Annotated in this window: 61 protein-coding genes (2 of these 61 cut by a window edge); 21 read left to right on the forward strand and 40 right to left on the reverse strand. The window is 70.0% G+C overall.

Annotation, left to right across the window (positions count from 1 at the left end; all coding sequences use genetic code 11):
- The 3 genes from IEY88_RS21275 to IEY88_RS21285 all read left to right on the forward strand — a co-directional run.
- A protein-coding gene (locus IEY88_RS21275; protein ID WP_189156520.1) for a glycosyltransferase family 2 protein crosses the window boundary here: on the forward strand, nt 1–513 show its final stretch. It extends 519 nt beyond the left edge of the window; the window shows 513 of its 1,032 coding nt (coding positions 520–1,032); its start codon lies beyond the left edge, outside the window; it ends in the stop codon at nt 511–513.
- Between the two features lie 63 nt (nt 514–576).
- Nucleotides 577–2,055 (forward strand): MATE family efflux transporter, encoded by a 1,479-nt coding sequence (locus tag IEY88_RS21280; RefSeq protein ID WP_189156521.1) that lies wholly within the window; start codon nt 577–579, stop codon nt 2,053–2,055.
- Nucleotides 2,056–2,066: 11 nt separating this feature from the next.
- A complete protein-coding gene (locus IEY88_RS21285; RefSeq protein ID WP_189156522.1) occupies nt 2,067–3,203 on the forward strand; it encodes a glycosyltransferase family 4 protein in 1,137 nt (378 codons plus the stop codon).
- Nucleotides 3,204–3,262: 59 nt separating this feature from the next.
- On the opposite strand, the gene IEY88_RS21290 is transcribed toward IEY88_RS21285, so the two are convergent.
- The 4 genes from IEY88_RS21290 to IEY88_RS21305 all read right to left on the reverse strand — a co-directional run bounded on the left by IEY88_RS21290 (nt 3,263) and on the right by IEY88_RS21305 (nt 6,236).
- A complete protein-coding gene (locus IEY88_RS21290; protein WP_229693598.1) occupies nt 3,263–3,634 on the reverse strand; it encodes a DUF2304 domain-containing protein in 372 nt (123 codons plus the stop codon).
- A complete protein-coding gene (locus IEY88_RS21295) occupies nt 3,631–4,410 on the reverse strand; it encodes a glycosyltransferase family 2 protein (protein WP_229693599.1) in 780 nt (259 codons plus the stop codon). The genes IEY88_RS21290 and IEY88_RS21295 overlap by 4 nt, the downstream gene beginning before the upstream one ends.
- Nucleotides 4,411–4,473: 63 nt before the next feature.
- Complete coding sequence (locus IEY88_RS21300) at nt 4,474–5,409, reverse strand: NAD-dependent epimerase/dehydratase family protein (protein ID WP_189156523.1); 936 nt, start codon at nt 5,407–5,409, stop codon at nt 4,474–4,476.
- 23 nt (nt 5,410–5,432) lie between these two features.
- Nucleotides 5,433–6,236 (reverse strand): HAD family hydrolase, encoded by an 804-nt coding sequence (locus IEY88_RS21305; protein WP_229693600.1) that lies wholly within the window; start codon nt 6,234–6,236, stop codon nt 5,433–5,435.
- Between the two features lie 71 nt (nt 6,237–6,307).
- On the opposite strand from IEY88_RS21305, the gene IEY88_RS21310 reads away from it, so the two are divergent.
- Complete coding sequence (locus IEY88_RS21310; RefSeq protein ID WP_189156524.1) at nt 6,308–7,189, forward strand: LLM class flavin-dependent oxidoreductase; 882 nt, start codon at nt 6,308–6,310, stop codon at nt 7,187–7,189.
- Between the two features lie 30 nt (nt 7,190–7,219).
- Complete coding sequence (gene lhgD / locus IEY88_RS21315; protein ID WP_189156525.1) at nt 7,220–8,380, forward strand: L-2-hydroxyglutarate dehydrogenase; 1,161 nt, start codon at nt 7,220–7,222, stop codon at nt 8,378–8,380.
- Between the two features lie 18 nt (nt 8,381–8,398).
- Here lhgD and serS read toward each other — a convergent pair whose 3' ends face one another.
- The 4 genes from serS to IEY88_RS21335 all read right to left on the reverse strand — a co-directional run bounded on the left by serS (nt 8,399) and on the right by IEY88_RS21335 (nt 12,238).
- The gene (gene serS / locus IEY88_RS21320; protein ID WP_189156526.1) at nt 8,399–9,646 is read right to left on the reverse strand and encodes a serine--tRNA ligase; all 1,248 of its coding nucleotides are present in this window, start codon (nt 9,644–9,646) and stop codon (nt 8,399–8,401) included.
- Nucleotides 9,647–9,928: 282 nt separating this feature from the next.
- The gene (locus tag IEY88_RS21325) at nt 9,929–10,384 is read right to left on the reverse strand and encodes a DUF350 domain-containing protein (RefSeq protein ID WP_189156527.1); all 456 of its coding nucleotides are present in this window, start codon (nt 10,382–10,384) and stop codon (nt 9,929–9,931) included.
- Between the two features lie 21 nt (nt 10,385–10,405).
- Nucleotides 10,406–11,569 carry a glutathionylspermidine synthase family protein gene (locus IEY88_RS21330; RefSeq protein WP_189156528.1) on the reverse strand — a complete coding sequence of 388 codons (1,164 nt, stop codon included), beginning with the start codon at nt 11,567–11,569 and terminating at the stop codon, nt 10,406–10,408.
- A 6-nt stretch (nt 11,570–11,575) separates the two neighbouring features.
- Nucleotides 11,576–12,238, reverse strand: coding sequence for a hypothetical protein (locus IEY88_RS21335; RefSeq protein ID WP_229693601.1), 663 nt, complete (start codon nt 12,236–12,238; stop codon nt 11,576–11,578).
- 207 nt (nt 12,239–12,445) lie between these two features.
- On the opposite strand from IEY88_RS21335, the gene IEY88_RS21340 reads away from it, so the two are divergent.
- Nucleotides 12,446–13,450, forward strand: a complete 1,005-nt coding sequence (locus IEY88_RS21340) for a septum formation family protein (RefSeq protein ID WP_229693602.1) — start codon at nt 12,446–12,448, stop codon at nt 13,448–13,450.
- Nucleotides 13,447–13,797 (forward strand): metallopeptidase family protein, encoded by a 351-nt coding sequence (locus tag IEY88_RS21345; protein ID WP_189156530.1) that lies wholly within the window; start codon nt 13,447–13,449, stop codon nt 13,795–13,797. The genes IEY88_RS21340 and IEY88_RS21345 overlap by 4 nt, the downstream gene beginning before the upstream one ends.
- A 46-nt stretch (nt 13,798–13,843) precedes the next feature.
- Here the strand turns inward: IEY88_RS21345 and IEY88_RS21350 are convergent, their stop codons facing one another.
- Nucleotides 13,844–14,437: a histidine phosphatase family protein gene (locus IEY88_RS21350; protein ID WP_189156531.1), complete on the reverse strand. Its 594-nt coding sequence runs from the start codon at nt 14,435–14,437 to the stop codon at nt 13,844–13,846.
- Nucleotides 14,434–15,324 (reverse strand): prephenate dehydratase, encoded by an 891-nt coding sequence (pheA, locus tag IEY88_RS21355; protein WP_189156532.1) that lies wholly within the window; start codon nt 15,322–15,324, stop codon nt 14,434–14,436. The genes IEY88_RS21350 and pheA overlap by 4 nt, the downstream gene beginning before the upstream one ends.
- 147 nt (nt 15,325–15,471) lie before the next feature.
- Between pheA and IEY88_RS21360 the strand changes: the two genes are divergently transcribed.
- A complete protein-coding gene (locus IEY88_RS21360) occupies nt 15,472–15,990 on the forward strand; it encodes a macro domain-containing protein (RefSeq protein WP_189156670.1) in 519 nt (172 codons plus the stop codon).
- 60 nt (nt 15,991–16,050) lie between these two features.
- On the opposite strand, the gene IEY88_RS21365 is transcribed toward IEY88_RS21360, so the two are convergent.
- Nucleotides 16,051–16,545: a GNAT family N-acetyltransferase gene (locus tag IEY88_RS21365; protein WP_189156533.1), complete on the reverse strand. Its 495-nt coding sequence runs from the start codon at nt 16,543–16,545 to the stop codon at nt 16,051–16,053.
- Between the two features lie 61 nt (nt 16,546–16,606).
- Between IEY88_RS21365 and IEY88_RS21370 the strand changes: the two genes are divergently transcribed.
- On the forward strand, nt 16,607–17,224 hold the full coding sequence (locus IEY88_RS21370; RefSeq protein ID WP_268241254.1) for a response regulator: 618 nt from the start codon (nt 16,607–16,609) through the stop codon (nt 17,222–17,224).
- Here the strand turns inward: IEY88_RS21370 and IEY88_RS21375 are convergent.
- From IEY88_RS21375 to IEY88_RS21390, 4 genes are read right to left on the reverse strand one after another with little or no spacing between them, the layout of a single operon-like run.
- Nucleotides 17,202–18,308, reverse strand: coding sequence for a GAF domain-containing sensor histidine kinase (locus IEY88_RS21375; RefSeq protein ID WP_189156535.1), 1,107 nt, complete (start codon nt 18,306–18,308; stop codon nt 17,202–17,204). The genes IEY88_RS21370 and IEY88_RS21375 overlap by 23 nt on opposite strands.
- Nucleotides 18,309–18,313: 5 nt before the next feature.
- A complete protein-coding gene (gene cydD / locus IEY88_RS21380; RefSeq protein ID WP_189156536.1) occupies nt 18,314–21,472 on the reverse strand; it encodes a thiol reductant ABC exporter subunit CydD in 3,159 nt (1,052 codons plus the stop codon).
- Nucleotides 21,472–22,443, reverse strand: a complete 972-nt coding sequence (gene cydB / locus IEY88_RS21385) for a cytochrome d ubiquinol oxidase subunit II (protein ID WP_189156537.1) — start codon at nt 22,441–22,443, stop codon at nt 21,472–21,474. Before cydB ends, cydD begins: the two co-directional genes overlap by 1 nt.
- 12 nt (nt 22,444–22,455) lie before the next feature.
- Nucleotides 22,456–23,910 carry a cytochrome ubiquinol oxidase subunit I gene (locus tag IEY88_RS21390; RefSeq protein ID WP_189156538.1) on the reverse strand — a complete coding sequence of 485 codons (1,455 nt, stop codon included), beginning with the start codon at nt 23,908–23,910 and terminating at the stop codon, nt 22,456–22,458.
- A 328-nt stretch (nt 23,911–24,238) separates the two neighbouring features.
- Between IEY88_RS21390 and IEY88_RS21395 the strand changes: the two genes are divergently transcribed.
- The gene (locus IEY88_RS21395) at nt 24,239–24,817 is read left to right on the forward strand and encodes a TMEM165/GDT1 family protein (protein ID WP_189156671.1); all 579 of its coding nucleotides are present in this window, start codon (nt 24,239–24,241) and stop codon (nt 24,815–24,817) included.
- 2 nt (nt 24,818–24,819) lie between these two features.
- On the opposite strand, the gene IEY88_RS21400 is transcribed toward IEY88_RS21395, so the two are convergent.
- The gene (locus IEY88_RS21400; RefSeq protein ID WP_229693603.1) at nt 24,820–25,269 is read right to left on the reverse strand and encodes a MarR family winged helix-turn-helix transcriptional regulator; all 450 of its coding nucleotides are present in this window, start codon (nt 25,267–25,269) and stop codon (nt 24,820–24,822) included.
- 90 nt (nt 25,270–25,359) lie between these two features.
- On the opposite strand from IEY88_RS21400, the gene IEY88_RS21405 reads away from it, so the two are divergent.
- The gene (locus tag IEY88_RS21405; RefSeq protein ID WP_229693604.1) at nt 25,360–25,704 is read left to right on the forward strand and encodes a cupin domain-containing protein; all 345 of its coding nucleotides are present in this window, start codon (nt 25,360–25,362) and stop codon (nt 25,702–25,704) included.
- Here IEY88_RS21405 and IEY88_RS21410 read toward each other — a convergent pair.
- From IEY88_RS21410 to IEY88_RS21435, 6 genes are all read right to left on the reverse strand, one after another.
- Nucleotides 25,701–25,886 carry a hypothetical protein gene (locus IEY88_RS21410; RefSeq protein WP_189156540.1) on the reverse strand — a complete coding sequence of 62 codons (186 nt, stop codon included), beginning with the start codon at nt 25,884–25,886 and terminating at the stop codon, nt 25,701–25,703. The genes IEY88_RS21405 and IEY88_RS21410 overlap by 4 nt on opposite strands.
- Entirely contained in the window at nt 25,883–28,048 is a 2,166-nt protein-coding gene (locus IEY88_RS21415) for a DUF5682 family protein (protein ID WP_189156541.1), read from the reverse strand. The genes IEY88_RS21410 and IEY88_RS21415 overlap by 4 nt, the downstream gene beginning before the upstream one ends.
- On the reverse strand, nt 28,041–29,126 hold the full coding sequence (locus IEY88_RS21420; protein ID WP_229693605.1) for an ATP-binding protein: 1,086 nt from the start codon (nt 29,124–29,126) through the stop codon (nt 28,041–28,043). The genes IEY88_RS21415 and IEY88_RS21420 overlap by 8 nt, the downstream gene beginning before the upstream one ends.
- Nucleotides 29,123–30,727 carry a DUF5691 domain-containing protein gene (locus IEY88_RS21425; RefSeq protein WP_444543336.1) on the reverse strand — a complete coding sequence of 535 codons (1,605 nt, stop codon included), beginning with the start codon at nt 30,725–30,727 and terminating at the stop codon, nt 29,123–29,125. The genes IEY88_RS21420 and IEY88_RS21425 overlap by 4 nt, the downstream gene beginning before the upstream one ends.
- 307 nt (nt 30,728–31,034) lie before the next feature.
- Nucleotides 31,035–32,198 (reverse strand): SWIM zinc finger family protein, encoded by a 1,164-nt coding sequence (locus IEY88_RS21430; RefSeq protein ID WP_189156543.1) that lies wholly within the window; start codon nt 32,196–32,198, stop codon nt 31,035–31,037.
- Between the two features lie 33 nt (nt 32,199–32,231).
- A complete protein-coding gene (locus IEY88_RS21435) occupies nt 32,232–33,404 on the reverse strand; it encodes a homogentisate 1,2-dioxygenase (protein WP_189156544.1) in 1,173 nt (390 codons plus the stop codon).
- Nucleotides 33,405–33,485: 81 nt separating this feature from the next.
- Between IEY88_RS21435 and IEY88_RS21440 the strand changes: the two genes are divergently transcribed.
- From IEY88_RS21440 to IEY88_RS21455, 4 genes are read left to right on the forward strand one after another with little or no spacing between them, the layout of a single operon-like run.
- Nucleotides 33,486–34,349 (forward strand): hypothetical protein, encoded by an 864-nt coding sequence (locus IEY88_RS21440; RefSeq protein WP_189156545.1) that lies wholly within the window; start codon nt 33,486–33,488, stop codon nt 34,347–34,349.
- The gene (locus IEY88_RS21445) at nt 34,346–35,509 is read left to right on the forward strand and encodes a fumarylacetoacetate hydrolase family protein (protein WP_189156546.1); all 1,164 of its coding nucleotides are present in this window, start codon (nt 34,346–34,348) and stop codon (nt 35,507–35,509) included. Before IEY88_RS21440 ends, IEY88_RS21445 begins: the two co-directional genes overlap by 4 nt.
- On the forward strand, nt 35,509–36,141 hold the full coding sequence (locus tag IEY88_RS21450) for an IclR family transcriptional regulator (RefSeq protein WP_189156547.1): 633 nt from the start codon (nt 35,509–35,511) through the stop codon (nt 36,139–36,141). Before IEY88_RS21445 ends, IEY88_RS21450 begins: the two co-directional genes overlap by 1 nt.
- On the forward strand, nt 36,138–37,283 hold the full coding sequence (locus IEY88_RS21455) for a VWA domain-containing protein (RefSeq protein ID WP_189156548.1): 1,146 nt from the start codon (nt 36,138–36,140) through the stop codon (nt 37,281–37,283). Before IEY88_RS21450 ends, IEY88_RS21455 begins: the two co-directional genes overlap by 4 nt.
- Here the strand turns inward: IEY88_RS21455 and IEY88_RS21460 are convergent.
- Nucleotides 37,280–37,735 (reverse strand): hypothetical protein, encoded by a 456-nt coding sequence (locus tag IEY88_RS21460; protein ID WP_189156549.1) that lies wholly within the window; start codon nt 37,733–37,735, stop codon nt 37,280–37,282. The genes IEY88_RS21455 and IEY88_RS21460 overlap by 4 nt on opposite strands.
- Complete coding sequence (locus IEY88_RS21465; protein ID WP_229693606.1) at nt 37,732–38,166, reverse strand: hypothetical protein; 435 nt, start codon at nt 38,164–38,166, stop codon at nt 37,732–37,734. The genes IEY88_RS21460 and IEY88_RS21465 overlap by 4 nt, the downstream gene beginning before the upstream one ends.
- Nucleotides 38,167–38,274: 108 nt before the next feature.
- Between IEY88_RS21465 and IEY88_RS21470 the strand changes: the two genes are divergently transcribed.
- The 4 genes from IEY88_RS21470 to IEY88_RS21485 all read left to right on the forward strand — a co-directional run bounded on the left by IEY88_RS21470 (nt 38,275) and on the right by IEY88_RS21485 (nt 41,816).
- Nucleotides 38,275–39,039 (forward strand): DUF2470 domain-containing protein, encoded by a 765-nt coding sequence (locus tag IEY88_RS21470; RefSeq protein ID WP_189156550.1) that lies wholly within the window; start codon nt 38,275–38,277, stop codon nt 39,037–39,039.
- An 82-nt stretch (nt 39,040–39,121) separates the two neighbouring features.
- A complete protein-coding gene (locus tag IEY88_RS21475; RefSeq protein WP_189156675.1) occupies nt 39,122–39,820 on the forward strand; it encodes a CPBP family intramembrane glutamic endopeptidase in 699 nt (232 codons plus the stop codon).
- A gap of 147 nt (nt 39,821–39,967) precedes the next feature.
- Complete coding sequence (locus IEY88_RS21480) at nt 39,968–41,155, forward strand: arginine deiminase (RefSeq protein ID WP_189156676.1); 1,188 nt, start codon at nt 39,968–39,970, stop codon at nt 41,153–41,155.
- A 100-nt stretch (nt 41,156–41,255) separates the two neighbouring features.
- The gene (locus IEY88_RS21485) at nt 41,256–41,816 is read left to right on the forward strand and encodes a ferritin (RefSeq protein ID WP_189156551.1); all 561 of its coding nucleotides are present in this window, start codon (nt 41,256–41,258) and stop codon (nt 41,814–41,816) included.
- 69 nt (nt 41,817–41,885) lie between these two features.
- Here the strand turns inward: IEY88_RS21485 and IEY88_RS21490 are convergent, their stop codons facing one another.
- The 3 genes from IEY88_RS21490 to IEY88_RS21500 all read right to left on the reverse strand — a co-directional run bounded on the left by IEY88_RS21490 (nt 41,886) and on the right by IEY88_RS21500 (nt 44,025).
- Nucleotides 41,886–43,016 carry an RNA polymerase sigma factor gene (locus tag IEY88_RS21490; protein ID WP_189156552.1) on the reverse strand — a complete coding sequence of 377 codons (1,131 nt, stop codon included), beginning with the start codon at nt 43,014–43,016 and terminating at the stop codon, nt 41,886–41,888.
- Between the two features lie 3 nt (nt 43,017–43,019).
- A complete protein-coding gene (locus tag IEY88_RS21495) occupies nt 43,020–43,427 on the reverse strand; it encodes a YciI family protein (RefSeq protein ID WP_189156553.1) in 408 nt (135 codons plus the stop codon).
- A 154-nt stretch (nt 43,428–43,581) separates the two neighbouring features.
- A complete protein-coding gene (locus IEY88_RS21500) occupies nt 43,582–44,025 on the reverse strand; it encodes a hypothetical protein (protein WP_189156554.1) in 444 nt (147 codons plus the stop codon).
- Nucleotides 44,026–44,032: 7 nt separating this feature from the next.
- Here IEY88_RS21500 and IEY88_RS21505 point away from each other — a divergent pair, with 7 nt between their 5' ends.
- Nucleotides 44,033–44,242: a hypothetical protein gene (locus IEY88_RS21505; RefSeq protein ID WP_189156555.1), complete on the forward strand. Its 210-nt coding sequence runs from the start codon at nt 44,033–44,035 to the stop codon at nt 44,240–44,242.
- Nucleotides 44,243–44,363: 121 nt separating this feature from the next.
- Here the strand turns inward: IEY88_RS21505 and IEY88_RS21510 are convergent, their stop codons facing one another.
- The 5 genes from IEY88_RS21510 to IEY88_RS21530 all read right to left on the reverse strand — a co-directional run bounded on the left by IEY88_RS21510 (nt 44,364) and on the right by IEY88_RS21530 (nt 47,922).
- Nucleotides 44,364–45,170, reverse strand: a complete 807-nt coding sequence (locus tag IEY88_RS21510) for a hypothetical protein (RefSeq protein ID WP_189156556.1) — start codon at nt 45,168–45,170, stop codon at nt 44,364–44,366.
- A gap of 3 nt (nt 45,171–45,173) precedes the next feature.
- A complete protein-coding gene (locus tag IEY88_RS21515; RefSeq protein ID WP_373294153.1) occupies nt 45,174–45,707 on the reverse strand; it encodes a SigE family RNA polymerase sigma factor in 534 nt (177 codons plus the stop codon).
- A 127-nt stretch (nt 45,708–45,834) separates the two neighbouring features.
- Nucleotides 45,835–46,173, reverse strand: a complete 339-nt coding sequence (locus tag IEY88_RS21520) for a DUF952 domain-containing protein (protein WP_189156557.1) — start codon at nt 46,171–46,173, stop codon at nt 45,835–45,837.
- Between the two features lie 44 nt (nt 46,174–46,217).
- Nucleotides 46,218–47,153 (reverse strand): DUF5926 family protein, encoded by a 936-nt coding sequence (locus IEY88_RS21525; RefSeq protein ID WP_189156558.1) that lies wholly within the window; start codon nt 47,151–47,153, stop codon nt 46,218–46,220.
- A 28-nt stretch (nt 47,154–47,181) separates the two neighbouring features.
- Nucleotides 47,182–47,922 carry a glycerophosphodiester phosphodiesterase gene (locus IEY88_RS21530; protein WP_229693609.1) on the reverse strand — a complete coding sequence of 247 codons (741 nt, stop codon included), beginning with the start codon at nt 47,920–47,922 and terminating at the stop codon, nt 47,182–47,184.
- A gap of 90 nt (nt 47,923–48,012) precedes the next feature.
- Here IEY88_RS21530 and IEY88_RS21535 point away from each other — a divergent pair, with 90 nt between their 5' ends.
- Nucleotides 48,013–49,197, forward strand: a complete 1,185-nt coding sequence (locus IEY88_RS21535; protein ID WP_189156560.1) for a cytochrome P450 — start codon at nt 48,013–48,015, stop codon at nt 49,195–49,197.
- Here the strand turns inward: IEY88_RS21535 and IEY88_RS21540 are convergent.
- From IEY88_RS21540 to IEY88_RS21575, 8 genes are all read right to left on the reverse strand, one after another.
- The gene (locus IEY88_RS21540; protein ID WP_189156561.1) at nt 49,194–50,207 is read right to left on the reverse strand and encodes a glycerophosphodiester phosphodiesterase; all 1,014 of its coding nucleotides are present in this window, start codon (nt 50,205–50,207) and stop codon (nt 49,194–49,196) included. The two genes, IEY88_RS21535 and IEY88_RS21540, sit on opposite strands and share 4 nt — an antisense overlap.
- Before the next feature lie 66 nt (nt 50,208–50,273).
- A complete protein-coding gene (locus tag IEY88_RS21545) occupies nt 50,274–51,179 on the reverse strand; it encodes a DUF4328 domain-containing protein (protein WP_229693610.1) in 906 nt (301 codons plus the stop codon).
- Between the two features lie 2 nt (nt 51,180–51,181).
- Entirely contained in the window at nt 51,182–51,520 is a 339-nt protein-coding gene (locus tag IEY88_RS21550; RefSeq protein WP_229693611.1) for a rhodanese-like domain-containing protein, read from the reverse strand.
- A 59-nt stretch (nt 51,521–51,579) separates the two neighbouring features.
- Nucleotides 51,580–52,485, reverse strand: coding sequence for a hypothetical protein (locus IEY88_RS21555; protein ID WP_189156562.1), 906 nt, complete (start codon nt 52,483–52,485; stop codon nt 51,580–51,582).
- Entirely contained in the window at nt 52,485–52,976 is a 492-nt protein-coding gene (locus tag IEY88_RS21560; protein WP_189156563.1) for a SigE family RNA polymerase sigma factor, read from the reverse strand. The genes IEY88_RS21555 and IEY88_RS21560 overlap by 1 nt, the downstream gene beginning before the upstream one ends.
- A 118-nt stretch (nt 52,977–53,094) precedes the next feature.
- Nucleotides 53,095–54,714 carry a monocarboxylic acid transporter gene (locus IEY88_RS21565; protein WP_505744124.1) on the reverse strand — a complete coding sequence of 540 codons (1,620 nt, stop codon included), beginning with the start codon at nt 54,712–54,714 and terminating at the stop codon, nt 53,095–53,097.
- Nucleotides 54,711–55,061, reverse strand: a complete 351-nt coding sequence (locus IEY88_RS21570) for a DUF485 domain-containing protein (RefSeq protein WP_189156564.1) — start codon at nt 55,059–55,061, stop codon at nt 54,711–54,713. The genes IEY88_RS21565 and IEY88_RS21570 overlap by 4 nt, the downstream gene beginning before the upstream one ends.
- A 259-nt stretch (nt 55,062–55,320) precedes the next feature.
- Nucleotides 55,321–55,931 carry the end of a sodium/solute symporter gene (locus tag IEY88_RS21575; protein WP_189156565.1) on the reverse strand. 1,189 nt of this gene lie beyond the right edge of the window, so 611 of the gene's 1,800 nt are visible here — the last part of the coding sequence; its start codon lies off the right edge, out of view; its stop codon occupies nt 55,321–55,323.

Here is a 55,931-nt window from a genome sequence, read left to right on the forward strand (position 1 = left end):
CACTGGGACCGTCTCGGCGGCTTCTTCGAGCACTACTTCGCGTACCACGAGGACGCCGACCTCTCGATCCGCACGTGGCGCCTGGGCCTGCGCGTGGTGAACGTCCCGGACGCGGTCGTCGTGCACCGGTACGAGTTCGCGCGCAACAACAACAAGTACTACCTGGTCGAGCGCAACCGGTTGATGTTCGTGCTCACGCTGTGGAGTGGGCGCGCACTCGCGTTGCTGGCGCCCGCGCTCCTCGCGCTGGAACTGGCCATGGTCGCGCTCGCGGTGAAGGAAGGCTGGCTGAAGGACAAGGCCCGCGGCTGGGCCTGGCTCTGGCGCCACCGCAAGGACCTCCGCGCCCGCCGCAGTCTCGCCCGCAAGGCGCAGACCGTGCCGGACAGCGAGTGGATGAAGGTGCTGACCAGCGAGCTGAACACCCCGCTGATCAACGTCCCCAAGGTGGTCCTGACGCCGCTGAACGCCGTGACCACGGCCTACTGGAAGCTGATCCGGCGCTTCGTCTGACCGGGTCCGGCCCCGGAGGTCACCGAGCAGACCACCCCGGGTGCACTGGCCGGGGTGGTCGCGGTGGCCGAGCAGCTCCTCCGGCAGCAGGCCGAGGCCGGGCTGGGCGTCCACGACCGCGGCGTGCCACTGCGGGACGCAGATCTCGTCGGCGTCGAGGAACGCCACCGGCCAGTGGGCGGCCGCCTCCAAGCAGTCGTGAACAGGGGACGCCGTAGAGTGGGGAACCTCAAACTCCCCTTCGAAAAGGTACCCAAAGCCGTGACGAAGCCTCCGACCCCTGTGGACGGTCGCGCGCCCTCGTGGTTCCGCAGACTCGTCGACCGGGCGGGTTACCAGTCGCTCGTCACCGTCGATCAGCTCCTCTTCTCGGCCATCGCGTTCGTCGTGCAGGCGGCGGCCATCCCGGTGTCGACCGACGCCGAGTACGGCATCTTCACGCTGGTCGTGATGGTGCAGACCGGTCAGTGGTACATCGGCAGGGCGATCGCGTCCGAGCCGATGCTGGTCTCGCGCACCGCGGCCGCCACGGATCCGAAGGCACTTCGCCCGCCTGCCGCCACGGCGCTCACGCTCGGCCTGGTGATCGGCGTGTGCTCGTTGCTCGTCGCGTTGTTCCTCGACGGGACCGCGCGCGACCTGCTGCTGATCCAGGCGGTGGCCTCGCCGTTCCTCGGCGTGCTCGACCACGCGAGGTACGTCGGCTACGGCAAGCAGCGGCCGTTGGTCTCGCTGGTCCTCGACGGCGGCTGGCTGCTGGCCTTCGCGGCGACCGCGGCGACGTTCGCGCTGGCCGACCACCTCAGCCCCACCCGCACCTACGCGATGTGGGCGATCACCGGCATCCTCGCGACGCTCGTCGCCGTCGCCCTGACCGGTGGCCCGTTCTCACTGGGATCCGTCGTCGGGTGGATCAAGGAACAGCGCAAGCTCATCCCCGGCTTCCTCATCGACGCCCTGTACCTCGCGGCCGGCATCTACGCGACGTTCGGCATGGCCATCTGGGCCACCGGACTCGACGGGTACGGCCTGCTGCGCAAGGCGATGACGCCGATCACCGCGATGACCGTGCTGTTCGTCGGCATCGGCAACGCGCTGCTCGCCCACCTCGCCGGCCGCAGCGCCAAGGACGTCGTGCGGGCCCCGGCGATCGTGTCGCTGCTGGCCGCCGGTGTGTGCGTGGCGGGCATGCTGGTCGTGGTCGTGCTGCCGGCGGACCTCATGAGCGGGCTGCTCAAGGCCGACTGGTCGACGCTCGAACCGGTCGTGCTGGTGCTGCTGGTCTACGCACTGCTGCTGGCGTCGGGACAGACGGCGATGGTGGCGGCCAAGGCGAGCGGCCAGGCATGGGTCGGTCCGCGGGTGCGCACCATCCAGCTGGTGTGCGAGCTGGCGCTGATCGCGTTGCTGGGCACGCAGTTCGGCGTCATCGGCGCCGCGACCGGCATGGCACTGGCATGGGCGATCGGCGCGGCCATCGCGTGGATCGGGCTCACCCGGCACGCACGAGCGGACAACGCGGCTTCGGCCACCACAGACTGATTTGGAGAGCCATGCACCTGGTGGACCTGCCGTCCTGCTACCCCCCGCATCCCGGCGGTCTTGAGGCCTACGCGTACGAGCTGCACAAGCGGCTGCTGGAGGCCGACCCCGACCTCCGCATCACCGTGCTGACCTCGGACACCGCCTCGAAGCCCGGGGTGGAGCACCTGTCCGACCGCTGGACGGTCGTGCGCTGGCCGTCGTGGATGCCGGTGTCGCCGTACCCGGTGCCCAAGCCCGGGTTCCACGCGTTGCTGCGCAAGTACGTCACGCCGGACACGGTGATGATGACGCACACGCGGTTCTTCTACCACGCGGCGCTGGCCAGCATCTGGGCCAAGCGCAAGGGCATCCGCCGGGTGCACATCGAGCACGGGTCGACGCCGGTGCAGAGCGGCAACTTCCTCGTGAGGCTCGTCGCGAACACCGTCGACGCGACGATCGCCCAGCCGGTGCTGCGCACGGCAGCGGGTGTGGTGGCGGTGTCGAAGCCCGCGCACGAGTTCGTTCGCAAGCTCTCCGGCCGTGAGGCGATCGTCGTGCACCGCGGCATGGACCTCCCCGAGGGCATGCGTTCGGCGCCGTCGGGCAAGCCGAACACGGTGTGCTTCGTCGGCCGGCTGATCAGCGGCAAGGGTGTGCAGGACCTGCTCGACGCGCTCGCCGAGGTGAAGGCGGCAGGGGTGCCCGTGCACGCGCGGATCTGCGGCGACGGTCCCGTGCGCGGGATGCTGGAGTCGAAGGCGCGGTCACTCGGACTGGCGGGCGAGGTCGAGTTCCTCGGCTCGGTGGACCACCCGACCGCCCTGAAGGAGATGGCGGCGGCGACGGTCGTGGTGAACCCCAGCTGGACCGAGGGGCTGCCGACGACGGTGCTCGAGGCCGCCGCGTTGGGCGCGTGCGTCGTCGCCACGGACGTCGGTGGTACGGCGGAGATCGTGACCGACGGCGAGACCGGCTGGCTCGTCCCGCCGCAGCAACCACGGGCGCTGGCGAAGGCATTGCGCGAGGCCCTGACGGACGAGGCGCACCGCAACGCGATGGCCGAGCTGCTGAGCAAGAACACTGCGGAGAAGTTCTCGTGGGACAACGCGGTCGAGGTCGTCACCGCGCTGATGCGCGGCACCCCGGTACCCGGCCAGCACTGACCTCCAGCACAGAAAAGCCCTGCTCCGCAGTCCGGAGCAGGGCTTTTTCGTGCTTGGGCTCAGTGCCCGGAGTCCTTCGGGCTGCGCAGCCGCTTGCCCTGCTCCTCGACGTCGAGCCGCAGGATGGCGAGGTCCTCCGCGAGCTTGCGGGTCTCGTCCTCCAGCCGCGAGAGCTCCCACGACAGGTGCAGCGCGACACCGATGAGGAACACGATCGCGGTGAAGAAGAGCAGGTTCGACGGAACCTCGATACCGGCCGCGACACTGACCGTCCCGAGCAGGCCGGGGAAGATCGTGAGGATCAGCAGCAGGACACCGACGACGAGCCACAGCACGGCGTACTTCTCGCTGAGCTGACGGCGGCGGAGCAGTTCCATGATCCCGAGCAGGATCAGGATGCTGCCGATGATCGCGACGACGTATGCGCTCACGCGGCACCCCTCTCAACGGTCGCCGTGGGCGTGGGCACGCGCGGCGTGGAAGCCCGGACCGACACGTCCCACCGGCGGATCAGGGCCAGCAGCAGGGCGAACCCGGCGCGGCCGAGGTAGACCGTCGACTTCCACGGGCTGTGGCTCGGGGTACCCGCCCGGCGCGGACGCATGTGGGCGGGCACCTGGGTGATGGTGCAGCCCGCGCGCACCGCGATGACCAGCGACTCGATGGTGTCGCCCAGGTACTCGACGGGGTAGTTCTCGGCGAACAGGGGCAGCGCGCGCTTGCCGGTCGCCTTGAAGCCCGAGGTCGTGTCGGTGAGGCGGGTCTTCGCGACCCAGGACAGGACCTTGCTCAGCACGACCATCGCCCACTTGCGGGGACCGCGGACCTGGTAATCGCCCTTCTCCGCGAAGCGCGCACCGATGACGATGTCGGCCTCGTGCAGCTTCGCCAGCAGGTCGGGGACCTCGGCCGGGTTGTGCTGGCCGTCCGCGTCGACCTGCACCGCGGCGTCGTAACCGTGCCGCACCGCGTAGCGGAAACCCGCTCGCATGGCACCGCCGACACCGAGGTTGAACGGCAGCTCGAGAACGAGCGCACCCGCCGCCTTGGCCGCTTCGGCCGTGAGGTCGGTGGATCCGTCGTCGACCACGAGCACGTCCGCGTTCGGCACCGAATCGAGGATCTCGCGCACGGTCTCGCCGACGGCGGCTTCTTCGTTCCAGGCAGGCACCACGATCAGGGCCCTGCCGAGGAATTCGCTCGACACGTCGCGGAGCCTAACTGCTCTCGTCCGGGTGAACCCGCCCGGGGTGTGGGCCGCGCGCCCGGCTCACGCGGAGCGGAAGTACTCGACCGTGCGCCGCACGCCGGTGCGAATGTCCGTTTCCGGCACCCAGCCGAGCTCGGCCTCGGCAAGCGACGGGTCCAGGGCCGACGCCCGCAGGTCACCGAGCCGCTCGGGGGCGTGCTCCGGGTCGTCCTGAGCGCCCGCGGCCTCGGCGACCAGCGTGTGCAGCTCGCGGTCGGACACCTGCACGCCGGTGCCGATGTTGTACCGCCTGCCGCCGCCGTTGTCGCCGCTGGCCAGCACGAACGCGTTCACGACGTCCTCGACGAACACGTAGTCCCTGGTGTTGCCGCCGTCGCCGAACACCTTCGTCGGCTTTCCCTCGAGCAGCGCGTTCGCGAAGATCGCGACGACGCCCGCCTCACCGTGCGGGTCCTGCCGCGGCCCGTAGACGTTGGCGAGGGCCAGGTGCGTGCAGTCGATGCCGTAGAGCTGCCGGAACGTGTTGAGGTAGATCTCCCCCGAGAGCTTGCTCGCCGCGTACGGCGACTTCGGGTTGGTCGGGACCTCCTCCGACACCGGCAGGACGTCCGGGGTGCCGTAGATGGACCCGCCGGAGGAGGCGAAGAGGATCTTGCGCGTACCGGCCCTGCGCGCCGCCTCGGCGAGGTTGATCGTGCCGAGGACGTTCTGCCGCGCGTCGTCGAGCGGCCGCTCCACGCTCACCCGCACGTCGATCTGGGCGGCGAGGTGGAACACCGCCTCGGGCCTGACCTCCGCGAACAGGTCGCCGAGCTCGGGTGAGGTCACGTCGAGACGGGTGAACGAGTACCGGTCCGCGTGGGCGGGGTCCGCGGGCGCGATGCGCGTGCCGCGGCGCAGGTCGTCGATCACGTGGACCTCGTGACCGTCCCGGAGCAGGCGGTCGACCAGGGTGGAGCCGATGAAACCGGCGCCGCCGGTCACGAGTGCGCGCATGCCGCACAGGATAGAGGCGGCTCTCAGAACCAGCGTTCGAGGACCATGGCCACGCCGTCCTCGGCGTTCGGACCGGTGACCTCGTCGGCGGCGGCCCTGGCGGCCTCGTGGCCGTTCGCCATGGCCACGCCGTGCCCGGCCCACGTCAGCATCTCCACGTCGTTCGGCATGTCCCCGAACGCGATGACGTGCTCGCGCTCCACGCCGAACCGATCCGCCACGTCGGCCAGACCGGACGCCTTGGTGACGCCGTGCACCGAGATCTCGACCAGGCCGTTGTTCGTGGAGTAGGTGAGGTCGATCTCGCCGTGCAGCACCTCGTTGATGGCCGCCGCCATCTCCGCGCTGGTCATGGCGCTGTTGCGGACCAGCAGCTTGGTCGCGGGGAAGCCGAGCGTCTCGGCGCGGGTGAGACCGCTGTGCGGGCCCTCCGGCCACGGGTGGGTGTAGCTGACCTCGGCGACGAACGTCCTGTCGTCCTTCGGCGTGCCCACGAGCTCGACCGCGTACGTGCAGTCGTCGAGCACGCTGTCGATGGCAGCCGCGACGTCGTGCAACTGCACCGGGCTGAGTGTGCGCGCCCAGACGATCTCGTCACGGCCGATGTCGTAGAGCACCGCACCGTTGGCGCAGACGGCGAGCCCGTCCAGACCGGCCTCCTCGGCGATCCTCGGGACCCAGCGCGGCGGCCGTCCGGTGGCCAGCACGAACGGCACACCCGCGGCGAGCACCCGCGCGACGACCTCCGCGGTACGTGCGCTCACGCTCTCCCGGGGGTTGAGCAGGGTTCCATCGACGTCGGAGGCGACCAGGCGCGGCTGTTCCACCCCGCCATCTTGCCTCCTCGACTACCGAGTCCAAGTTCGTCGGAGGCTGAACAGCTGGTTACCGTACGTCCGTGCGCGCAGGAATCGTGATTCTCCCCGAACATCGCTGGTGGATCGCCGAACCCAAGTGGCGCGCGGCCGAGGAGTACGGGTTCCACCACGCGTGGACCTACGACCACCTCGGCTGGCGCACGCTGGTCGACGGTCCCTGGTTCGGCGCGGTCCCGACCCTGACAGCGGCCGCGATGGTCACCTCGCACATCCGGCTCGGGACGTTCGTCGCGAGCCCGAACTTCCGCCACCCGGTGCCGTTCGCGCGGGAGCTGCTCACCCTCGACGACGTGTCCGACGGACGCTTCACCCTCGGAGTCGGCGCAGGTGGGGCCGGGTACGACACGGTCGCGCTCGGCGCGGAGCCGCTGCTGCCGCGCGACCGCACAGCCCGCTTCGGCGAGTTCGTCGAGTTGCTCGACCAGCTGCTGATCAAGGACCGCACGTCGTGGCACGGGAAGTTCTTCTCGGCCGAGGAGGCCCGCAGCGCCCCCGGCTGCGTGCAGCGGCCGCGAGTGCCGTTCGTGGTCGCCGCGAACGGCCCGAAGGCGATGGCCGTGGCGGCGAGGTTCGGGCAGGGCTGGGTCACCACCGGGCCGCCGACCGAGGACCACGAGACGTGGTGGAGCGGCGTCGCCCAGCTGTCCGAGCAGTTCACTGAGACGTTGGCCACGCAGGACCGCGGTTCCCGGGTGAGCCGCTACCTGAACCTCGACTCGGCGCCGGTGTACTCGCTGTCCAGCGTGGAGTGCTTCGTCGACGCCGTGGGCAGAGCCGCTGAGCTGGGCTTCACCGACGTGGTGTCGCACTGGCCCCGGCACGACGGCATCTACGCCGGCAGTGAGCAGGTCGTGGAGAACATCGCCGCGGACGTGCTGCCCGCGCTCGATCGGCACCTGTAACGGCAGGGCGCTGAACTAGATTTCGTCACCGTGCGCTCTGTTGTGGTGATCGGTGGCGGAATCGTGGGGCTCGCGGTGGCGGCCGAGCTGGCGTCGCGCGGTGACCGCGTCACGGTGCTCGAGAAGGAGCACCGCTGGGGCGCCCACCAGACGGGCCACAACTCGAACGTCGTGCACGCGGGGCTGTACTACAAGCCCGGTTCGCTGAAGGCCCGGATGTCCGTGGCCGGCAACGCGTCGATGATCGCGTTCGCGCACGAGCACGGCGTTCCGGTCGAGGTCTGCGGCAAGCTCGTCGTCGCGACCTCCGCCGACGAGCTGCCCCGGCTGCACGCGCTGGCCTCCCGTGCCGAGGCGAACGGGGTGCCGGCGAAGCTGATCTCCGCCGAGGAGGCTCTCGACCACGAGCCCGAGGTGGCCTGCGTGGCCGCGTTGAGGGTGGAGAGCACCGGGATCATCGACTACTCCGCGGTCTGCGCCGCGCTGGTGCGGTCGCTGGACGGGCACGACCTGCGGCTGGGGTCGCCCGCGCTGGCGATCCGGACGGCGGGTGCCAAGGTCGAGGTCGCGACGCCGCAGGGTGTCGTGCGCGGCGACGTGCTGGTCAACTGCGCCGGCCTGCAGAGCGACCGGATCGCGCGGCTGGCCGGACTGTCCCCCGCCGCCAGGATCGTGCCGTTCCGCGGGGAGTACTACGAACTGCGGCGGACGTCGCTCGTGCGCGGGCTCATCTACCCGGTGCCGGACCCGACGCTGCCGTTCCTCGGCGTGCACCTCACGCGCATGCTCGACGGGTCGGTGCACTGCGGGCCCAACGCGGTGCTGGCGTTGCGGCGCGAGGGGTACCGGTGGAGCGACTTCTCCCCGCGCGACGTCCTCGACGTGGCCCGGTTCCCCGGCACCTGGAAGCTGGCCCGCAGGTTCGCCAGGACCGGCCTCGACGAGGTGCTGCGATCGCTGTCGCGGCGCCGGTTCGCCGAGTCGCTGGCCCGGCTGGTCCCCGCCGTGACCGAGCACGACCTGGTGCGAGCGGAGAGCGGTGTGCGCGCCCAGGCCATGCTCCCCGACGGGTCGCTCGTCGACGACTTCCTCATCGAGTCGGCACCCCGTCAGGTGCACGTCCTGAACGCGCCTTCACCGGCGGCGACGAGCGCGCTGGAGATCGCGCGCCACATCGCCTCCCTCACCTGAGACCGCTTTGGGGACCGCTCACTTGAGCAGTGCGAGCCCGCCCATGAACGGCCGCAGCGCCACCGGGACGTTGACGGAGCCGTCGGCGTTCTGGTGGTTCTCCAGGATCGCGACGATCCACCGCGTGGTCGCCAGCGTGCCGTTGAGCGTGGCGGCGATCTGCGACTTGCCGTTCTCGTCGCGGTAGCGCACGTTCAGGCGGCGGGCCTGGAACGTCGTGCAGTTCGACGTCGACGTCAGCTCGCGGTACTTCTGCTGCGTCGGCACCCACGCCTCGCAGTCGAACTTGCGGTGCGCCGACGTGCCGAGGTCGCCCGTCGCCGTGTCGATGACGCGGTAGGGCACCTCGATCTTGGCGAGCATCTCCTCTTCCCAGCCGAGCAGCCTGGCGTGCTCCGCCTCGGCGTCCTCGGGCTTGACGTAGGAGAACATCTCGACCTTGTTGAACTGGTGCACGCGGATGATGCCGCGGGTGTCCTTGCCGTACGAACCGGCCTCGCGGCGGTAGCACGACGACCAGCCCGCGTACCGGCGCTCACCGTCGAGGATCTCGTCGGCGTGGTAGCCGGCGAGCGGCACCTCCGACGTGCCCACGAGGTACAGGTCGTCGGCCGGCAGGTGGTAGATCTCGCTCGAGTGCGCACCGAGGAACCCGGTGCCCGCCATGATCTCCGGCCGCACCAGCGTGGGCGTGATCATGAGCTCGAAGCCGTTGGCCGTGGCCTGCGCCGCCGCCATGTTGAGCAGCGCGAGCTCCAGCTGCGCGCCGACGCCCTTGAGGAAGTAGAACCTGCTGCCACCGACCTTGGCGCCGCGCTCCATGTCGATCGCGCCGAGCCTCGTGCCCAGGTCGAGGTGGTCGACGGGCTCGAAGTCGAACTCGCGGGGCTCGCCGACGGTCTTGATGACGCGGAAGTCGTCCTCGCCGCCGACCGGTGCGTCCGGGTGCACCAGGTTCGGGATCCTGGTGAGGAGCTCGTCGACCTCGGCGGCGGTGGCGTGCTGCTCGGCCTCGGCGGCCTTGACCTCCGCGGCCAGTTCCTTCGCCTTGACGAGCAACGCGGTGCGCTCGTCGCCCTTGGCCCTGCCGACCTCCTTGCCGAGCAACTTCTGCTCGGCGCGCAGGGTGTCCGCGCGGGAGATGGCGGAACGCCTGCGCTCGTCGGCGGACAGCAGGCTGTCGACGACGCCCTCGTCCTCGCCACGGGCACGCTGCGACGCGCGCACGATCTCCGGGTTCTCGCGCAACACCTTGAGGTCAATCACCCTGCGAAGGGTAGTCCCCACCCGATTCGCACTTCATCCGGATATCGAGGTCAGCGAGGCAGGCGCACGCAAAGGGACCCGGCGCCCCATGAGCACCGGGTCCCTCGGCACAGCGGGTGCTAGTGGCGCGTCTCGCAACGTTGGCGGCGTAATTCACGCTCAGCAGGGCGCCTCGCGGCACCGCCCCCACGCCCCCATACATCCAGTATGAGGACGTGAGGGCGGCACCACGACGCACCCGTCTGACCGCAAATTCCACCGGCAACGTTGCGAGCCACACCACTAGATGATCGCGACAGCCACCACGAGGCCCAGCGCCACGTGCGCGGCGGCCACGACGACGGAGGCAGGGGCGAAGCGGTCCGACTCGATCAGCGAGCCGATGTCCAGACGGGTCACCCACTCCAGCAACCGGACGGCCGCCACCTGCACGACGATGCCGAGAAGGCCGTAGATCAGAGCGGAGAGCAGGCCCTCGTCGAGCTTGCCCGCCGAACTGTAGATGGCGACGACGACGATCAGCGCCATCGAGACGAGGCCGGAGGCGGTGACGATCACGGCGTTCGGGGCGCCGTTGCGAACCAGGATCGACAGCTTGCCCGGGGTCGTCCAGTCGATCGCGTAGAAGCCGAACACCATGAGGACCAGACCGACGACGGCGTACAGCGCGATCGCGCCGATGCCCCGGCCGATGGCCGAGCCGAAGCCGGGGTCCAACGCGAGCGTCGTGTAGTCCATTACCTGTTCCCTTTCGGAGTCTTACTCAACAATTCGATGCGGCACGAACGCCGCGCCATCGTCGGTCACCAGACCGACCGTTTCCCGGATGCCGAGGCCCGCCGACGTGTCGCCGACGACCCAGGCACCCAACGCGGGGCGGTAGCCGTCGAACTCCGGAAGCGGATCGAACAGCTGGTACACGAAGCCTTCTTTGCCGTACACGCCACCGGTCTGCGTCTCGTAACCGGGAGCGACGATCTGGATGTTCGACCCCTCGCGGCCGAGCAGCGGCTTGCGCACGTACTCGGTGAGCATGCCGGGGTCGTTCAGGTAGGCCGGGAGCAGGTTGGGGTGGTCCGGGTACATCTCCCACAGGATCGCGAGCAGCGCCTTGTTGGAGAGCAGCATCTTCCACAGCGGCTCGACCCAGAGCGTGCCGGGCAGCGACTCGACGGCGTGGCGGCCGAACTGCTCCTCGACCACCCACTCCCACGGGTAGAGCTTGAAGACCGTGCCCATCGGGGACTCTTCGAGGTCGACGAACCGGTTGAGCAACGTGTCCCAGCCGACCTCCTCGATCGCGAGGCCCACGGTGTTCAGGCCCGCCTCGGCGGCCGTCTCCTGCAGGCAGGCGATGGTGAGGTGGTCCTCGCCGGACGGGTCGGCGCCCGACCAGGTGAAGTGCAGCTCACCGGAGGGCAGCTTGGCACCGATCTCCGTCCACTGCTCGACCAGGCGCTCGTGCAGCGAGTTCCACTGGTCGGCGTCCGGGAAGACGTCTTCCTTCCAGTACCACTGGATGTACGCGGCCTCGAGCAGCGAGGTGGGGGTGTCGGCGTTGTACTCGAGCATCTTCGCCGGGCCGGAGCCGTCGTAGCGCAGGTCGAAGCGCCCGTAGACGTGCGGGTCGCGGCGGCGCCACGACTCGGCGATGTGCGGCCACACCCACTCGGGGATGCCGAAGTCGCGGTAGCGCTCGGTGAGGACGACGTTGTCGACCGCGTCGAGGCACATGGAGTGGAGCAGTTCGACGTCGGCTTCCAGAGCGAGGATCTCGCTCATCTCGAACACGTAGTGCACCGACTCGTCCCAGTACGGCCGGTCGGCGCCGTTCGCGTACTTCGCGGGCAGCCCGAACACCAACCCCTGGTCAGAGACCGTCCGCTGCCAGTTCGGCCGCGGCTGTGAGGTTTCACGACGCAACTGCGCTCAGCCTCCGCTGCTGGAGGAGCCGCTGCTGACGCCGAAGCCGCCGCGCTGGACCGACGTGCCCGACTTCGTCGTCACGTTCGCGCCCTTGGGGACGGTGTAGCTGCCGCCCACGGCCTTCTGGCCGACCGAGCCGGAGCCGCCGTAGTTGTAGCGGTACGAGGTGCCGCCGATGTAGATGAAGCCACCGCTCGTGTACCCACCGTGGCTGCGGTAGTACGACTCGTCGCAGTAGTCGTCGTCGACGATCACGTTGTTCGAGTCGGTGCACTGCGCGGTGACGTTCTTCGGGCTCGCGGCCGCGTACCAGATCGCGACGAGCGCGACCACGCCGACGGTGACGCCACCGCCGATGAGCAGGCGCTTGCGCGTCTTGCGCTTCTTCTCGAACGCGGCGGACTCGGCGGCGAACCGCTCCTGCTGCGCCTTCAGCGCGGCGGCACGAGCGCGTTGCTCGGCGACCGTGGCCTGGCGCGGCTTGGTCACGCCGGCCTGTTGCTGGCGCACCTTGCCCTTGGTCGGCGGCTGGTTCGGACCGGCCTGCTGCGGCGCAGGCTGGTAGGCCGGCGGACGGCCGGGCTGTTGAGGCTGGCCGGGCTGTCCCGACGGCGGCCCAGGCTGGGGCGTCGGCTGGCCAGGTCCTGGCAGGTTGTTGTCAGTCATCACCACTCCCGCGGGCAAGGTACCTAGCGAGACAGCTGAAACATGGCCATTTGAGTGACGAGTGTCCTAATAGCAACACTCGACCCAACCCGGCGCACAGCCGTCTCACACGGCACGGGCATCATGGATGAGATGTCTCCGAGCGCCGGTTGGTTGAGTCGATCCGGTCACATCCGCGACACGCGGCTTGTGATGGCCGGTGCCTTCGTGGGCGCATTCGGCCTGCTGATGTTGTCCGCGTTCACGTCAGTGCTGGCAGGAGGCCCGCTCAGCACCAAACGCGAGCTCGTCAACGCCGCGTACCAGGCCGTCGCGGGCGAGTGCCTCAACTGGGAGAAGCCCGACCTGTCCGACGCGCAGAAGGTCGACTGCGCCGCCGCGCACAAGTTCGAGGTCACCGGCACGGCCGACATCACCGGCGCGTACCCGAAGGAAGCGCCGTTCCCGAACGCCGAGGCCTGGGAGAAGATCGCGCAGGAAAACTGCGCCCAGGCGTCGACCACGTACATGGCGGGCAAGCTCGACCCCAAGGGCAAGTACGGCGTCGGCACCCTGAACCCGGACCAGAACCGCTGGTCGAGCGGTTACCGGCAGCTGAGGTGCGGCCTGCAGGTCACAGCTCCGTCCGGCGCCCCGCTGCCGTCGTTCGGCAGCGCGAAGACCCAGGACCAGTCCGCCGTCTACGACCCGGGCGTCTGCGTCTCGCTGGCCGGGAACAACACGGTGGGTGACCCGATCGAGTGCGCCAAGCCGCACGCGTTCGAGATCGTCGGCGTCGTGCAACACGCCGAGGGCCCGTTCGTGGCGCTGGAGGCACAGGACGCCCTGATGTCCGAGAGGTGCGCGGCGATCGCCACCGAGTACACCGGCGGCGCCGACCTGAAGGCCAAGAACCTGCTGGTCACCTGGGACACGCGCGCCGAGGAGAGCTGGGCCGTCGGCTCCCGCAAGGCCAACTGCAAGATCGGCGCGGTCCCCCAGGGCACCAACCTGGTGGCGTGGGAGGGCTCGGTCCGCAACCCGAACGGCGCCCCGCTGACCACCGCGAACCCGCCGCAGACCACCTCGGTCAGGGCCCAGGACGAGCCGACCGGCGCGCCGCTGCACTCCGAGTCGGGCAAGCCGCCGTCGGAGTCCGGCAAGCCCTCCGACTCCGGGCAGCCCGACAAGCCGTCCTCCAGTGCCCCCACCACGACGTCCGAGAACCGATGACCGTCGAGATGACCAGGGCTCGCTTCGACGAGCTGGTCGAAGAGGCGCTCGACCTGGTCCCGCCCGACTTCATGCACGCGATGAACAACGTCGTGGTGCTGGTCGAGGACCGCAACCCCGACGAGCCGTCACTGCTCGGGCTCTACCAGGGCATCGCGCTGACCGAGCGCAACTCCGACTACGGCGGCTCGCTGCCCGACCACATCTTCATCTACCGCGAGGCGATCCTCGACATCTGCCACACCGAGGAGGACGTGGTGGAGGAGGTCATCATCACGGTGGTGCACGAGATCGCGCACCACTTCGGGGTGGACGACGCCAGGCTGCACGAGCTGGGCTGGGGCTGATGGCCCTGCGTGCCGAGGCCGGCCTCCCCCGCGCGGGTGAGCCGGGCTAGATCTCCACGCCCGCCCACGACCGGCACACCCAGCCGTCACCCTCGGTCTCCAGCACCACGACCCCGGTGTTCGGCAGCAGGTTCTCCGCCAGCTCCACCGGCACGTTCGACGCGAGCGCCAGCGCGCCCATCCGTCCCGCGCCGCCGTGGGTGACCACCATGACGGTGCCGTCGGACCGGATGGTCGAGATGGCGCCGAGGAACCGGTCCAGCACCTGCTGCCCGGTCTCGCCGCCGCCGGGGAACGCGACGTCCAGGTCGCCCTCGGCCCAGCGGATCACGGTCTCGAGGTAGGTCTGGTAGGCCTCGGTGTCGTTGCGGCCCTCGAGCGAGCCGACCTGGATCTCCTCGATGCCCTGGAGGATCTGCACGGGCAGGCCGAAGCGTTCGGCGGTCGGTGCCGCGGTCTGCTGGGCGCGCAGGCCGATGCTCGCGTGGACGGCGGTGATCTGCTCGCCCGCGAGGGTGTCGGCCAGTTCGCGGGCCTGCTTGTGGCCCAGTTCGGTGAGCGGGGGGCCCGGCATGGCCGTGTCCAGCTTGCGCTCGATGTTCGACGCCGTCTCACCGTGCCTGACCAGCAGGAGCTTCACCCGCGCTCGCCCTTTCTGACAGCATCGACCCAGGAGGCGGCTGCGGCGAACTCGGCGTTGTGAGCCTCGACGGGCTCGTGGTCGGCCTTCGGGAAGGACCCGAGGAACCGGATCTCGCGCGAGTGTCGGTGCAGCGCGGCCAGCGCGTCACCGATCCTCGGCTCTGCGATGTGCCCCTCGACGTCGATGTAGAAGCGGTACGTCCCCAGTTTGCCCTTCTGGGGGCGCGATTCGAGGCCGGTGAGATTGATGCCACGCAACGCCAGCTCGGTGAGCAGTTCGGACAGCACGCCGACGCGGTCCGGGGTGGTCACGACGACGCTCGTGCGGTCTGCGCCGGTCGGCTGCGGCAGCTGACCCGGACGGCGCAGCAGCAGGAACCTCGTGCGCGCGTCGGGCACGTCCAGGACGTCCGTGGCGTACTCGTCGAGCTTGTAGTGGTGCACGGCCACAGGAGCGGTCACGGCGGCGTCGAACTCGCCGCGTTCCACGTCGGCGGCGGCCGAGGCGGTCGAGGAGGTGGCGATCGAGGTGACGCCGGGGAGCTCAGCGGCGATCCACTCGCGGACCTGGGCCAGCGCGTGCGGGTGCGAGGCGATGGTCCTGATCTCGGTGGTCCCCGGCCGGACCAGGATGCTGAACCGGACGTCCAGCACGGTCTCGGCCACGGCGACGACCGGCTCGTCGCGCACGAGGGCGTCCAGCGTCGCGGGCACGGCCCCTTCGACGGAGTTCTCGATCGGCACGCACGCGAACTCGGTGTCGCCGGCGCGCACGGCGGCGAACGCGAGCGGGATCGTCTCGACCGGGACCAGTTCCCCCTCGAACCGCATGGCTGCCTGCTCGGTGAAGGTGCCCTGTGGTCCGAAGTACGCAATGCGCGGCATCAGGTCAGCGTAGTGCGGCGATCAGAGGCGGAAATCACGCCTGTGTCCGGCGCCAAACCTGGGTTCCGCCGGGACCGTTCGAACTGGAATGCTTGGGGCGTGCCCGCTCTAGCGCCTGAACTCGTGTTGTGCGCGGTCGACGAACCGATGGCGAACGCCTGGCTCGCCGTGGCTGACGGACGCACCGGCGTGACGGTGCACCGCGGGTCCGTTCTGGACATCCACGCGCAGGCCATCGTCAGCCCGGCGAACTCGCAGGGCTGGATGCGCGGTGGCATCGACGCCGTCTACGCCACGGCCTTCCCCCAGGTCGAGAACAACGTCCGCAGCGCCGTCCTCGCGCTGCACGGCGGTGAGCTCCCGGTGGGCGAGGCGCAGATCGTGGCGACCGGCGAGACCGAGCCGGCGTGGCTCATCAGCGCCCCGACGATGCGCAGGCCCGGCGAACGGCTGCCGGTCGACACCGTCCACCCCTACCTCGCCGCACGGGCCGTGCTGATGCTCTGGCTCACCGGGCGCCTGGAGGACGGCACGCCGGTGCGCGACGCCGTCCGGACCATCGCGATGCCGGGTCTGGGCACCGGGGTGGGGGGCGTCGCACCGTCCACGTGCGCCCACCAGGTCGCCGCCGCGTGGGACGAGGCGTTCAACCCGCTGCACGTGTGACGGAGGTTGTCCACAGGACTTGTGCACAACCCTGTGGACAGAGCTGTGGACACTTGTGGACTACTGCCGTGGCGCGACCCATCGTTCGAGGTCGACCTCGTCCGTGATGGGGATGCCGAACTCTCCGACCGCGGGGATCTCGGGCTTGAGCTTGCGCGCCTCGCGGACCGCGTCCGGTCTCAGCGCCGTGAGCTTGAACCCGCGGCGCTGGTAGAAGCGGATCGCGTCGAGGTTGTCGTTCGTGGTCGTCAGGCGCACCCGGTTGCAGCCGAGCGTGCGTGCCTGCCGAACCGCGGCGTCGACCAGCGCGGTGCCGACGCCGCGGCCCCTTCGCAGCGCGTCGATCGTCACGATCTCCAACTGGTGGTTCGCCACCGCGTAGGTCAGCAGACCCAGCACGTGCCCCTGCTTCTCCACGAGGAAGCCCGGCAGACTCGCCGGGAAGAACACCTCACCGTGCGCGACGGAGGTGTGCGCTCCCCATAGCTCGAGAACCAGTCGGGCGACAACTATGCGATCTGCTTCCTCGACCGGTCGTACCGAGCCTTCTGCCATGACAAGAACTGTGCCAATTCGAGTCACACTCAGGAACAGCCATTCGACGTACGGTGGATTCGTGCCAGTGCGCGTTCTGTTGGTTGATGATCACGAAGTTGTGCGCAGAGGACTGCGCGAGATGCTCGACGACGAGATGGACATCTCGGTCGTCGCCGAGGCCGGTTCCGTCGACGAGGCGGTGACGCGGGCTCGGAAGACCCCGGCCGACGTGGCGGTGGTCGACGTCCAGCTGCCGGACGGCAGCGGCGTCGACCTGTGCCGGTCGTTGCGGGACCTTGGCATTCGTTGCCTCGTGCTGACCGCATTCGACGACGAAGAAGCGCTCGTCGGCGCGATCATGGCCGGGGCGTCGGGGTATCTGCTCAAGCAGGTTCGGGGTCAGGACGTCGTCACGGCCGTGCGCGAGGTCGCAGCTGGACGGTCCCTTCTGGATCCCGCGACCACAAGCCGGGTACTCGAACGGATGCGCAATCCGGCCCCGGTCGGCCTCACCGACCAGGAACAGCGCGTGCTCGAACTCATCGGTGAGGGCCTCACGAACCGCCAAATCGGTGAACGGCTCTTCCTCGCGGAGAAGACCGTCAAGAACTACGTGACGTCCGTTCTGTCGAAACTCGGCATGGAACGGCGGACGCAAGCCGCCGCCTGGGTGGCTAAACGGGGACGGACCAGGTGAGCGTCGTCCCGTTCGGCGAACTCACGACGCGGAAATCGCCGCTCGCGGACTTCGCCCGTTCGGCGAGGTGCCGCAGCCCGCGCTGAGTCACGCCGGACGGGATGCCGCAGCCGTTGTCCGCGACACGCAGCAGCAGGTGCTTCTCATCGCGCCGTACGTCGATCTGGACGTGCGTCGCGCCCGAGTGCCGCACGACGTTCGACAGCGCCTCACGCAACGCCGCCCGCGCGTCGTCGGCGTGCCTGCGCGGCACGTTCGCCAGGTCGCCGGCCACGTGCAGGCGCGGCGAGAAGCCGAGCAGCTCACCGGCCGTGCGGACCTCGGCCTTGATCGAGTCGTGCAGGTCGGCGGAGTCGGCCGGGTCGGTGTTGCGCAGCTTGCGGACGGTCGCGCGGACCTCGGCGATCGTCTCGTCGACCAGGTCGACGGCCTCCTCGATGCGGGCGCGCTGACCGGCGTCGAGCTGCTTGCCCAGCCGGCGTTGCAGCAGGTTGATCTGCACGCCGGCGCCGTAGAGCCGTTGGATGATCACGTCGTGCAGGTCGCGGGCGATCCGTTCGCGCTCCTCGTAGACCGCGACGCGCTGCCGGGCCGTGAAGCCCTCGGACAGCACGACCGCGAGGCCCGCCTGGGCCGCGAACGCCGTCAGCACGTCCACCGTCTCCTGCGTGAACGGCGGTTTGTCCCTGCGCCGGTACACCGCCAAAGCACCGATCTTGCGGTCCGAGGTGCCGAACGGCGCCACCGCGAACGGCCCGTACGTCCTCAGCGCGTGCGGCACGTACGGGGCGGTGCGCGGGTCGCTCGTGACGTCGTCGGCCATCACCGGGACGCCCGTGCGCGCGGCCTTGGCGGCGGCGCTGCGCGGGCTGAGCGTCGCGACGATCGGCTCACCGCTCGACGCCTCGACGGTCAGCGTGCCGTCGTCGTCCTCGGTGGCGAGCATGGCGAGGCCGAGGTCGGCGTCCGCGATCTCCGCGGCCGCCTCCACCACGAGCCGCAGCACGTTCTCCGGGTCTTCCAGCGCCGCCGACGTGATCTCGGTGGACGCGACGAGCACGCGCCGCGCCAGAGAGGGGTCCATGGTCCTCAACGGTATGCGGGAGTGCCGAGGTCCAGCACCAGGTCCGCCCTCGCCGCCTCGTCCGGGCGGTGCGTGATGTGCAGAACGGTCCTGCCGTCCTGCCTGAGCCGCTCGAGGAGCCCGCGCGCGGTCGGCTCGTCGAGGTGCGCGGTGGGCTCGTCGAGCAGCACTACGTCCGCGTCGTGCAGCAAAGCCCGCGCCAGCGCCAGCCGTTGCGCCTCACCGCCCGACACCTGGTCGGGCCTGATCACCGTGTCGAGCCGGTCGACCCAGTCCGGCAGGCACGCGTCGCGCAGGGCCTGGCGCAACGCCTCGTCGTCGTGCTGACCCGACATCCGCAGGTTCTCCCTCACGGTCGTGCTGACCAGCATCGGCTCCTGCGGGCACCACGTGGCGCGCGGCAGTTCGACGATCCCCCGCTCCGGCTGCAGGAAGCCCAGGAGCAGCGCGAACAGCGTCGACTTGCCACTGCCCGACGGCCCCACGACCGCGACGTGCGTACCGGGCTCGATGTTGAGGTGCAGGTCCCTCAACGTCGGTTCGGTCGCGCCGGGCCAGCGGACGTCCACGTTCTCCAGCCGGATCCGCTTGCCCCGAGGCCGTTCGGGTCGTTCCGGCGCGTCGAACTGAAGCCTTGCTGATGCCTCGCGCAACGCCCTGCGCTGCTGGGCGGCAAGCGGCAACGCGGCTAACGGCTCGGCGAGCGCGAGCGGCACCAACCCCAGCACGGGGTTGCCGGTCGTGGCGCAGACCAGGGCCGCCGCCCCGGTCGCGAGCAGCACGATCGCCGTGGCCGCACCCGTGCCAAACGCTTGCCGTCGAGTCTGCCGCGCGAGCTCGAGGTCCTCGGCGTGCAGCCGGTCCAGCAGGCGGTGGTGGGCGTCGTGCGCGATGAGGTCCGGCGCGGCGGTGAGGGCGTTGATCGTGTCGCGGGCGACCTTGCGGCGCCCCCTGGCGAGCTTCGTGCTGGCCCGCCGCTCGGTCCACACAGCTACCGCCGGTGCGGCCAAGCCTGCCGCGAGCAGCAGACCGCCCAACGTGAGCGCCGCAGCCAGGTCGATGAACGCGAATAGGACCGTCGTCGCGACACCGGCGCCAATGGCGACGACCGGCGGCACGAGCACGCGCGGCACGAGGTCTCTCACCGTGTCGGTGTCCTCAACGAGCCGTTGCAGGCCATCACGCCGTTGAGTCCGCACGAGCCTGAGCCACAGCTCCGCGCGCAGCTTGTTCGCAAGACGGAACGTCTCGTCGTGCGTGACCAGCCGCTCGACGTACCGCAGCACGCCCTTGCTCAGCGCGAACGTCCGCACGCCCACAACCAGCACCGACAGCGTCAGGATCGGCGGCATCTCGGCGGCCCGCGCGATCAGGTGGGCGGCTAACGCGGTCAACGCGATGCCCGCCATGGCCGCGAGCACGCCCAGCGCGGCACCCTTCCACGGGATCGGCAGACGCTTCGGACGTTCCTGCACGGTCTCGTCGGTGACAGTTCGCGCGAACGTCTCGTCGTCGGTCGCCTCCTTCTCGCGGTGCGACGCGAGGACAACGGCAGCCGTGGCGCTGGCTCGCTTGATCGCTTTGTCGACTTCGCGACTTGTCACCGGGTCGAGGTGCGCGGTCGGTTCGTCGAGCAAGAGCACCGTCGCACCGTGACGCACCCTCAGCAGGGCGCGCGCGACTGCGACGCGTTGGCGTTCACCGGTCGAGAGGTCCGTGATCCGGCGGTCGAGCAGATGAACGGCCACGACGTCTTCCGCGATCTGCTCGATGTCCTCGGCGCCGGGAACCGTCAGCTCCAACTCGGCCCGGGGCGTCGCGGCGGCGAACGCGGGCTTCTGCGGCACGTACGCGATGTCGCCGACCACGTGCGCGGTGCCGTCCGTCGGCTCCACGAAGCCGAGCAGCACTCCGAACGTTGTCGACTTTCCGGCACCGCTCGCGCCTTCAAGTCGATAAATCTCCCCTGGCCGGACGCTGAAGCTCAGGCCGTCGGGCGCGAACCCGCCTCGCCGCAGTACCCGCAGGCCGTCGACTTGGACGCTGCCGACGTGCGCGTTGCCGACGTGCGCATTGCCGATCTGCACGGCGCCGGCTTGCGCGTTGCCGACCTGCGCGTTGTCCGCAATGTCGATTGTCGCATTGTTAACATTCCTACAATCGTACTTTCGTACAACCGCCCGGCCCTGGTGGTCAACCACGTCGGCCGCACGCCGGACTGCTTCCAGCCCACCTTCGCCCCCGCGATCAACCACCTCGGCCACGCGCCGGACCGCTTCCAGGCCGTCCTCGCTGGCGTGGTGGGCGGCACCGGCCGCGCGCAACGGCAAGTAGCACTCGGGCGCTAGGATCAGCACGACCAGTGCGGTCATCAGCGTCATGTCGCCGTGCACGAGCCGGATGCCGACGCCGACCGCGATCAGCGCAACGCTCAACGACGCGGCGATCTCCAGCACCAGCGCTGACAGGAATGCGATCCGGAGCGTGCCCATCGTGGCCTTGCGGTGCTGCTCGCCGATCTGCTCGACCGCACTCGCCTGCTGCTTGGCGCGACCGAAGACGGTGAGCACTGGCAGAGCGCGGAGCAGTTCCATGAGTTGGGCCGACAGCAGTTCGGTGACGTCGGCGGCCTTGCGGACGCGCTTCTCGGTGTACCAGCCGATCAGCGCGGCGAAGACCGGGATCAGCGGCACGGTGACCGCGATCAGCACGGCCGACGGCCAGTCGGTGAAGAGGATCCACGCGCCGGCCAGTGGCGGCACGATCACGGCCGTGACCAGCGCGGGGAGGTAGCGGGTGAAGTAGGCGTCGAGTGCGTCGAGGCCCTTGGTCGCGAGCACCGACAGCTCGGCGGTGCCGCGTTCGGCGATCCAGCCGGGGCCGTGTTCGAACGACTTGGCCAGCAGTTGGGTCCGTAGCTCTTCCTTCGCGCCGGCGGCGGCACGGGCTGCGGCGCTTTCCGTGGCCCATGACAGGCCTGCGCGCGCGAGGATCGCCACGGCCAGCAGCGGTAGGCCCTCGCGGGTCGTGATCACCGACGCCAGCGCGACGGCCTGGGCGACGAGCGCCAGGGAGTTGAGGAACGCCAGCGCGCCCACCCCGACGAGGGCGCGCCTGGCGTTCCTGGAGAGCTGGGGCAGAGCTCCCAGCGGGCCTCGCTTCATCAGCGCGCTGCCGGGATGTTCTGCACGCCGATGCGCTTGCGGAACACCCAGTACGTCCAGCCCTGGTAGACGAGCACCGCGGGGGTGCCGAAGCCGGCGACCCACGTGATCACCTCCAGCGTGTACGGGCTCGACGCGCTGTTGGCGACGGTGAGCGACCACGCGTCGTTGAGCGTCGACGGCAGGACGTTCGGGTAGAGCGTGCCGAACAGGATTGCAACGGTGGCCGCGATCGCGAGGCCCATCAACGCGAACGACTGACCGTCGCGGTCTGCTGCCAGCCGCCACATCGCGGCGCCGAGGATCGCCACGACCACGGCGGCCCAGAGTCCCGCCACGATCGCGAGCAGTGCCACGAGCGGCAGAAGTGCGACGGGCGCAAGCGTCAGAGCCACGCGGCGGGCCCGTTCGCGGATCTCGCCCTCGGTCTTCAACGCCGTGAACACCGCGCCGTGCACCAGTGCGTAGCCCGCGAAGGCGAGCGCCCCGACGATCGTGTCGAGTCGAATCGCCGCGAAGGGACCGCCGACGCGGTCGCCGTTCGCGTCGATCGGCAGGCCCAGCACCGTCGTCGAGATCAGCAGGCCGACGCAGAGGGTGGCGGTCCACGAGCCCGCGACGATGGTGAAGTCCCAGGCCTTGCGCCAGCGCGGGTTGTCGACCTTGCCGCGGTAGTCGAACGCGACGCCGCGGCCGATCAACGCGATGAGGAACAACGTCAGTGGCAGGTACGCGGCGCTCAGAAGCGCCGCGTACCAGCCGGGGAAGGCCGCGAACGTGGCACCGATCGCGACGATGAGCCACACCTCGTTGCCGTCCCAGACCGGCCCGATGGTGTTGATCATGACCCGGCGTTCGCGGTTGTCGCGCCCCAGAACGGGCAGCAGCATGCCGACGCCGAAGTCGAAACCTTCGAGGAACAGGTAGCCGAGCCACAGCACGGCGATGAGCACGAACCAGAGCGTTTCCACGTCGCCTCTCCCCTAGTACGCGAACGCCAGGGCGCCGTCGTCGGTCTTCTGGGGCAGCACGCCGGGGATCCCGCCTCGGACGTACTTGCGGATCAGGTAGAACTCCACGACCGCCAGCACGCTGTAGACCGTGGTCAGCGCGATGAGCGAGGTCAGGATCTCGCCGGGCGTGGTCTGGCTGACCGCCTGCGCGGTGAACATCCACACCCCGTCCACCCCGCTCGGGTTCGGCACCACCACGAACGGCTGCCGCCCCATCTCGGTGAAGATCCAGCCCGCGCTGTTGGCCAGGAACGGGGTCGCGATGCCGGCCAGGCCGAGAACCGGGAACCACCAGCCGGTGGGCGTCCGGTTCTTCCGGGTGAGCCAGAGCATGAAGACACCGAGGCCGGCCGAGATGCCACCGAACCCGATCATCAACCGGAAACCCCAGTAGGTCACCGGAAGCGCGGGCACGTAGTCGATCGGCTTGCCGCTGAGCTCACCCAGCCGTTCGTCGACGGGGTAGAACTCGCCGTACTTCTCCTGGTACATCGGGACGAGGTCCTGGATGCCCTTGACCTCGCTGGTGAAGTCGTTGTGCGCCAAGAAGCTCAGCAGTGCGGGCACCGTGATGCTCTTGACGTTCTCGCAGTCGGGCCTGGTGACGTCACCGACCGCGAAGATGCTGAAGCTCGCGGGCTGTTCGGTGTGGCACAACGCTTCCGCCGCGGCCATCTTCATCGGCTGCTGCTCGAACATCAGCTTGCCCTGCAGGTCACCGCTGATCGCGAGGACGCTGAACGCGACGACGCCGACCCAGGTGCCGAGCTTGAGCGAGCTGCGCCAGACCTTCTCCTCCTCCGACCTGCGGTGCAGGTGCCACGCGGCGATGCCCACGAGGAACGCGGCCGACACCGCGAACGCACCGGCGATGGTGTGCGGGAAGGCGGCGAGCGTCGTGTTGTTGGTCAGCACGGCCCAGATCGAGGTGAGGCGCGGGCGGCCGTCGTGCATCTCGATGCCGACGGGGTGCTGCATCCACGAGTTGGCGGCGAGGATGAAGTACGCGCTCGCCATCGTCGCGAGGCTGAACGCCCAGGCACAGGCCAGGTGGACCTTCTTCGGCAGCTTGTCCCAGCCGAAGATCCACAGACCGAGGAACGTCGACTCGACGAAGAAGGCGACGATCCCCTCCATCGCGAGCGGAGCGCCGAACACGTCACCGACGAACCGCGAGTAGGCGCTCCAGGCCATGCCGAACTGGAACTCCTGCACGATGCCCGTCACGACGCCCATGGCGAAGTTGATCAGGAGGAGCTTCCCCCAGAACTTCGTCATCTTGTAGTAGCGCTCGTTGCCCGTGCGCACCCACGCGGTCTGCATCCCCGCCACCAGCAGGGAAAGGCCGATCGTCAGCGGCACCATCAGAAAGTGGTAGACGGTGGTGATGCCGAACTGCCACCGCGCGAGTTCGAGTACTTCCACGTCTCCGAGCGTAGGTCTGGATCATGGCCGCTATCAGGTACGACGGTCCCGTCCAGGCTCGGGACCAAGGTCCCGTGCGCGAAGTCACGCCTTGTGGGTGACTTGCGTCGGTTACGATGAGCGCGCCAGAGGGGAGTAGTTCCCACCGGAGTTGTCGGCCGGTGGCGTGGTGATCGACATACTGATCCGCCTTCGCGTGGATCCGGTCCCACACCCGATCTGATCGGGCGAACGAGACCTCCGGCCGGGTTGCAGCATGCCCGGTCGGGGTCTGTTGCGCCTCCGTCCGGGAACGTATTCGGACGTGGAGGACCTCGTGGCCACTTCAATGCTCGCGTTCATCACCGCCTTCGCGGTGGTGTTCCTCGTCGAGCTCCCGGACAAGACCATGGTCGCCACCCTGGTCCTGACCACGCGTTACCGCGCGTGGCCGGTGTTCGTCGGCGTCGTCGCGGCCTTCGCCGTGCAGAGCGTCGTGGCCGCCGCGTTCGGTTCGGCGATCACCCTGCTCCCCGACCGCGTGGTGGCGGGCGTGGTGGCCGCGCTGTTCGGCGTGGGCGCGATCATGTTGCTGCGCGAGGGCTTCTCCCGTGACGAGGACTCGGCCGACGAGGCCGGGACGAGCGCGGCCGTGCCGTTCTGGCGTGCGGCCCTGACGTCGTTCGGCGTGCTGTTCGCGGCCGAGTGGGGCGACGCCTCGCAACTCGCGACCGCCGGCATCACCGCCCGGTACGGGGCACCGCTGGCTGTCGGACTCGGCGCCTGGCTGGCGCTGGTCGCCGTGGCCGGGCTGGCGGTCCTGGTGGGACGCAAGCTCGCCGGGCGGTTGCCGACGCACTGGATCCAGCGGGTGGCCGGGGTGATCTTCGGGGTGTTCGGCGTGATCGCTCTGACGCAGGTCTTCTAGGCCTACCAGACCGGACGGAGCCCTGGCTGGTCCTCGCCGTGGACGTGCCGCAGGTACGCGGCGAGGCCCGACTTGATGGTGGCGAGCGTGTCCGCGCCGATCGCCTCGGCCATCTCGCTCTCGAGGTCGGCCCACAGGTTGTCCGCGAATTTCAGGTAGTCGCGGCCCTTCGTGGTCAGCGTGACGTACTGCGCGCGCTTGTCCGTCGGGTGCGGCTCCCTGAGCACGTAACCCCAGTCGTCCAGCTCGGTGACGATCTTCGCGGCCGCCTGCTTGGTGACGCCGAGGTGCTGTCCGATGTCGACGGTCGTCGCGCGCTTCTCCTTGAGGAACCGGAAGACGTAGCCGTGGGCCGGGCGCAGGGGTTCGAGACCGATCTGGCCGAGCCGGTCGTGGAACTGGTCGCCCAGGGCGCGGTACGTCATCGCCAGCAGCATCGGCACCGGTTCCATCCGCGAGTTCCCTTTTCGAAGTAGACAACTTGGTTGACCTTATTCTAAGGTTAGACAACTTGGTTGACTACTTTGGAGGTTGTCTTGTTGGTGACCGGTGATTCCGCGGTGCTGCACGAGTTCGGTGGCTTCGAGTTCCGCTCGTTGGCCGTGCCGTCGCGCGGCAGTTCGGAGATCGCGCTGTGGACCGTCGACGTGCCCGAAGGCGGCGACGGGACGCCGCATCGGGCGTCAAAGGAGGAGGTGTTCTACGTGCTGTCCGGGTCGGTGACGATCCAGGGGCAGACCGCTGGCGTCGGCGACGCGATCGTGGTGCCGCCGAACACCGAGCTGGCGCTGACCGGCGGGCCGGCGCGGGTGCTGGTGGCCACGTCGGTCGGCATCCAGGGCACGCTGGCGAACGGGCAGACGATCACGCCGCCCTGGTCGGTCTAGTTCGCCGGGGAGCCTTCTTCGCGCGGAGGTTCCGACCCGGTGTCCGGGACCTGTTCGCGCAGGTCGTGGGCGATCTTCTTGGCCTCGTCGATGAGGTGCTGGGATTCCTCGAGGCGGCTCTCGTCCGGCGGCGTGAGATCACCGGTCGGGGCGGCGGCGCGGTTTTCCTCAGGTGCGGTCACGCGTCTGGGATCGGCGGATCCGATGATCGTGAAACCCCGGTCAGCAGGCCGCGGACGTGCGCGGCGAGGCGTTCGGCGATCTCCAGGTCCCACTCGTCGTCGGCTGCCGGTTGCGGGGTCTCGCCCGCGACCACGCGTTCGCCGAGCAGGCGGCGTTCGGCCGGGGTGAAGTCGGTGATGGCTCGGCGCAGCAGGGGCAGGGCGTCGTCGAACGCCTCGCCGCGCAGGCCGCTGAGCCACTCGTCGATGAGGCCGAAGAGACGCGGGTCCGCTGCCAGGAGGGTGGCCGAGCCGCGGAGGAAGCCCGCGACGAAGGCGGTGGCGACGCTTCTGTGCAGGCGGGCGGCCACGTCGTCGCTCGTCAGTTCGCCCGCTTCCCAGAGCAGGCGGGTGGCCCTGCCCGTCGGGAGGCCGTGGGCCTCCGCCTTGACCAGGGCGTGCAGGGCTCGCCACCAGGTCTGCTGGTGCTCGTCGTCGGCCGCCAGGCGGGCAGCCTCGTGGGCGCCGTCGACGACCTGCAGGGCGTGCTCCGCCGTTTCGTCGTCGACGCCACGGCAGGCGATCGGGAGGCCGACCGCTCCTCGGGTGAGCAGGCCGTGCAGGGCGACGCGGAGCAGTTCGGGGTCGGTGCCGCGGACCGAGCCGTAGCGGACCGTCCTCGCCAGGTCCGGGAGGGCGGCCAGGAGTTCGAGGGCGTCGGTGGCGAGGGCCGCGCAGCGGTCGAGTGCCCTGCGGGCCTCGGCGACGGCTTTCGGCAGCTCGCAGCCGACGGACTTGGTGAGGGTCGCGGCCGCGTCGGCCACGCGCTTGGCGTCCTTGGCCGCCTGGGTCAGGACGTTCTCGGCTGCCGTGTGGACGGTGGTGCCGTGGCGGGCGGCGACGGCCACGGACACCGCGAAGATCGGGTCCCAGCGGAGCTGCCACACCTCGGCGAAGGTGCCGAGGGAGTTGGAGTGGTCCGGCTTGCCCCACGGCACGCCCAGAACTTCCAGGCGCTGCAGGAGTTTCGAGCGTTCGCGGTCGGTGTCCTTGCGGAGGTCCAGCTTGAGCTGCTTGGGCTGGACCTCCGCGGGGAGGCGGAGTTTGCGTTGCAGGCGCTGGAGATCCGCGGCCAGCGGGGAGCGCGGAACGGCCTCGCCCACCTCGCCGAGGCGTTCGCCCACCACGAGTTTGCGGTGCACCAGCCGGAGGTGGATCTCCTCGCCGCCGCAGAGGACGGCGAGCGCTGCCTCGTTGACCTCGCTCAGGCCCGCGCTGGGTCGTTCTCTCAGCGCCGCAAGGGTTTCTGCCAGACGGACGGCTTCGACGGCGCTCGCGGTGGAGGCCGGGAGGTCTTCTTCCCTGAGCACCGCCGCGGCTTTCGCGAACCAGCGCGGGACGACGTCGGCCCGGTGCTGCCAGAGGTGCGCGTACCAGCCCGGGGAGTCGACGCCCGCGCCGTAGCCCGACTCGGCGGCCAGCTGGCCGTGGCTCCACGGGACCCAGGTGCCGGAGATCCTGCGGCGGCGCAGGCCTTTGAGCAACGCCGTGTCGGCGGCGACGGTCGGTTTGGTGAGCAACGCCGGTACGTGCCAGGCGCCGCAGACCACGACTATCGGGCCGTCGGTCTCCCTGCGCGCCTTGCGGATCGTCTGGCGCATGAACGCTTCTCGTCTGAGCGTGCGTTCGCCCACTTCGCTTTCGAACTCCGCGCGCACGGCGACCATGGCCTCGGCGATGGCGTTCGCGAGGTCTAGCGGATCGGACGCGCTGTGCTCGACCACGTCCTCCCACCAGCGCTCCGGGTCGTCGAAGCCCGCGGCCTCGGCCAGCAGGCCGATCGGGTCGACGGTGCCGCTCGGGCCGTCGTCGCCGATCGACGCCGCGGCCGGCAGGTCGAAGAAGCGCGCGGGGACACCGTTCTCGCTGGCGTACCTGAGCGCCTGCCACTCCGGGGAGAACTCGGCGAACGGCCAGAACGCCGCGTTCTCCGGCTCGGTCTCGTCGTGCAGCAGGATCGCGACCGGCGGTGTGAGCGCGTGGACGTGTTCGAGCAGCGCGTCCGCTTCCGGCGGCCCCTCGATCAGGATGAGCGCCGGCCTCGTCTGCGCGAGCGCCCGCTCGACCATCCGGGCCGAGCCGGGGCCGTGGTGCCGGATGCCCAGGAGGACCGGCTCAGTCACCGCTGGCGTCCAGGCAGGCGCGGTAGAGGTCACGCCACTCGGCGCGCTCCTTCAGCACCGTCTCCAGGTACTCCTGCCAGACCGTCGCGTCCGACACCCTGTCCTTGATCACGGAGCCGATGAGACCGCTCGCGAGCTCGTCCGCGCCCAGTGTGCCGTCGCCGAAGTGCCCGGCGAGCGCCATGCCGTTCGCGATGACCGAGATCGCCTCGGCCGTGGACAGGCTGCCGCTCGGCTTCTTCAGCTGCGTGCGACCGTCCACGGTGGAACCGTTGCGCAGCTCGCGGAAGATCCGCACGACGCGGCGCACCTCGTCGAGCGCGGGCGGTTCGGCGGGCAGCTGGAGCGCCTTGCCGAGCTGCTGGGCCCGGGTGATGACGATCTCGACCTCGGCGTCCTCGGTCGCGGGCGGCGGCAGCACGACGGTGTTGAAGCGCCGTGCGAGCGCCGACGACATCTGGTTGACGCCCCGGTCGCGGTCGTTGGCCGTCGCGATGACCGTGAAGCCAGGCACGGCCTGGACCTGCGAGTTCAGCTCCGGCACCGGCAGCGACTTCTCGCTGAGGACCGTGATGAACGAGTCCTGCACCTCGGACGGCATGCGTGTCAGCTCTTCGATCCGCACGACCGTGCCCAGCTGCATGCCGCGCATGACCGGACTCGGCACGATCGCGTTCTCGCTCGGGCCCTCGGCGATGAGGCGGGCGTAGTTCCAGCCGTAGCGGACCTGGTCCTCGCTCGTGCCGGCCGTGCCCTGGACCACCAGCGTCGAGTCGCCGCTGATCGCCGCCGCGAGGTGCTCGGACAGCCACGACTTGGCCGTGCCCGGCACACCGACGAGCAGCAACGCCCTGTCCGTGACCAGAGTGCCGACCGCGACCTCGACCAGCCGCCGCGCGCCCACGTACTTCGGCGAGATCACGGTGCCGTCGGGCAGCGTGCCACCCAGGACGTAGGTGACCACGGCCTGCGGGGAGAGGCGCCAGTTGGGCGGCCGCTGCCGGTCGTCCTGGGCCGCGACGGCCTCGAGCTCGGCGGCGTACTGCTGTTCGGCCGTCGGCCTGAGCACGGCGGTCACGGGGCCTCCTGGGGCTCGGGTGGTGCGAAGGACTCGCGAAGGCGGATGCGGAGGCGGAGAACCTCCAGTTCCAGGGAGTTCTCCGGCCAGCGACGGGTCAGAGCCTCCCAGCTCGCGCCGAGCAGGTCCGCGTCACCCCGCGCCAGCAGCACCGACGGCGGACGCCCCGCCCGCCAGCGCGGGTCGGGCAGGGCGGAGTAGCGGTGCATCAGCGCGCGGGTGGTCTCGGCCGACCACGGCGCCGGCAACTGGGCGCAGGCGTGGTCGAGGAGGTCGTAGTGCCAGTTCTTCGACACCGCCACCACCGCCTGCTCGGCGACGGAGGCGGGCAGCGCGGCCAGCATCTCCAGCTGCTCCATGCCGGTCAGCGTCTCGGCGGCGGCGACGGCCCACGGACGCGGGTCCTTCGCGGCGGCGAGCTGGTCGGCGACGCCCCTGAGCAACGCACCGGCCCACGGCCCTCTGCGAAGCATGTCGGCGGCCTTGGCGTCGTCGGCCTTGAGCGTCGACGTCCAGTACGACGGCGGCACGCTGGCGGCCGCGGCCCGGATGCGGCCGGCGACACCCTTCTCGGACCCGTCCCGCATCAGGTCGCGCTGCTCCGCCGCGTCGGCCTGCCCGGTCCACAGCTCGTCCGGCCGGATGTCGAGCCCGTCCGCGGTCAGGCGGAGCCCGTGCCGCAGGCGGTGTGCCGCGCGGGCGCCGAGCCTCGTCGGCCGCAGCTTGCGCAGCAGCCGGAGGGCCTCGTCGTGGACGGCCGCCGCCTTGTCGTCGAGGGCCGCTTCGAGCAGCCGCTCGTCCTGCGGGCCGAGGCCGGTCTCCAGCGCGCTGACGAGCACCTGGCGGTCGGCCGAGCGGCGCGACCGGTGGAACTCCGCTGCGATGAACGCGCCGACCTCGTGCGGATCGGCCTTGCGCCTGCGGCGCAGCGCGCGGACCCGTTGGGCGCTGGGCAGGTCGAGGATCTCCTCGAGCGGCACCTCGTCCACCAGCGGTGTGGCACCGCTCGCCCAGGACCAGCCGGGCCGGGTGTTCGCGAGCCAGCGGCCTCGGGTGCCGAGGACCTCCACGACCGCCGCCCGCAACCCCGGCCGGGCCGTGCCGAGGGCGAGCAGGGCGGGAAGCATGCGGTGCTCGGCCACGACGCCGCCGGCCTTCGCGAGGGCGCACCACTCGGTGAGCAGGACCTCGTCGTCGAGGCTCATGATCGCCTCCAGGACCGCCTTGGCCGCGGGTCTGGGGAGGGTGGCGGACTCGGGTGGGGCGAGCGGCAGCGGCTCGGCTGCCGATTCTTGGGGCAGGGTGGCGCCGAACGCGGCCACGCCGAGGGTGGCGCAGTCGGACAGCAGGGTGGCGGGGTCGCCGCCGCCTCTCGTGGTGCCGATGAGGAGGTCTTGGACGGTCCTGGACCACTCGGCCTTCACGCCGGCACCTCCGCGGTGGGGAGGGGGTGGGCGGGTTCCGGGGTGTGGTGGCGGGTGGCGGGTGGTGCGGGTGAGGGGTGACGGCGGGCGGACGGCGGCACGGCGGTGTCGCGGCTGGAGGAAGGCAGCGCCACCGAGGGGTGGCTGCGCACGGTGAGGGGCGAGGGGGGACGGCAGGCGGGCAGCGGCACGGCGGTGTCGTGGCCAACGCCAGGCAGTGCCGCCGAGGCGTAGCTGCGGACGGCGAAGAGCGCGGGATGGCGATCAGCCGCGGGTGGCGCGGCCGAGCGGTGGCGGCGGATGGTGGGCGGCGCTGCCGGGCGGCGACGGCCGGCAGCAGGCGGTTCGACCGAGACGCCGCGGCGGGCGGCGGGCTGTGCTGCCGAGAGGTGATGGCCGGCGGCAAGCGACGCCCCCGAGGTGCCGCGGCAGGCGAAGAACAGTGTTCGGCGGGGTCGGGAAGGTGCGGGACGGACTGCGGCGGTCATGCCACCACCTCCAGGGTGCCGTCCACCGCGATGGCACCCAGCCGCAGCGCGTGGCCGTCCCACAGCCCCCAGGCGTCGAACGGGACACCACCGGTCAGCGCCAGCGCCATGTCGAGGCCCGTGTCGTCGCGGACCGGCAGCCCGTGGCCGGAGGCGTCGACCAGAGAGGCGCCGTGCAGCCGGACGGAGGCACAGCCGAGGGGGAACAGGCGTTGCCACGGATCGGCCGTCAGCATCGGTTCCAGGGACGCCAGGGACGTGCGCCACGACGGCGGGGCGGGCACCGGGTCCGGGGGCTTCGAGCCCTCCAGGGCGCCCAGGGCCACCCGGTCCGACGCCGGGTAGGGGTGGACGAGGGCCGAGGACTCCAGGCCGTGTGGCAGGAGCGGGACCGGGGCTCCCACCGCGGAGTGGCGGATGGCGACCACCCAGCGGGACGTCTGGCGGCCCCAGCACCACTGGCGGACCGTGCGGACTCGGCCGTCGTCGGTTTCCAGGCGGAGCAGGGCCACCCAGCGGTCCGTGATGCCCGGGGTGGCGCGGACGGTCTCCTCCGGGATCGTCACGCCCAGACGCGACCTGGGCTGCACGAAGCACAGCAGGTGCAGGCCGCCCAGGCGGTCGGCCACGTCGGAGGTCCAGCGCGGGCCCGAGCGGGCGACGATCTCCTGGATCTCTGCGACGGCGGCGGCCACGCCGGGGACCTGGGCGTCGATCATGCGGGCGATGAACGCCTGCCACCACGAGGCCGGGCGACCCGGCAGGGAGGCGATGCCGGCGGAGGCCACGTCGAGCAGCCAGTCGCGCAGGCCCTCGATGCCCGACGACATCGCGTTGGCGCGGTTCGCCGCCGTCTTCTCCCGGGAACGGAGGCGGCGGGCCACCGCCTCGGGGGACGAGTCGAGCTCACGGGCGGCGCGGCGGGCGGTCCACTCCTCCACCCACTCGGGCGGCAGGGCGTCCGGGAGATCCAGTTCCTGCAGGCTGATGGCGTGCTTGCAGGGGAACTTGCGGGACGGGCACGTGCACTTGGCCGAGCCGGCGGCCAGGTCGACGCACACGCGGTACGGAAGGGAGCCGGAGCCCGTGTAGAGGCCCCACAGCACCGGCAGGGCCTTGCCCAGGCCCTGCCAGCGCATCGGAACGGCTCGTGTCCTCACGAGACCAAAGTAGCGAGGACCCCCGACAGAAAATCAGGCCGGACCGCGACGGGCCCACGTCCACGCGTACGCCGGGTCCTCGGAGGCCTCCGCCGCCTCGCCCAGCTCCAGCGGGCGGAACGTGTCCACCATGACCGCGGTCTCGTCGAAGTAGTCCACGCCCAGGGACGCCTCCACCGCTCCCGGCTGCGGCCCGTGCGTGCAGCCGGACGGGTGCAGCGACAGCGAGCCGATGCCGATGCCCGAGCCCTTGCGCGCCTCGTAGTTGCCGCCGACGTAGAACATCAGCTCGTCCGAGTCGACGTTCGCGTGGTTGTACGGCACCGGCACGGACAACGGGTGGTAGTCGACCTTGCGCGGCACGAACGAGCACACGACGAAGTTCGGGCCCTCGAACGTCTGGTGCACGGGCGGCGGCTGGTGCACGCGGCCGGTGATGGGCTCGAAGTCGCGGATGTTGAACGCCCACGGGTACAGGTGCCCGTCCCAGCCGACGACGTCGAACGGGTGGTTCGCGTAGGTGAAGCGCGTGAGGCCCGCACGGTGCCGCACGAGCACGTCGACGTCCTCGCCCTCCACCACCAACGGCTCCTCGGGCCCCCGGATGTCGCGCTCGCAGTACGGCGAGTGCTCCAGGAACTGCCCGGCCTTGGAGAGGTAGCGACGGGGCGGCCCGACGTGCCCGGTCGCCTCCAGCACCAGCAACGACATCGGCGAGGACGGCACGACCCGGTAGGTGCACGAGGTCGGGATCACGACGTAGTCGCCGTCGCCGACCGTCAACGCCCCGTAGATCGTCTCGATGACACCCGAACCGGACTGCACGTACAGCAGCTCGTCACCGAAAGCGTTGCGGTACAGCGGAGATGGCGCAGAAGCAACGACGAAGCCGATGGTCACGTCCGGGTTCCCGAACAGCTTCCGGCGCCCGGTCACCGCGTCGACCTCGTCGGAAGCCCAGGTCAGGTCCTGGGTCTTGAAGTGCCGCGGCTTCAGCGGCAGGTTCGGCGAGACGGTCCCGCGCTCGTCCTTCACCGCCTCCGCGTTGACGATCGCGGTCGGCAGGTACCGGTGGTAGAGCAGGGCCGAATCGGCCGAGAACCCCTCGACCCCCATGAGCTCTTCCGCGTAGAGGCCACCGTCCGGTTTGCGGAACTGGGTGTGGCGCTTTCGGGGGATCTCTCCCACCTGGCGGTAGTAAGCCATGAGTGCTCTCCGAGTCCTTCCAAAGCGTTCGACTATCGGACATCTTTGTTCAGTTGGCGGTACACGGCTAGCGTGTCAGCCGTGTCAAGCGCTGTCGAACTCCGTGCGCCCGGTCCGCGCGGTACTCCGCCCCTGCTCGCGAGGCTTGTGGACGATGCCGCGCTGTTCCCTCCGGGGAACGCGTCGATGCCCGACGCGGTGCGCGGTCACCTCGACGGACGCGTCGGTGACTTCTCCGGCGTCATGGGCCTCTTCCTCTGTCCCGCCTCCCGTCTCGCCGAGCTGATCACCGAGCTCATCAAGGTGAAGCCGGCCAAACCGATCGCTCTCAGCCTCGTGATCGACACCGGCCTCGGCGGCGTGCCGAAGGCCGTGTCGATCGTCGAGAGCAGAAGCGAGCTCCTGGCTCTGCGCATGGTCGAGATGCCCGCACCGTCCGATGTGGACGAGGTGTGGCTCGAGCGCGTGTCGGAGTTCGTCCCCGAGGACGTCATCCGCGTCGTCGAACCCCGCCGCGGCGGTGCCGAGTGGCTCGACGGCGTCCGCCGGGTCATCGAGCACGGCAGCTGGCCCAAGCTGCGCTGCGGCGGTCTCTCCCAGGAGAACTTCCCGAGCGTCGAGGAGGTCGGTGACTTCCTGTCCGTCGTCAGCGGTGGCGGCGTCGCGTTCAAGGCGACGGCGGGCCTGCACAAGGCCGTCCGCTACACCGACGAGCAGGGCTTCACCCACCACGGATTCCTGAACCTCCTCGTGGCCACCGCGCGGTCCCTGAGCGGCCGCGACGTCCGCGAGGCGCTCGCGAGCACCGACGCCGAGGCTCTCACCGCCGAGGCCAAGGCGCTCAGCGACCAGGCCGCGCACGCCGTGCGCGGTGTGTTCGCGAGCTACGGCTCGTGCTCGCTCGCCGAACCTGTCGCCGACCTCGAGGGGCTTGGACTGCTGTGAGCTGGATCAGCGACCCGAACTTCACCGGGGACCAGCCGTTCGGACCGCAGACCCTCCCCTACGGCGTCGTCGACGGGGGCGTGGCCGTCCGCGTCGGCGACCGCGCGTTGCTCCTCAAGAGCCTCGCGCTGGGCAAGTGCAGCGAGTACGTCCAGGAGGACTCGCTCGACCCGCTGCTCGCCGCCGGGAGGCCGGTCTGGAGCGTGCTGCGCGCCAAGCTCAGGGAGATCGTCACGTCGAGCTCGGCCCCCAAGGGCGCGGAGCTCGTCGGCATCGAGACGGCGAAGCTGCCGTTCACGGTCGGCGACTACGTGGACTTCTACAGCAGCAGGCACCACGCGGAGAACGTCGGCAGGATGTTCCGGCCCGACGGCGACGCGCTCACGCCGAACTGGACGCACCTCCCGATCGGCTACCACGGCCGCGCGGGCACGGTGTACGTCTCCGGCACGGAGATCGTCCGCCCGAACGGCCAGAAGCGCGGCAGCGAGGGCCCCAAGTTCGGCCCGTCCGAACGCCTCGACATCGAGGCCGAGGTCGGGTTCGTCTGCGGCGGCCCGAAGGCTGCCAACGTGTCCACGAGCAGGGCGGCCGAGCACGTCTTCGGCGTCGCGCTGGTCAACGACTGGTCGGCGCGCGACATCCAGGCGTGGGAGTACCAGCCGCTCGGCCCGTTCCTCGCCAAGTCGTTCGCCACGTCGATCGGCGCGTGGATCACGCCGCTCGAGGCGTTCTCAGTTGCACGCGTCCCGACGCCGCCGCTGCCGAACAAGCTGCACGACTACCTGACGTGCGACCAGCCCTGGGGCCTGGACATCACGATCACCGTCGAGCTCAACGACACGATCGTCGCGCGACCTCCGTTCCGGGAAATGTCGTGGTCTTTTGTGCAACAGCTGGCGCACATGACGGTGAACGGGGCTACCGTGCGCCCAGGTGATCTGTTCGCCTCCGGCACGGTCTCGGGACCGGAGAAGGACGAGCGCGGCTCGTTCCTCGAACTCAGCTGGGGTGGCAAGGAACCGTTCAAGCTCGACGACGGCTCCACGAGGTCTTTCCTGGAGGACGGCGACACGGTCAAGCTGACCGCGACGGCTCCCGGTGAGAAGGGCTCCGTGGTCGGTCTCGCCGAGGTGGTGGGAACAGTTCGGAGTGCGTGATGGTCGGAGCGACGAAGGAGAGCTCGCTGACCCTGGAAAGGGGTCTGGCGCTGCTCCAGGCGGTCGCTGAGGCGGAGTCCGAGGCACCGTCGATCTCGGAGCTCGCCAACGCCATCGGCGCGTCCAGGGCAGCCGTGTACCGGCTTCTCGTGCCGCTGCAGGCGCGCGGTCTCGTGCGCCGGGAGGGCTCGAAGGTCAGGCTCGGCCTGGGCGTGCTGCGCCTCGCCTCCAACGTCCTCCCCCAGCTGCGGATGGCGGCGAACCCCGCTCTGCGCGAGCTCGCGGAGAAGGTCGGCGCCACCGCGCACCTCACGGTCGCGGACGGCACCGAGGCCCAGGCCGTCGCCGTCGTCGAACCGTCGTGGACCGCTTTCCACGTGGCGTACCGGGTGGGCTCACGTCATCCGGTGCACCGCGGGGCGGCGGGCAAGGCCATCTCGCAGCCCGGCGAGGCCTGGGTGGTCTCGGCCGGTGAGCTGCAGCCGAACGCGTACGGCGTGGCGGCACCGGTGCGTGGCGTGCCGGGCCTCAGGGCGTCGGTCGGCGTCGTGGCACTGGAGAAGCTCGACGCGGACATCGTCGGCCCTCAGGTCGTGCGTGCGGCCGAAGAAGTGGCGGCAGCGCTCAAATGACCGAAGAGCGGCTACGGCGCTGGCGGTTGCTCCTGGGCCCGAGCGCGGAAGACGTGTCCGAACTCGGCGAGGACGACCAACGGCGTGATGGCGCGCTCACGGGTCTCTACGGCGGTGGCGGCGATCGCGGTGCCGGCCTCGGCGCCAGTTCCCCGCAGCTGCACCGCTGGCTCGGCGACGTCCGCAAGTACTTCCCCACGTCCGTCGTGCAGGTCATGCAACGGGACGCGGTCGAGAAGCTCGGCCTGAAGCAGCTGCTGCTCGAACCCGAACTGCTCCAGTCGGTCGAGCCGGACGTGAACCTCGTCAGCACCCTGCTGCAGCTCTCCCGCGCGATCCCCACCCGCACCCGCGACACCGCGAAGGCCGTGGTGCGCAAGGTGGTCGAGGACATCGAGAAGCGGCTGCAGGACCGGCTCGTCGAGGCCGTGCGCGGCGCCGTCGACCGGTCGAAGCGCACCCGCCGGCCGCAGCTGCAGGACGTCGACTGGGCGACGACGATCCGCGCGAACCTCAAGAACTACCAGCCACAGCACAAGACCGTGATCGTCGAGGACCTGATCGGGCACCGCAGGCGCAGCCGGTCCGCGGCGATGCGGGACGTCATCCTGCTCGTCGACCAGTCCGGTTCCATGGCGGAGTCCCTGGTGCACGCGGCGGTCCTGGGTTCGGCGCTCGCGAGCATCCGGTCGATCTCGACGAAGCTCGTCGTGTTCGACACCGAGGTCGCCGACCTGACCGACCAGCTCAGCGACCCGGTCGACCTGCTGTTCAGCGCCCAGCTCGGCGGCGGCACGGACATCAACCGCGCGGTCGCCTACGCGCAGACCCAGGTTCGCAGGCCCACCGACACGGTCGTCGTGATCATCAGCGACCTCTACGAGGGCGGGTCGGAGACCGAGCTGCAGCGCCGGGTCCGCGAACTGGTCGCGAGCGGCGTCACGGTCGTGAACCTGTTGGCGCTCAGCGACTCCGGCACACCCGCGTACGACCACGAACTGGCCGCGAAGCTGCACGCACTGGGCGCACCCGCGTTCGCCTGCACGCCGGACAAGTTCCCCGAACTGCTGGCGGCCGCGCTGCGCAAGGACGACCTCACGCAGTGGGCCGAAGCCGAAGGCATCGCGACGGGCGGCCGCTAGCGGTCGATCACGCGGCCGCGCGTGAGGAACGCGAGCCCGCGCGTCATCGCGACGACGCGCCCGCGCTCGTCGGGACCCGCGATCCAGATCCGCCCGGTGTGCCGCACCAGAACCCGCGCCCGTTCGGGGAGTTCGGGCAGCCGCAGGTTCTTCTCCGAGTCCTCGACCCGCAGGTACGCCTGCCGCCCGATGCGCCGGCCCGCCACGAAGGCCACCGACACCGGACGCCACGGGAACCGCTCGATCAGCTCGAGGGTGCCGCGGCGCGTGAGGAAGTGCCGCAACCCCGGTGCGGCCAGTTCCAGCACCACCGGCACGGACAGCACGGTGAGCCAGATCCAGCCGATGAAGAGCACGACGCCGAGGACCGCCAGCGCGAAGAAGATGTGCCCGACCGCGCGCCGGTCCGCCCGCGCGAGACAGGTGTCGCTCCAGTTCTCGATGATCATCATCTGTGCACGCGTGCCGGGATCAACCGCGGTACTCCTCGGAACGTGACGAAGGTGTTGCCGGCGGAATCCGGTGGCACGAACCACACACGCCGATGACGCGCGATCCGTCCGCGCAGCAGAGGACCGACGCTCAAGGTCAGCAACAGAGGCGGTGACGACAACACGACCAGACGCCCTCCTTCCCACTGCACATGAGCGAAATGCCACGGTTCACCTTCCGGTAAACGCACCGGACTCTTTCGTGTCACCCACCAGAGCACGGCCGCGGCGAAGAAGAGCAGAACGAGCGCCACCGGTGAGGACCACGACCACACCAGTACCAGAACGAACTGGAGCGCGAAGGCCGCGCCGGCGAGCAGCGTCCACACGAGGGCGCGGCGGCTCGCCCGGTCCACGCAGTGCCGGGTCCACCGATCGTCGAGCGCCTCCACCTCGGTGGACGGCTTGTTGGGCACGACCACCCGTCCAAGGTACAGGTGGTGCTTCCCATGACGAGCGAAGCTAAGTTAGGCTTGCCTAACCTTTGAGGAGGTGGAGTGGTGACCGACACCCAGACCAAGCGCCCACCGGCGCCGCACGCCGCGGAGCGCGCCCGCACGATCGCGGCTCGCCACGGTTCCGCCGCGCTGCTTCCTCAGTCCGGATCCCGCACCAGCCCGTTGTTCCACCACGTGCACCCGTGCGGCACCACGATCCTGCTGCTCGCCGACGAACACCCGCTGGTGGCACAGCTGTGGCAGGCCCCTCGGGCCGAGGTGACGGCGATGCTGGAGATCGCCGACCAGGCCCCCGTGCAGCTGCGCGAACCCGTCCGCGGCCTGCTCTGGCTGACCGGCTGGGTCTCCGCGCTGGACGGGGAGGAGGCGCGCGAGGAGGTCCTCGCCGTCGCCGACGTACGCCCGGACCACCGGCTGCTCGACGCGGGTCACGGCGCCTCGGTGCTGCGGCTCACGCCCGCGTCGATGGTGATCGCGGACGCCGAGGGCACGTCGTCGATCAGGCCGGAGCAGTTCGCGAGCGCGGCGCCGGACCCGTTCTGCCGCAACGAGGACCACTGGTTGCGGCACCTGGAGTCCGCGCACAGCGACGTCGTCGGCCAGCTCGCGCGGCACCTGCCGGAGGAGCTGCAGGCGGGCCACGTGCGGCCGCTCGGGCTCGACCGGTTCGGGCTGCGGCTGCGGGTCGAGGCGGAGTGCGAGGACCACGACGTGCGGATCGCGTTCTCTCAGCCGGTCAGCACTCCCCAGGAACTCGCCGCGGAGCTGCGGCGGTTGATGGGCTGCCCGTTCCTCTCGCAGAGGTAGCGTCACGCGGGTGATCGAACCTGCGGTGATCCCGGACGCCGAGAAGCGCGGTTACCAGCTCGAACTGCTGATCGTCTTCAGCATGACGCTCGGGCTGTCCGGCCTGCGCAGTCTCGTGCGGCTGATCGACAGCCTGCTGCAGCCGACGCCGCTCAACCAGCAGTCCGTCGCGATCAACGTCCCGCAGGCGCGCGCCGACCTGCTGGACCTCGTGGCGCAGCTGCTGGGTGTGCTGCAGCTCGCCGCGTGGGGCGGCATCGGGCTGTACCTGTTGTGGCGCACGGGCATCAAGCTGCGCGTCATCGGGCTCGACGGCACCCGCAAGCTCGCGGACTCGCTGGGCGCCCTGGGGCTGGCCGCGGTCATCGGCATCCCGGGGCTGGGCCTGTACTTCGCCGCCTGGGCGCTCGGGCTGAACCTCGCCGTCCAGCCGTCCACTTTGGACAACCAGTGGTGGATGAGCGTGGCGTTGATCCTCGCGGCGGCCGGCAACGCGTGGGCGGAGGAGGTGCTCGTCGTCGGATACCTGATCACGCGGTTGCAGCAGCTCGGCTGGCGGCAGTACACGGCGTTGGTCGCGGCGGCCGTGCTGCGCGGGTCGTACCACCTCTACCAGGGCTTCGGCGGGTTCGTCGGCAACGTGGTGATGGGCCTGGTGTTCGGGTTCTACTGGCAGCGGACCAAACGGTTGTGGCCGTTGGTGATCGCCCACACCATCCTGGACGTCGTCGCGTTCGTGGGCTACACAATGTTGCGCGGCAAAGTGAGCTGGTTGCCCTAACGATTCGAGGGTGGCGCTCGATTCTGCCCGTGATTCGTTGCGATTTATGGCTCACAAGCGGCGATTTGTGCTGTTCGGGGTTACGCTCGATCGGTGACTGCGCACACGATCGCTGAGACCGAAGCACTTCCGGACGCCGCGCCCCGCGTGGACAGCGAGGTCGGCCCCTTGCGCACGGTGCTGCTGCACCGGCCGGGCAACGAGCTCAAGAGGCTCACCCCGCGCAACAACGACCAGCTGCTGTTCGACGGCGTGCCGTGGGTGGGCCGCGCCCAGGAGGAGCACGACGCGTTCGCCGCGACGCTGACCTCCCGCGGTGTCGAGGTCCTGCTGCTGGCCGACGTGCTGGTGCAGGCCCTGGAGGACAACCGCGCGCGCATCGCGGGCATCCACAGCGCGGTCAACGAGCGCCGCCTCGGCATCGACCTGGCCGACGCGCTGCGCAGCCACCTCACGTCGCTCGAGGCGCCGCAGCTCGCGCAGGTGCTGATGACCGGCATGACGTTCGAGGAGCTGCCGGCCGCCGAGGGCGCGTCGCTGGTGCGCAAGATGCACCTGCCGATCGACTTCGCCGTCGACCCGCTGCCGAACCTGCTCTTCACCCGCGACTCGTCGGTGTGGGTCGGCGACCGCGTGGCCATCACCTCCCTCGCGCTGCCCGCCCGTGACCGCGAAACGACGCTGACCGACCTGATCTACGCCTACCACCCCCGGTTCCGCCGCACGGGCCGTGCGTACGGCGCGCACTCGGCCCCGTTGGAGGGCGGCGACGTGCTGCTGCTCGCCCCCGGCGTGATCGCCATCGGCGTCGGCGAGCGCACCACCCCGGCGGGCGCGGAGTCGTTCGCACGGTCCGCGCTGGCCGACGGCCTCGCACACACGGTGCTGGCGGTGCCGATCGAGCAGGAACGCGCCACGATGCACCTCGACACCGTCTGCACGATGGTCGACCGCGACGCCGTGGTGATGTACCCGGCGATCCGCCACACGCTGACGGCCTACCCGCTGCGCGCCGACGGCAACGGTGGCGTGCGGGTCGACGGCCCCGTGCCGTTCCTGGAGGCGGCGGCCGAGGCGATGGGCATCGAACGGCTGCGCGTGATCGACACCGGCCTCGACATCGTCACCGCCGAGCGCGAGCAGTGGGACGACGGCAACAACACGCTCGCCGTGGCCCCTGGTCTCGTCGTGGCGTACGAGCGCAACGTCGAGACGAACGCGCGCCTGGAGGACCAGGGCGTCGAGGTGCTGCGGATCGCCGGTTCGGAGCTCGGTTCCGGCCGCGGCGGACCCCGTTGCATGTCGTGCCCGATTGACCGCGCGCCATTGGTGTAGATCGTTAGGAATGCCTAACCTTTGTTTGGTTCGCCTTTCCAAACAAAGGTTAGCTTTTCCTGGAATGCAGTTGCAACCGTTTTGGGTTAACGTACTCTTCATGGCCTCGAACGTGAAGAAGATCCTGTCCGGAAAGTCGAGCTTCCACGAGCTGCTCCGCGCCCAGGTCGGCAACGAGTTCTCCGCTTCGCAGCAGTACATCGCGCTCGCCGTGTGGTTCGACAACGAGGACCTCCCGCGCCTCGCGTCGCACTTCTACAAGCAGGCTCTCGAAGAGCGCAACCACGCGATGATGATCGTCCGGTTCCTCATGGACAACGACATCGCGGTGGCAATTCCCGGCGTCGAGGTGCCGCTGAACGAGTTCAAGTCCCCGCGTGATCTCGTCGCCCTGGCCCTGGCCCAGGAGCAGCAGGTCACCGCCCAGATCATCGCGCTCGCGAAGGCCGCTCGCGAGGAGAGCGACTACATCGGCGAGCAGTTCATGCAGTGGTTCCTGAAGGAGCAGGTCGAGGAGGTCTCCTCGATGAAGACGCTGCTCACGATCATGGACCGCGCGGACGGCAACATGTTCTACGTGGAGACGTTCCTGACCCGCGAAAGCGTGGGCGACGAGGGTGCCGACGCCGGCGCCCCGACCGCTGCGGGCGGCGCGCTCTGATCTATTCTTCGCACGATTGAGTGCCTGATCACAAAGGACCGCCTGCCCCCTCCGGGTCAGGCGGTCCTTTCAGTTGTTGAGCCGAGCCGCCTGCCGGGTGAGGTATTCCCGCTCGGCGAGGTTCGACGCTTTCCCGGCCGCCTCGACGTAGAGCTTCGCGGCCGTTCGCCGGTCACCGTCGCGCTCGTGGAGGTATGCCGCCACGGCGGAGTAGCGGGGCAGGGATTCGTCCAGTTCCGCCAACGCTTTCAGCCCCGCGCGCGGTCCGTCGGCCTCCCCCACGGCGACCGCCCGGTTCAGCCGGACGACGGGACTGTCCGTCAGCTTCGCGAGCTCGTCGTACCACTCCACGATCTGCACCCAGTCGGTCTCCTCGGCCGCGGGCGCGTCCGCGTGCAGCGCCGCGATCGCCGCCTGCGCCTGGAACTCCCCCAGCCGGTCGCGCGCGAGCGCCGCCTGCAGGACCTCGACGCCCTCGGCGATCAGCGTCGTGTCCCACTTCGCGCGGTCCTGCTCGGCCAGCGGCACCAGCCTGCCGCCGTCCGTCCGGGACGCGCGGCGGGCGTGGTGCAGGAGCATCAGCGCGAGCAGCCCGGCGACCTCGGGGTGGTCGATCCCGCCCGCGAGCAGCCGGGTGAGCCGGATGGCCTCGGCGGCCAGGTCGACGTCGCCCGAGTAGCCCTCGTTGAAGACCAGGTAGAGCACGCGCAGCACGGTGGCGACGTCGCCGGGTTGGTCGAACCGCACATCTCCGATGGTCTTCTTGGCCCGGCTGATGCGCTGGGCCATCGTCGCCTCGGGCACCAGGTAGGCCTGCGCGATCTGCCGCGTGGTCAGCCCGCCGACGGCCCGGAGCGTGAGTGCGACGGCCGACGACGGCGTGAGCGACGGATGCGCGCACAGGAAGTAGAGCTGCAACGTGTCGTCGGCGTCCGACGCGGGCCCCTGCTCGGGTTCGGCGTCGACGAGGTCCTCACGCCGGCGCCGGGCCGTCTCCGCTCTCGTGGCGTCGAGGAACTTGCGCCAGGCCGCCGTGACCAGCCACCCCTTCGGGTCCCGCGGCGGATCCACCGGCCACACGCGGACAGCCTCGACCAGCGCGTCCTGCACGGCGTCCTCGGCCGCCGCGAAGTCGGCCCCGCGACGGACGAGGATGCCGAGTACGGCCGGCGTGAGGCTCCTGACCAGCGCCTCGTCCACCCGTCACTCCGTGATCGTCGGCGCGCTGCCGTAGAGCGGACGGATCTCCAGCCACTCGTGGATGGGCTTGCCGTCCTTGCCCGGCGCCGCCGACAACTCCGCCGCCAGCTCGAGAGCGCGCTCGTAGGTGTCGGTGTCGATGATCATCCAGCCCGCGATGAGGTCCTTCGTCTCCGCGAACGGCCCGTCGGTGACCGGCGGGCGCCCCTCCCCGTCGTAGCGGACCCAGGTGCCCTCCTGCTCCAGCGCCTGGCCGTCGACGAACTCACCGGTGGTCTTGAGCTTCTCCGCGAAGTCGTTCATGTACTGGATGTGCGCGGTGATCTCGTCGGGCGTCCACTGGTCCATCGGCACGTCGTTGGCCGGGGCAGGGGCGCCGCGGTAGTGCTTGAGCAGCAGGTACTTCGCCATCTCGGGTGTCTCCCTCGGGTGCGGTCGCGACCCATCCTGGTCGCTTTCACGACGGGGACGGAGCCGAAACGCGGATCTCGACATGGCGAGCCGAGATCTTTTCGAGCGTGCCCGCCCCACCCCCAGCGGGGCGGGCACGAGAGTCCGTCAGGCCTCAGAGAAAGGCCATGGCGCACTGGACGGTGGTCGCGGTCAACTTGATGCGGACGACGTGGTCGGTGTCCGCGAAGTGGACGAGCTTGATGCCGCCCACGAACGCGTAGACGGCGTTGTCGGCCACCTGCGCCGACCAGCCGGCGCGGTACTCGGAGGCGTTGGGGTAGGCCCTCTTCACCTCGGCGAAGGTCGAGCCCACGCCGATCCCCTTGGAGGTCTTGGCCTCCGCGGGCAGCGTGATCCGCTCGACGCCGTGCTTCCTGGAGATCGCGACCTTGCCGTCGGCGACGCAGTCCTTCTCGCCGGCGCTGTTCCAGGTCAGGTCGGTCAGGCCGGCGGCACGCGCCTCCTCCAGCGACATGCCGAGCTTGAGACCGCCGTAACCGAGGCGGTCGTCCACCTTCACGACGGCCTGCGGCGGGTTGGTCACCGTCGCGGTCACCACCTCCGTGACCACCTGGACGGGCGGCGGCGTCGCGGTGGACGACGCGGAGCCGGAAGTGGCGGGAGCGGCATTCCGCACCGGCGCCGGCGAAGAAGTGCACGCGGCAATTCCCGCGACGGCGAGCGCGGCGATGAATGCGATCTTGATCGAGTTCTTCATTTCAATTCCCCCAGTTGACTCAGACATCCCCTATGCCCTTTCGGACAACCAGTAAGACGTCACCCCGCAATGGAGGTTGCGCAGGTCAGAGTCACGAAGGGGTCACGGCGACTAGCCCGCGAAAGCGCACGCCAAAATCCCGCTGCGCCATCAGGAGCAGCGGGAACCAGCAATTGTCAGACGGTCGCGCAGTCGTTCGCATTCAGCCGCATGAACACGGTCGTCACCACCGCGCCGTCGGTTTCGAAGATGTACGACCACGGCGGCGATGCGGATATTTGCGCGGTCACCGAGGAACCGCTCTGAATGGAATTCGTGTAGGCGGCTTTCACCTCGGACACCTGGGAGCCCGCGCCGACGTTCTTGGGTGTCTTGGCGTAGTTCGGCATGGTGATCCGCACGATCCCCCTGGCCGGGGAGACGATCACGGCGTTGGCGTCGGGCACCGACTTCGTCGCGTAGGCCTTGCACCTGTTGTCCGGATCGGCCGGGCTGCTCGGTTCGACCAGCGAGCCTGTAGCCAGCGCGTCGGCCTCGGACATCCCCAGCGACAGCGTTCCGTACCGGCCCGGCTGCGACTCCGGTGTGGGCGGCGTCGACGTCTTCGAACTCGACCTGCTCGTGCCGCCGGGATCGGGTTTGCCGGTGTTGCCGCCGTTGGAGTTCGGCGGTTGCCCCACCGTGACCGTCGCGGTCGAGATGACCGTGCTGGTCGACGGCGGCGGAGGAGGTGTCGTGGTGACCGAGACGGCAGTCGTCAGGAGGGCGCCGACCGTGCTGTCCGGTGCGGGCATCTCGAACCGGCTCACCCCGATGCCGGCACCGACCACGGCGACCAGGGCGAAGGTACCGGCGACGGCGGCTCGCCGATGTCGGCGCCGAGCCGCACCGCGGACCACCAGTTCGGTCGAGACCGACGTGGAGTGGACGTCCAGCCGATCGTCGCTGAAGAGCCTGCGCAGATCATCATCCAGGTCGTCCACCGGTCAGTCCTTTCCCAGTCGTGTTCGAAGGCTCGCCATCGCCTTGCTGCTCTGGCTCTTCACCGTGCCGCACGAGATCCCGAGCGCGTGTGCGATCTCGGCCTCGGAGAGGTTCTCGTAGTAGCGGAGCACGATCACCGCTCGCTGCCGCGGTGGCAGCGAGCGCAGAGCCTGCCAGAGCGGTTCGTTCTCCAGTCTGCTCAGCTCCGGAGCCACGGCTCCGCTGTCCGGGATGTCCGCCACGAGGTTCTCACGACGTCGCCGGCGCCAGATGCTGATGTGCGCGTTGGCCATCGCCCGGCGGACGTACGCGAGCGGGTCGTCACCCTTGCGCTGCACGGCGACCCAGCGCGAACCGACCTTCTCCAGCACCGTCTGCACCAGGTCGGCGGAGTCGTGCGGGTTCCCGGTCAGCGCGTGGCCGTAGCGGAGGAGGCCGGGCATGGAGACGCGCACGAACTCGGCGAAGTCCCCCACGGCTTCCGCTCTTCCCCCGCCGTGTTCGACGGCTGATCCCAGCTGCAACACCGCCGTCACGGCACGCCCCCTCCCCCGAAGCAAACTGGCTCGGGGTGTTCACGCGCGGGTCCGACGGGCGGTTGCCGCCACTTTAGTCACGGAACGGCAACGGGCGCAGGCAGTTCGGCTGTTCCGGTACCAGCGCTCAAGGAGCGGCGACGGCCTGCGGGAGGACGAACGAACCGTCCGCCTGAACGGGGAACTCGTGCACCTCGGCCACCGCGGCGACCGGGATGGGGCCGTAGACGTGGGGGAACCACAGCGGTGAGTCCGGCACCGCCTCCCAGCGCACCGGCACGTCGAGCAGCTTCGGGTCGACGACCAGCAGCAACAGCCCGCTCTGTCCGTGGAAGAACTTGCCGGCGGTCACGTGCACGACGCCCCGGTCGGAGCAGTGCACGAACTCCTCGCCCTCAGCGGGGGCGACGGCACCGGCCGACTGGGCAGCGGCCCAGCCGGCCTTCGTGATGATGTGCAGCAGCACTTATCCACAACTCCCTGTGCACAACTGTGTGGACAACCTGTGGACTAGCGCAGGGTGATCTGGCGGCCCCGCAGGCCCTCGCGGGCGCGGCGCTCTGCGTCGGACAGCTGCTCGTCGGAGGCCAGGGCCTCCAGCAGGCGCTTGCCCAGCGCCTCGGCCGGCTCTGCCCACTCGCGGGCGTGCATCTCGCGGTCGAGGTCCCAGACCGGGACGAGCAGGCCGTGCGCGCGGAACGAACCGGCGTAGCGCGAGCCCTCGCCGAGGTCGAGCTCACCGCGGGCGGCCAGGCGGGCCATCGCGGACAGCAACTTCTCCTCGGGCTCCGGGCGGACCCAGCGCAGGTGCGCCTTGTCGCCCGCGTCGACCCAGTAGGCGGCCTTCACGCCGGGGGCGTCGAGGCGCTCGGTCGGCAGGATGGCCGCGTTCGCGCGCTCCAGGGACAGCGCCACGTCACCGGTCGGCTCGGTGCCCTCCGGCATCCACCAGATGAAGTCGGTGTGCAGCACGGGGGTGATGTCGGCATCGGCGTCGATCAGGTCCTGCAGACGGCCGGGGTTCTCGCCGGCGTCCGGGCCCACGACGGGCAGCACGTCACCGGTCTTCGCCTGCTGCGCCCACTGCAGCGCCCGCGCCAGGTCGCGGCTGATGTCGCCGGAGCGCGTCTGCACCTGCAGGCCGACGAACGGCACGTCGTCGCCGCGGATCAGACCGGCGGCGGCCATCGGCAGCACGGTGGCGAGCGTGACCTCGCGGCCGTCCTTGACCGGCAGCTTCACGACCGCCGACGGCACGAACTCGCGCAGCGCGATGAGCTCGCACTCGGCGGCGAGGCCCTCGAACGGCCGGGACACGATCACGTCCGTCGCGCCGCCGGGCGCGCCGTGGCAGGCCTTGTAGCGCTTGCCGGACCCGCACGGGCAGGGCTGCTTCGGGTTGATCCCGTCCTTCGGTGCGTCCTTGACCGCGGTCCGCTTGGCCACCTTGGCCCTCCTCGTGCTCAGGCTTCTTCTAGGTCGCCAAGTTAGCCGTCAGCAGGCGGCGCGTGTTCGCCGGGGCGTTCGTCGCGAGGTAGCGGACCCCCAGGTCACGGCACAACGCGATGTCCTCGGTGCTGTCCACCGTCCACACGTAGGTCTCGTGACCGGCGCGCCTTGCCCGATCGACGTAGCCGGGGTCGTTGCGCAACAGGTGCACGCCCGGCCCGGTGTAGTCGGCGAACGACGGCAGCGCGCCGCTCCGGTAGCGACCGAGGCGGTCGAGCAGCAGCACCGTGCGGATGTCCGGCGCGTGCTCGCGGAACGCCTTCACCGCCGTCGGCGAGAACGACATCATGACGATCTGCGACGTCAGGCCGTGCTTCCTCAACGCCTCGGCGAGCTTGCGCTCGACCTCGTTGCGGTACCGGACCGGGTGCTTGGTCTCGACGAAGAGCTCCACGTCCGTGCCCTTCACCAGCTCCAGCAGCTCGTCGAGCACGAGCAACCCGGCGGGCTGACCGTGGCCGTGCCAGCTGCCGTAGTCGAACGTCCTCAGCTCTTCGAGCGTGAGCGCGCTGACCGTGCCACGGCCGTTCGACGTACGGGCGAGCGTGCGGTCGTGCACACACACGAGCTGGCCATCACGCGACAGGCGGACATCGCACTCGAGGCCGTCCGCTCCCTCTTTCAGGGCGAGTTCGTAGGCCCCGATGGTGTGCTCGGGACGGTCGGTGGACGCGCCTCGGTGCGCGACGACGGAGGGTAGCTGCACAACCCCGGACAATAGTGTCTGCGCAACAATTTGAGTCATCAATCAAATGGGCGTGGACGAAACGCCGATCGCGACTTACCGTCCCGCCTTGTGACGTTCGACCAGCGAGATCCCGCGTTCATCGCCGACCCGTACCCGGCCTTCGCCACCCTGCGCGAAGCCGGTGAGGTGCATCACCACGAACAGATGGGCGTCGCCGTCGCCGTCTCGCACGCCGCCTGCTCCGCCGTCCTGCGGCACCGCTCGCTGGGCCGGATCTGGTCGGACGTGAAGCCGGTCGAGCAGTTCATGTCCTTCAACCTCCTGCACCGCAACTCGCTGCTCGAGAACGAGCCGCCCACGCACACCCGCCTGCGCCGCCTGGTCGCCGCCGCGTTCGGCCGCGGCCACGTCGAGCGCCTGCGCCCGTGGGTCGCCGACCTGGCCGACAGGCTCGTCGACGAGCTCGTCGCCAAGATCTCCGACCAGGGCCAGGCGGACCTGCTCGCCCACGTCGCCGCGCCGCTGCCGGTCGAGGTGATCGCGGAACTGCTCGGCGTGCCCCAGAGCGACCGCTACCTGCTCCAGCCGTGGTCGAACGCCATCGTGAAGATGTACGAGTACGGCCTGCCCGCCGACCAGCAGAACGCGGCCGAACGCGCCGCCACCGAGTTCGTCGCCTACCTGCGCGAACTGATCGCGTTGCGCCGCAAGACCCCCGGCTCCGACCTCGTCTCCGACCTGGTCGCCGTCACGGACACCGACGGCGCCAGACTCACCGAGGACGAACTCGTCGCCACGGCAGTCCTGTTGCTGATGGCGGGCCACGAGGCCACGGTCAACGTCATCGGCAACGGCGTCTACGCCCTGATGCAGCACCGCTCGCAGTGGGAACGCCTCTCCCCCGAGATCATGCCCACCGCCGTAGAGGAACTCATCCGCTACGACTCGCCGTTGCAGCTCTTCGAACGCACCGCCACCGAACGCGTGGAGATCGCCGGCCACGTCATCGAACCCGGCGAGAAGATCGCCGCCCTGCTCGGCGCCGCCGCCCGCGACCCGCTGGTCTTCGAGAACCCGGACGTCCTCGACGTCGGCCGCGAGAAGAACCAGCACCTCGGCTTCGGCATGGGCATCCACTACTGCCTGGGCGCGCCGCTCGCGCGCATCGAGGTGGAGGCGGCGCTGTCCTCGTTGCACCGCAAGCTTCCCGGCGCGGTGCTGGCCGAGGAACCGAACCGGCGGGCGGAGTTCGTGATCCGCGGCCTGCACTCGCTGCCGCTTGCGGACGGCTAACGCGACGGATACCGCTTCGGGAGCTTGAAACCGCGCTCCTTCAGCACCTTCCGCAGCCGGTCCGGGTAGTCGGTGATGATGCCGTCCACGCCGTCGTCGATCAGCTTGTGCATGGTGGCCGGGTCGTTGGTGGTCCACGGGACCACCCTCAGCCCGTGCCGGTGGGCGTCCTGCACGAGCGCCCGAGTCGTGAACGGCACGTAGCCCGGGTCGCCGACCTTGCCGCCCTGCGGGTTGCCGTGCACCGGTGACAAAGCCTTGGCGCCGAAGGACTTCGCCATCTTCGCGACGCTGCCGCCGAAGTCGGCGAGCTCGAGGCCGCCCGTCCACGGCGAGCCGGGCCGCAGCATCTCCGGCTGGGTCAGCGCCACCAGCGGGATGCGCGGCTCGACCTGGCGCAGGCGCATCAGCGTGCCCCAGTCGAAGGACTGGACGGTGACGTTGCGCTGGAAGCCCGAGCGGCGGATCTCCTGGACCGCGCGCTGCACGAACTGCTCGCGTGGCGCGGTCTCGTGCGGGGCCGCGGCCTCGACCTTGGTCTCGATGTTGAAGCGGATGCCCCACGCGCGGTGCCTGCGCGCCAGGTCGAAGAGCTCGGCCAGGGTGGGCATGCGGGCGCCCGGCGAGAGTTCCTGGTCCGGGTACTGCGACCAGCGGGTGCTGCCGCAGTCCAAGGTCCGCACCTGCGCGAACGTCAGGTCCTTCACGTACTTGCCGGCGTAGGGGAACTCCGGGTCGCCGGGGAAGGCTGGCGCGGTGTCGAGGCACTTCGCCGGGTTGGTCTTGCGGTCGTGGGTGATGACCTCACGGCCGTCGCGCGTGATCTGGAGGTCCAGCTCCAGGGTCGTCACGCCGAGTTCGAGCGCCTTGCCGAACGCCTTGAGCGTGCTCTCGACGGTGAGGCCGATGCCGCCCCGGTGTGCCTGGAGGTCGAAGTCGCGGTGGTGGTGTGCCTGGGCGACGCCTGGGGTGACCAGTGCGATCACCAGAGCCCCGATGAGTGTCCGCATCCGTCCAACCTGGCACTCGGCCGGGAACGCCGGAAGGTCCGGCGGGACGAACGTCGCCTGAACAGATCAGCGGGGCGAGCCCGACGCGCGGACCGCGCGCAGCGGGGGTGCGGGGGCGTCCTTGACCTCGACCACGCGCATCAGCCGGACGGACGTGGAGTCCACCGGCAGCAGCAGGGTGGTGATGCGGCGGACGACCAGTGCCGACGTCACCGCGACCGCGACGAGCAGCAGGTCGGCGAACGCGTGCAGCAGCACACCGTCCGCGAGGGCCTGGGTGCTGGAGCGGAACGACCACGCGACCACGAGCACGACGGTCAGGCCCGAGCCCGCCCAGAGACCCCACCACCAGCGCAGGAGCTTCGACGGGTGGGGGCGTTCGCCCGCGGGCCTGCGGGCCACGGCGTGTTCGAGCTCGGCGAGCACCGAGCCGGGCACGACGAGGTTGACGCCGGGGACGACCAGGCCGATCAGCACGTCGCTGTCCGACCGCGAGGGGCCGTAACCGACGAGCGACGCGGCCACGTTCCGCGCGCGCCGCAGCCACAGCAGGCCGAGGACCAGCGACAGGAAGCAGCCGGTGATCGTGATCGCGGAGGAGGACACCACCATGGCGTCCGAGGTGCTCACGACGCCCGCGGACAACGCGCCGAACCGGCTCAGCGAGACCAGCACGTAGCGCCAGATCTCGGAGGCCGCGCCCCACACGGCGACGGCGGCGAGCAGCCACAGCGAGTTCTGCGCGGTGCGGCCCAGGCGGCGCACGCTGTCGACCGAGTCGGCCTGCTCGACCGTGCCGGGCACGGCCGTGGGCCAGCGCCACGCGAGCAGCGGGAAGCCCCAGCGCGGCGGGACCGGGTAGTTCGGCGGACCGCCGTAGCTCAGCCGCTGCGCGCGTGACTGCGGCTGCGGGTACGCACCGGGTGGCGGGGTCGCCACCCAGTCCACGCGCATCGGCTGCAGCGGCTGCACGGTCAGATGACCTGGGGTTCCGCGCCGTCGGTGCCGCCCTCGAGCGGACGACCGGCGGCCTCCCAGTGCTGCATGCCGCCCTCGACGTTGACGGCCTCCCAGCCGGTCTGGTTGAGGTACTGGGTCACGCGGGCGGACCTGCCACCGGCACGGCACACGACGTAGAGCTGCACGTCGTTCGGCACCTCTTCGAGCCGGGCGCCGATCTCGCTCATGGGGACGTGCAGCGCGCCGGGTGCGTGGCCGGCGTCCCACTCGTCCTGCTCACGCACGTCCAGCAGGACGGCGCCCTCGGGCAGCTGCGCCGGCACGTCGGCGATCTCCACGCTTGGAACAGTCACGCCCTAGATGTTGCCATGCCGGAGGTTGCACTCTCGTGAGCCTCCGGCACGGCACACCCTCAGGCCACCCCCGCGATGGCGGGCCCGAGCCTCGAGAACTGCTCTTCGGACAGCGGCAGGTTCGCCCGGCCGGGACCGGAGCGCTCCCAATAGCCCTCCTGCGCCGCGGGACGCATGTCCTTGCTCCCGTAGTTCGCGAGTTGCAGGTGCAGCAGCAGACCGTCCGGCCGGAATACCTCCATCACCTGCAGCAGCGTCTGGAACGGCTCGGCCGCGCGCACGCTGTGCAGCTGGATGATCGTGCCGTCCGGCAACGTGGTCCGGTAGGGCGGCTCGCAGTCACCGCTGGTCCAGAGGTTGTCGTCGGCGTACTCAAGCGGCGTACCCGCGAACCTGCCGAGGGTGAGCCAGACGCTGCCGGTGCCGCCGGCGTCGGTCAGATCGACCCCGGACTCCTTCCACGGCGACCTTTCGAGCCTCGGCAGGAGGTCGCTGACCCGCACCTCGGGCAACTGCTGGCGCACCGTGCCGACCCACTTCTGGACGAACTCGTCGTTCGGCTTCACCGCACCGGTCGGCACCTTCATCGCCCGCTTCCGGTCCCCGATGTTGCACTGCGGCATCGAGAGGATCGGACGTCCGGCAGGAGGCGGTGCGGTCGCCGCGGGCGTGTACGTCCCGTACGGCGTCTGCGGTGGCGTGTTGACCCGTGGCCATCCCACCGCGTGCTCCACGGTGGCAGGCCCGGCGTCCGGCCGGTCTGCCTGCTGGGGTGTCGGCGCGGCCTGGTTCAGCGTGGTGGCGCCGAACCCGATGCCGGCCACCACCGCGACCACGCCGAGCACCGCTCCGGCGCGCTGGGCGAACACCCGGCGCCGGCCGCGCCTCATCACCACGTCGAGCGTGGTCGTGGGAGGGGGCGCGGCGACGTCGAGAGCTCCGCGCAGCTCGTCTTCGATGTTCATCAGGCACTCTCCGAGTTGACCGGTTCGCCGTACGCCTCGCGGAGCGCCGCCAAACCCCTGGCTGTCTGACTTTTGACGTTGCCCACCGAACAGCCGAGCTCTGCCGCCGTCTGTTCGATGGACAGGTCGTGCACGAACCGCAGCACGAGCGCGGCCCGCTGCTTGGGGCCCACCTGCTGCAACGCGGCGTTGAGCTTGGCGTCGGGATCGGAGAAGCCACCGCTGACGCCGTGGTCGGGCAGGTCGGCGACCGGGTGTTCGCGGCCACGGCCGCGCCGCCTGCTGTCGAGGAACAGGCGCGTCACGATGGTGCGGACGTACCCCTCCGCCGTTTCGCGCCTGATGCTCGGCCATTTCGCATACGCCTTCACGAAGGCGTTCTGCGCGAGTTCTTCCGCCTCCGACCAGTCGCCGCACAACGCGTACGCCGTGCGCCGAGCCCAGTCGAATCTGCTTGTGAAGAACTCCGAGAACTCCTCGTCTCGTCGCACTCCGGTCCCCCAAGCTGTCTGCCGCGTTCGCAGTCAATACGCGGGCAGCCCCGGCAGGGTTGCACACACGAAAAACGGGCCGCCCCCGTGAAGGACGGCCCGTTCTCCAGTGCACCTTCTAGTGCGCGATGGCCTTCTCGGCGCCCGCACCGGTGAGGGAGCGGACCTCCATCTCGGCCTGCTTGGCGGGGTCGCCCTTGTCCTTCGAGAGGATCGTGCCGATGTAGCCGAGCAGGAACGCGACCGGGATCGAGACGAGGCCGGGGTTGTCCAGCGGGAAGAAGTGGAAGTCGACGCCCTGGATCATCGAGGGGCTCTTGCCCGTCGCCGGGTTGACCGGCTTACCGGACACGACCGGCGAGAAGATGATCAGGGTGATCGTCACCGCGAGGCCGCCGTAGATGCTCCACAGCGCACCCGAGGTGTTGAACCGCTTCCAGAACAACGAGTACAGGATCGTCGGCAGGTTCGCCGAGGCCGCGACCGCGAAGGCCAGTGCCACGAGGAACGCGACGTTCTGACCGTTGGCCAGGATGCCGCCGCCGATCGACACGATGCCGATGACGACCGCGGTGATGCGGGCGACCTTCACCTCGTCCGTCTTGTCGTCACCGCCGTTGCCCTTCTTGATGATGTTCGCGTAGATGTCGTGGGCGAACGACGCGGATGCCGTGATGGTCAGACCGGCCACGACCGCGAGGATCGTCGCGAACGCGACCGCCGCGATCAGGCCGAGCAGGATCGGGCCACCGAGCTCCAGCGCGAGCAGCGGGGCGGCCGAGTTGGCGGCACCAGGCGCCTTGCTGATCGCGTCCGGACCGACGAGCGCACCGGCGCCGTAACCCAGGACGAGCGTGAACAGGTAGAAGATGCCGATCAGCCAGATCGCCCACACGACCGAGCGACGGGCTTCCTTCGCCGTCGGCACGGTGTAGAAGCGCATCAGGATGTGGGGCAGACCGGCGGTGCCGAGCACCAGCGCGAGGGCCAGCGACAGGAAGTCCAGCTGCGTGAGGCCGGTCTTGCCGTACTGCAGACCGGGGCCGAGCAGCTTCTCGCCTGCCTTGGGCGCGGCGTCGACTGCGGCACCGAGCAACGAGGACAGGTTGAAGCCGTACTTGGCGAGCACCCAGAGAGTCATGACACCGGCGCCGACGATCAGCAGGACTGCCTTGATGATCTGCACCCAGGTGGTGCCCTTCATGCCGCCGATGAGGACGTAGGCGATCATCAGGGCGCCGACGATCGCGATCACGATCGACTGGCGGAACGAGTCCGTGTAGCCGAGCAACAGGGCGACGAGACCACCGGCACCGGCCATCTGGGCCAGCAGGTAGAAGAACGAGACCGCCATCGTGGACGTGGCGGCGGCCGCGCGAACCGGACGCTGGCGCATCCGGAAGCTGAGCACGTCGCCCATCGTGTACTTACCGGTGTTCCGCAGCAGCTCGGCGACCAGCAGCAGCGCGACGAGCCACGCCACCAGGAAGCCGATCGAGTACAGGAAGCCGTCGTAGCCGTTGAGGGCGATGGCGCCCGCGATACCGAGGAACGACGCGGCCGACAGGTAGTCACCGGCGATCGCGATGCCGTTCTGCGGGCCGGTGAAGGCGCGCCCGGCTGCGAGGTAGTCGGCGGCGGTCTTGGTGTTGCGGCTCGCCCGGATGACCACGAACAGCGTGATCAGGACGAAGACACCGAAGATGCTCATGTTGAGGATCGGGCTGGACTCGTTCACTTGCCGTCTCCCTCGATCTCGTTGCGGAGCTTCTCCGCCAGCGGGTCGAGGTTCTTGTTCGCGTGCCGCACGTACAGCGTCGTGATGACGAACGTCGACACGAACTGCAGCAGGCCGAAGATGAGCCCGACGTTGATGTTGCCGAACACCTTGGTGGACATGAAGCCGTGCGCGTAGTCCGCGAGCAGCACGTACAGCAGGTACCAGGCGAGGAACAGTCCGGAGACGGGGAAGACGAACTTGCGCAGCCGTTGCTTCAGCTCGGTGAAGTCAGCGCTCGCTTGGACGTCGGCCCACTTCTGTGCGTCTGGGGCCGACTCAGACGGGGTGTGCTCAACGCTGCTCACAGTCCCCTCCTCGCGGTACTCGTCGTAGGTGTCAGCAACGTGACGTGCACGTAATGCCTCCAGGTGCGGTCCTGTTCTTGGTCAGGAACCGTATGGAGACTTGAGTCACTCAGGTAAGACCCCGTTCGTGCCGTTGCGCTCAGCAGTCGGGTGATGCGACGAACGGTCAGTATGCGTAGACGAACAGCACTCAGCGTGACCTAGTTCACCGTTCACCGATTCGAGTGACCAATTTTCACCCATTTGAAACGGTGGCTACTTACCGTGTTCGCCCAGCTCCCCTGCGCTTCTCCTCCGCCAGCCGGGCCTTCTCCTCGGCGGTCCCGAAGCGGGCGATGGACCGGTCCTGGATGAAGCCCAGCGGGTCCGGCGCGTGCAGCCTCAGCAGGATCTGGCTGACGTCCGCGGGCACCCGTCTGCGGGTCGCCTTGCTGACCACGATCATGACGATGAACGCGACCGGGACCGTGATCAGCGCAGGTTGCGTGATGAACGCGGGCGCCCAGCGGCCGGTGTAGGAGCTGACGACGCTGACGACCTGCGCGGCGATGACCATGCCGCCACCGACCACGAGGCCGCAGACGGCACCTACCCAGGTGAGTCCCCTCCACCAGATGCCGAGGACGAGAAGCGGGCAGAACGTGGAGGCCGCCAACGCGAACGACATCGCCACGGTCAGTGACGCGTCCGAGCGCGGAAGCAGCAGCGCGAGACCGATCGCGACGGCTCCCGTGAACACGGTCGCCCACCGGAAGTCACGAACCTTGCCCGGCAGGATGTCCGTCGAGACGACTCCGGCGACCGACACCACGAGGCCGGAGGAGGTCGACAGGAACGCCGCGAAAGCACCCGCCGCGACGATCGCGCCGA

Source organism: Lentzea pudingi (genome assembly GCF_014646255.1).
Classification (GTDB): domain Bacteria; phylum Actinomycetota; class Actinomycetes; order Mycobacteriales; family Pseudonocardiaceae; genus Lentzea; species Lentzea pudingi.

What these genes read in the sequence shown, in the direction of transcription:
- IEY88_RS21285 (WP_189156522.1), top strand. Translation starts at nt 2,067, where the DNA reads ATGCACCTGGTGGACCTGCCGTCCTGCTACCCCCCGCATCCCGGCGGT.
- IEY88_RS21300 (WP_189156523.1), bottom strand. Translation starts at nt 5,409, where the DNA reads ATGCGCGCACTCGTGACCGGCGGCGCCGGTTTCATCGGCTCCACCCTG.
- IEY88_RS21325 (WP_189156527.1), bottom strand. Translation starts at nt 10,384, where the DNA reads ATGGACTACACGACGCTCGCGTTGGACCCCGGCTTCGGCTCGGCCATC.
- IEY88_RS21335 (WP_229693601.1), bottom strand. Translation starts at nt 12,238, where the DNA reads ATGACTGACAACAACCTGCCAGGACCTGGCCAGCCGACGCCCCAGCCT.
- IEY88_RS21345 (WP_189156530.1), top strand. Translation starts at nt 13,447, where the DNA reads ATGACCGTCGAGATGACCAGGGCTCGCTTCGACGAGCTGGTCGAAGAG.
- pheA (WP_189156532.1), bottom strand. Translation starts at nt 15,324, where the DNA reads ATGCCGCGCATTGCGTACTTCGGACCACAGGGCACCTTCACCGAGCAG.
- IEY88_RS21360 (WP_189156670.1), top strand. Translation starts at nt 15,472, where the DNA reads ATGGCGAACGCCTGGCTCGCCGTGGCTGACGGACGCACCGGCGTGACG.
- IEY88_RS21365 (WP_189156533.1), bottom strand. Translation starts at nt 16,545, where the DNA reads ATGGCAGAAGGCTCGGTACGACCGGTCGAGGAAGCAGATCGCATAGTT.
- IEY88_RS21375 (WP_189156535.1), bottom strand. Translation starts at nt 18,308, where the DNA reads ATGGACCCCTCTCTGGCGCGGCGCGTGCTCGTCGCGTCCACCGAGATC.
- cydD (WP_189156536.1), bottom strand. Translation starts at nt 21,472, where the DNA reads ATGAAGCGAGGCCCGCTGGGAGCTCTGCCCCAGCTCTCCAGGAACGCC.
- IEY88_RS21395 (WP_189156671.1), top strand. Translation starts at nt 24,239, where the DNA reads ATGCTCGCGTTCATCACCGCCTTCGCGGTGGTGTTCCTCGTCGAGCTC.
- IEY88_RS21400 (WP_229693603.1), bottom strand. Translation starts at nt 25,269, where the DNA reads ATGGAACCGGTGCCGATGCTGCTGGCGATGACGTACCGCGCCCTGGGC.
- IEY88_RS21435 (WP_189156544.1), bottom strand. Translation starts at nt 33,404, where the DNA reads ATGGCTTACTACCGCCAGGTGGGAGAGATCCCCCGAAAGCGCCACACC.
- IEY88_RS21450 (WP_189156547.1), top strand. Translation starts at nt 35,509, where the DNA reads ATGGTCGGAGCGACGAAGGAGAGCTCGCTGACCCTGGAAAGGGGTCTG.
- IEY88_RS21455 (WP_189156548.1), top strand. Translation starts at nt 36,138, where the DNA reads ATGACCGAAGAGCGGCTACGGCGCTGGCGGTTGCTCCTGGGCCCGAGC.
- IEY88_RS21460 (WP_189156549.1), bottom strand. Translation starts at nt 37,735, where the DNA reads ATGATGATCATCGAGAACTGGAGCGACACCTGTCTCGCGCGGGCGGAC.
- IEY88_RS21475 (WP_189156675.1), top strand. Translation starts at nt 39,122, where the DNA reads ATGACGCTCGGGCTGTCCGGCCTGCGCAGTCTCGTGCGGCTGATCGAC.
- IEY88_RS21485 (WP_189156551.1), top strand. Translation starts at nt 41,256, where the DNA reads ATGGCCTCGAACGTGAAGAAGATCCTGTCCGGAAAGTCGAGCTTCCAC.
- IEY88_RS21495 (WP_189156553.1), bottom strand. Translation starts at nt 43,427, where the DNA reads ATGGCGAAGTACCTGCTGCTCAAGCACTACCGCGGCGCCCCTGCCCCG.
- IEY88_RS21540 (WP_189156561.1), bottom strand. Translation starts at nt 50,207, where the DNA reads ATGCGGACACTCATCGGGGCTCTGGTGATCGCACTGGTCACCCCAGGC.
- IEY88_RS21555 (WP_189156562.1), bottom strand. Translation starts at nt 52,485, where the DNA reads ATGAACATCGAAGACGAGCTGCGCGGAGCTCTCGACGTCGCCGCGCCC.